A 57,671-nucleotide genomic window follows, 5' to 3' on the forward strand; every position below is an offset into this window, starting at 1 on the left:
CCGATCCAGAGCGCGCCGCAGGGATGAACGCGTCCATCGTTGGAGCGCGTTGCCGCATTGTCCGCTTCGAGCGGTATATGAAGCGTGAGGCGGCCATCCGCGATGTCGCGGACATAGAGGCCATTTTCGGTCGCAAGCAATTGGCGCTGGTCATCGATGAACGCCAGCACGCTGGCCATCAGCGGAAGCGCGTGCGAATTGACCGCGCCGGATGCTAGGTCGGCCTGAAACAATTTGCGCTCGATGATATCGAACCACCATGCGGTGTCGGTCGCCGCATCATAGGTGCAGCCCTCGCCGAGATGGCAATGCCAATCGCTCAGGATGCTGGTGCCGACTTCTTCCACGCGAGTTCCCTTTAGTCCTCTGCGACCTGATTGACGGAAAATCGATACAGCGACGTATGACGATAGGTCTGCCCGGGATCGAGCCGCGCCGATGGAAAATCCGGACGGTTTGGCGTGTCGGGATAGACCTGCGGTTCGAGGCAGAGCGCGTCATACTGCCGGTGAACGCGGCCATACTTGCCGGTCACGGACCCATCGAGAAAATTGCCGGAATAGAACTGGACGCCCGGCTGGTTGGTCCAGAGTTCGAGAACCCGGCCCGACCTCGGGTCTTCCACGCGGGCGGCAAAGCGCGGCTCCGTGGTCGCGCCGCCGGGCAGACAGAAATTGTGGTCGTAGCCTTGCCGGATCTGAACCTGCTCGGCCGCATCGCGCAGGCGGGCGCCGACAGGACAGGATTTGCGAAAATCAAACGGCGTTGCATCGACCTTGCCGGGCGCACCCAACGGAATGCCGGCGGCACTGATCGGCAGATATGCGTCCGCCGCGATCGTCAGATGATGATCGAGCACGCCGCCATTGGACTCGACGCCCGCCAGATTGAAGAAGCTGTGGTTGGTCAGATTGACGATGGTTGGCTTGTCGGTCGCACCTGAGAATTCAAGCGAAAGCTCGCTGCCGCCGGAAATGCGATAGGTGATCTCGGTTTTCAGCGTGCCGGGATAGCCCTCCTCGCCATCCGGACTGACATAGGACAGCGTGACGAACGGCGCCGGGTCTTCACCCATTGCCGTGATGGTCCATGGTTTGCGATCGAAGCCTGATAACCCGCCATGCAGCGCGTTGGCTCCGTCATTGGTGGGCAGCTGAAAGCGTTCGCCATCGAGTTCGAACGTGCCGCCCGCGATCCGGTTGGCATAGCGCCCGACGGTGGCGCCGAGGAAGCGCCGAACCGCCAGATAGCCTGCAAGATCATCGCGGCCGAGGACCACATCGGCAAGACGTCCTGCACGGTCAGGCGCGAAGATGGATTGCAGCGCCGCACCATAGGTGATGAGACGCACCTCAAAACCATTGTCACCGCGCAGCCGCACCATTTCGATCGCGGTGCCGTCCGGAAGATGCCCGAATATCTCGCGAGCAACCTTCGCCGTCTGTGATTGGCCTGACTGCGTCACGTCACACCTCAATGAATGGTTCGGCGTCGCGGCGCCGGCCGAGCATGAAGGCATCAGCGACATGGATCAGCGGCGACAGATCGACATCGGACACACCGCTTGCGATCAGTTCGACGAAGCGCCGATAGATGCCGCGATACTCCGCCTGCTTTTCGTCAACCAGGATATGGCCATCATGCGAGAGATGGCTGCCGCCGGAAGAGAGCGTCAACCGCCCAGCGTCGGTCTCGACCCGGATGTCCCAGGTCTGGGGGCCGGTCTGGCGCCAGTCGAATTCCGCCCGGATCGGAATGCCCGTCTCGTCCGAAAAGACGAGATCAGCAGCAATCGGCGCCGCGCGATTGCGCGGGAAGGACAATTCGGCCTCCGTCAGAAAGAACGGCCGCGGCAGGATGCGGGTCAGGATCGAGAGCGCGTTGATGCCTGGATCGAACACGCCAAGTCCGCCCGGCTCCCAGATCCAGGCCTGGCCGGGATGCCAGACCCTGACATCCTCCTTCCATTCGACGACCACCGATTTGATCTGGCGGCTGGCGAGGAAAATCCTCGCGGGTTCGACAGCCGGCGCAAAACGCGAATGCCAGGTTGCAAACAACGTTCGCCCGGTTTGCTTGGCCGCCGCGACCAGCGGATCGAGTTCGCCGACGGTGGCGCCCGGCGGCTTCTCGAGCAGCACGTGCTTGCCCGCCTTCAGCGCAGCCGCCGCCTGCGCATGGCGCACCTGGGGCGGCGTGCAGAGCGCAACGGCATCAATATCGAGTTTGGCGTCGAGCAGTTCGCCAAGCGTCGCAAAATGCACGATCCCGTCGATCGAAGCGTTGCGGCTGGCGATCGCCGCAAGTTCGATGCCGTCCGTGCCTGATATCGCCGGGATATGCTGATCCCTGGCGATCTTGCCGAGGCCGACGATGGCAATACGAATGGTGGTCACGTCAACTCTTCCCGACGTTCGAGGAACGATGTCAGCGGCTCACTTGCCCCAGCGCAGCACGAGCGGATTCAGCGGGCGCGCGATTTCGATCAGCCCAGCCCGAACGGCCGGATGCAGCGGCTGCAGCGGAAGACGAACGGTCTCGTGCCTGATGACGCCGCCTTCCTTCATCAGCGACTTGCAGGCGATCAGGCCGCACTGGCGGTTTTCATAGTTGATCAGTGGCAGCCAGCGTTCATAGGCCGCAACCGCTTCGGCGCGTCGGCCGGCGAAATACGGATCGGTGATCTGGCGAATGCCGTCGGGATAACCACCGCCGGTCATGGCGCCAGTCGCGCCGGCATCGAGGTCGGCCATCAGCGTGATTGCCTCCTCGCCGTCCCACGGACCTTCGATCGCCGTACCGCCGAGCCCAATCAACTCGCGCAGCTTGGCGGCGGCCTGGGGCGTCTCGATCTTGAAATAGGCGATGTTCTCAAGCTCCCGCGCCATGCGGGCGAGAAAGGCCGCCGACAGCGCCGTGCCGGCGACCGGCGCATCCTGGATCATGATCGGAATCGAGATCGCATCCGAAACAGTGCGGAAAAACTCGTAGATGGCGTTTTCCCCGACCCGGACGGTCGCGCCATGATAGGGCGGCATCACCATCACCATGGCGGCGCCCGCCTGCTGGGCTCGCCGTGAACGTTCAGCACAGATGTGCGAAGCAAAATGCGTGGTCGTGACGATGACGGGAACGCGTCCCGCAACATGGTTCAATACGGCGTCGAGGACCGTGTCGCGCTCGGCATCGGTCAGCACGAACTGCTCGGAGAAGTTGGCAAGGATGCACAGTCCCTGCGAGCCGGCGTCGATCATGCAATCGACGGCACGTTTCTGGCCATCGAGCTCGAGCCGGCCTTCGCCGTCGAACACAGTGGGGACGACCGGAAACACGCCTTTATAAGGCCGCGCGACGGTGGAACCTGCCATGACCATTCTCCGCTTTCGCCTTAACCAGCCGCGCCGTGGCGGCGCAGGCCGTTGAAGATGACTTCCCTCATCGCCGCGGAAGCCGCCTCGGCATTCCGCTCGGCGATTGCGTCGACAATTCGTTCGTGGGCCGCGATGGTGAGTTCGCGCTCCCGCTCCTCGGTCGGCGCGCTCAGCCGAAACGACGCGCGCAATGCCGCCTCGATCACGGCGCCGATCGATCGCATGAACGGGTTTGCCGAACTGGTCGCGATGTCGAGGTGCAGCCGGAGATCGGCATCGGCGAATTCAATGCTGTCCGAAGCAAAGCTGCGCATCCTGGCGATGCTGTCGCGCAGGTGAGCGATCGCATCATCCGCCCGTCGCTCGGCGGCAAGGGCAGCGGCATGCGGCTCCACGGCGAGGCGAATGTCGGCGAGATCACGAAGAAACCGCTTGTCGATCCCGGCTTCGAGGTGCCAGCCGAGCACGTCGGGATCGAACATGTTCCAGGCCGAACGTTCCCTGACCCGCGTGCCGACGCCCGCCTTGGCGTTGAGCAATCCCTTGGCGGACAACGTCTTGACGCTTTCACGCAATACGGTGCGCGAGACGTCGAACATGGCGGTCAGTTCCGCATCGCGCGGCAGACTGGCGCCTTCCGGATAGCGGCCGACAATGATGTCGATCCCGATCGTCCGGGTCACTTCCACCTGGCTGAAATGACCGCGGCCCGGCGCAATCACAACCCGGTCGGACCTCATGACAGGTCTTTGAGAGTCATGGCTGGTTTCGCTCCCTAGTCGTTGCGGACCGCCCCGCCTCTTCGGGCGAGATCAAGCTGGCGCGATCTCCCCATGCCACAGCGCTCAAGCCTTGTATAGCATATTATCATATTAGTATTACTTTCTTCCGATGGCCGCTCGGCCCCGGCCTCCGTCTCGCTTTTCCGCAAGGGTGCCAATTGGCGCGCCACGCCATGTCAACAGTTTCCACATCGTGGTATTAAACTGACAACTGTAGACACTAGGGCAGTGAACCGGTATGAACGGCGACCTGCGGGTAACCGCATCGTCGGTCGAAAAGAGCGCTTCGAGCGCCGCGCCGGACATCTGGCGCAACCGACGTCTTCAGCCAAAACACTGCGCGCCGTTGCATTTTTTCACGGCCAAACCGGCTTTCATCACCCGAGGGAATCGACAGTGGACATTTGGAGCAGATCCATGCGCCGTACCGTACTGGCGTTCGCAACGCTTCTTGCCGTGTGTGGCGTCGCAACGGCGGAAACATACCCCTCACGTCGGATCACTGTGATCGTGCCGTTCGGCGCGGGCAGCGGCACGGATGGCGTGGCCCGGATTGTCACCCAACGGCTCGCCGAAATGCTCAAAACGACCATCGTGGTGGAGAACCGCCCCGGCGCGAGCGGCGCGATCGGTGCGGTGGCGACCGCGCGTTCCGCGCCGGACGGCTACACCCTGATGTTCGGCGGATCATCCACCCATGCCGCCAACCCCAGCCTGTTCAAGTCCATCCAGTATTCCCCCAAGGACGATTTTGCGCCGATCTCCCGTGTTGGCCTGTTTCCCTATATCTTTGTCGTCCATCCGGGGATCGAGGCCAAAAACGTCGGCGAACTGATCGCGCTTGCAAAGCAGAAGCCCGGCTCGATGTCGTTTGCCTATTCAAATGCGCTGGGCCAGCTTGCCGGTGAAATGTTCAAACGGCGCGCCGGTATCGATATCCAGGCCGTGCCGTACAAGAGCAGCCCGGAAGCCATAACGGACGTCATTGCCGGTCGCGTTTCCCTGATGTTCAACGATGTGACTTCTACCCTGCCCCTGGCGCGGTCGGGTCAGCTTCGCGCACTTGTGACCATCACGAAGGACCGGACCAAGCTGCTCTCCGACCTGCCGACCATACAGGAGCAGGGAGTTGATCTAGGCAATCTCTCCGCGTGGACCGGCGTGTTCGCCCCCAAGGGGACCCCGCCGGAGGTGGTTGAACAGCTGTCGGGTGCGCTCCGAGAAATTCTGGACGAGCCCGCGGTCCGCCAGCGCCTCGCCGAAATCGGCTTCGAAGCGCAGTGGCTCTCGCCGAAACAATTCGCCGAACACGTCGCCACCGATATCGAGCGATGGGCAACACTCACCAAGGAAGCGGGCATCGTGCCTCAGTGAGGCTGACGGTTTCGGCTACGACGGTAAACCGGGCAGATCGAGACCGTTGGTCCGGGCACATTCAATCGCGCTTTCGTAGCCCGCATCGGCATGCCGCATGACACCTGTCGCCGGGTCATTCCACAGCACCCGCTCGATGCGGCGCGCAGCCTCCGGCGTTCCGTCGGCGACGATCACCATGCCGGCGTGCTGGGAATAGCCGATACCGACGCCGCCGCCGTGATGCAGCGAGACCCAGGTGGCCCCGCTCGCACAATTGAGCAGCGCATTGAGCAGCGGCCAGTCCGACACCGCGTCCGAGCCGTCGCGCATCGCTTCGGTTTCGCGGTTTGGGCTCGCCACCGAGCCGCTGTCGAGATGATCGCGACCGATCACGATCGGTGCCTTCAACTCGCCGCGCGCCACCATTTCATTGAACGCCAGGCCCAGCCGGTGGCGATCGCCAAGGCCGACCCAGCAGATCCGCGCCGGCAGTCCCTGGAACTTGATCCGCGCTCGGGCCATGTCGAGCCAGTTGTGCAGATGCTTGTCATCCGGCATCAACTCCTTGACCTTGGCATCGGTGCGGAAGATGTCTTCGGGATCCCCCGATAGCGCCGCCCACCGGAATGGCCCGACGCCTCGGCAGAACAGCGGGCGGATATAGGCCGGAACGAAGCCTGGGAAATCGAACGCGTTCTTCAGCCCCATGTCCTTCGCCATCTGGCGGATGTTGTTGCCATAGTCGAGCGTGGGAATGCCCTGCGCATGGAAATCCAGCATGGCCTGGACGTGGCCGACCATGGAAGTCTTCGCCGCCGCCTCAACCGCTTTCGGATCGGCCTCGCGCCTGGACGTCCACTCGGCAAGCGTCCATCCCTTCGGCAGATAGCCGTTGATCGGATCGTGCGCACTGGTCTGGTCGGTGACGATGTCGGGCCTGACGCCTCGGCGCACCAGTTCGGGAAAAATATCGGCGGCGTTGCCGAGCAGGCCGACCGAGACGGGCTTGTTGCTCTGCGCCGCCTCCGCCATGATCGCGAGCGCCTCATCGAGCGTGCTGGCCTGCCTGTCGAGGTAACCCGTGCGCAACCGCATCTCGATGCGGCTCGGCTGGCATTCGACCGCGAGCATCGACGCTCCGGCCATCGTGGCGGCAAGCGGTTGGGCGCCGCCCATGCCACCGAGACCGGCCGTGAGAATCCATTTGCCCGCGAGGCTGCCGCCATAATGACGTCGGCCCACCTCGACGAACGTTTCGTACGTCCCCTGCACGATGCCCTGGCTGCCGATGTAGATCCACGATCCGGCCGTCATCTGGCCGAACATCATCAAGCCCTGCTTGTCGAGTTCGTTGAAGTGATCGAGCGTCGCCCAGTGCGGTACCAGGTTCGAATTCGCGATCAGCACGCGCGGCGCATCGGGATGGGTGCGGAAAATTCCGACCGGCTTGCCCGACTGAACCACCAGCGTCTGGTCGGCTTCGAGCTTGCGCAGGGAGGCAACGATCCGGTCGAAACTGTCCCAGTCGCGCGCCGCGCGGCCAATGCCGCCATAGACGACGAGTTCACTCGGCCGTTCGGCAACGTCAGGATCGAGATTGTTCATCAGCATCCGCAGCGGCGCTTCGGTGAGCCAGCTTTTGGCGCTGATCTCGGACCCGTGCGGCGATCGGATGATGCGGTCGTTGTCCAGTCGGCGGTTCATGACAAATGACCTTTCTCGGCAAGGTTTGGAAACGGATTGTTCTCGAGCACCGAAATCGCAACTGATGGCAATGTGCCGGCTGCGACCAGCGCCGTTGCTTTCGCAATGTCGCCGGCCATATAGCGATCGCCACCGAGCGCCGGTACGTGCTCGCGCAGCGTAGCAATCACCGCAGCAAGTGCGGGGCTGGTCGTATGCGGCGCGCGCAGCCCGATGCCCTGCGCCGCCACCAGCAGCTCGATGCCGAGAATGGTCGCAAGATTATCCGCCATGTCAGACAACCGGCGGGCGGCGTGCGCGGCCATCGACACATGGTCTTCCTGGTTGGCGCTGGTCGGTGTCGAATCGATCGAGCAGGCCGCGGCACGTTGCTTGTTCTCGGCATAAAGTGCGGCCGCCGTCACTTCGGCAATCATGAAGCCGGAATTGATGCCGGGCTCCGGGGTGAGGAACGGCGGCAGACCAAAGTTCAGCGCAGGATCAACCAGCGTAGCGATGCGCCGTTCACTGATCGCGCCGATCTCCGACAAGGCCAGCGCAATCTGGTCAGCGGCGAACGCGACCGGCTCGGCGTGAAAATTTCCACCCGAGACGATCTCTCCGGTCTCGACCAGCACCAGCGGATTGTCGGTGACCGCGTTGGCCTCGATCGTCAGTGTGCGGGCGGCTTGCATCAAGAGGTCAAGCGCCGCACCGGCCACTTGCGGCTGGCAGCGCAGGCAATAAGGATCCTGCACGCGCTCGTCGCCCTCGAGATGCGAGTTCCTGATATCGCTGCCCTCCAGCAACGCTGTCAGCGCCGCCCCGGCTGCGATTTGCCCGGCATGTCCGCGCAATTGCTGGATCTCGGCGCGAAACGGCGCCGTCGAAGCCATCGCCGCATCGACCGACAAGGCGCCTGTCACCAGCGTCGCGCAGAGCAGCCCATGGGCGCGCAACAATCCGGAAATCGCATAGGCCGTCGAAAACTGCGTGCCGTTGATCAGAGCCAAGCCTTCCTTCGGCCCGAGCGTCACCGGCGCGAGACCGGCAGCGGCCAGTGCATCACGGCCCGGCACGATCTTGCCATCCATGAGCGCCTGCCCCTCACCGATCATGACGGCCGTCATATGCGCCAGCGGCGCCAGATCGCCGGACGCGCCCACTGAGCCCTGCTGTGGCACCAGCGGAAAAACGTCGCGCGCCAGCATCGCCTGTAATTGCTCGATGATTTCGCGTCGAACGCCCGAGGCGCCCCGCCCCAGCGAGACGATCTTCAGCGCCATCATCAGACGCACGATCGGTTCGGGCGTTGGCAGCCCTACCCCGCAGCAATGCGACACGATCAAATTTCGCTGCAGCAGAGTGGTCTGGCCGGGCGGGATTCGCTTCGACGCCAGTTTTCCAAAGCCGGTATTGATGCCGTAAGCCGGAATGTCCGCGTCCGCGGCCTTGGCAACAATGGCCGAAGCCGCCTCGACGCGCGGCAAGAAGGATGGATCGAGCGCGACGGCCGCGCCGGCAAGCACTTGCGCAAGCTCGTCGAGGCTGACCCTGCCCGGTGAAACAACAATGGATGCGGCGTGGTCGCTCATTGTCCCCTCCACACCCTTGCGTGCAACGGGTTGAAGCCCATCCGGTAGACGAGTTCGGCGGGCCGCTCGATATCCCAGATCGCGAGATCGCACCATTTGCCGGCTTCGAGCGTGCCGGTCTCCCCGAGAACGCCGAGCGCGCGAGCTCCTTCGCGCGTCACACCGGCCAGGCATTCAGCAACATTCATCCGGAACAGCGTCGCGCCCATATTCATGGCCAGCAGCACCGACGTCAGCGGCGAACTGCCGGGATTACAGTCGGTCGCGAGCGCCATGTTGACGCCGTGGGCGCGGAACAGTTCGACCGGCGGCTTGGTCGTCTCGCGAATGAAATAGAACGCGCCCGGCAGCAACACGGCTACCGTGCCCGCCCGCGCCATTGCCGCGGCGCCGGCTTCATCCGTGTGCTCCAGATGATCGGCGGACAGAGCGGAAAATTCCGCAGCAAGGGCCGCTCCGCCGAGGTTCGACAACTGATCCGCATGCAGTTTGACCGGCAGTCCCAGCGCCCTTGCCGCACGGAACACCCGCGCCGTTTGATCGCCCGAAAAAGCGATACCTTCCATGAAGGCGTCGACGGCGTCGGCAAGCCCGGCTTGCGCCACCGCCGGCAGCATCTCGCGGCAAACAAGCTCAATGTATCGATCCTGGTCGCCATCGGCTTCCGGCGGCAGTGCGTGCGCGCCAAGAAACGTGGTTCGGATTCTGACCGGCCGGCTGCGGCCCAGCGCACGCGCGGCTGACAGCTGTCGCATCTCGGTTTCGGTGTTGAGCCCGTAGCCGGATTTGATCTCGACCGTCGTCACGCCCTCGCCGATCAGCGCATCTAACCTCGGCAGCGCACCGGCAACCAGGTCGGCCTCGCTGGAGGCCCGCGTCGCCGCGACTGTCGAGACAATACCGCCACCCGCCCGCGCGATCTCTTCGTAGCTTGCGCCCTGCAGGCGCAGCTCGAACTCGTGGGCGCGGTTTCCGCCGAACACCAGATGGGTATGACAATCGATCAGTCCCGGCGTGATCCACCGCCCCGCGCAATCGATCCCTTCGACCGCATCGGCGTCAGATGGAAAGTCGGAACGGCTGCCGGCAAAGACGATGCGGCCATCCCGCGCGGCAATCACGCCCTGCTCGATCACGCCGAGGTCGGGCAGATTCTCCCGAACGGTGGCGAGCCGGGCATTATGCCAAATTCGATCAAAGCGCTCGGCCATGCAGCATTCCCTCAACGGCAGAAGCTTGACGGGACGATATGTCTATACATATTATCGTGCCGGTGTTCTGTCCAGCCGGTTTGGAAAACATGTCCACTTTGCATTTCGCGTCAGCGCTGCTCCCGTCCGGGTGGGCCGATGACGTGCAAGTGGTTGTGACCAATGGGATCATCACCAAGGTTATCGTTGGCACGGCGCCGGAAGCCGAAGATGAACGACACCAGCTGGCCATCCCGGGAATAGCGAGCCTGCATAGTCACGCGTTCCAGCGTGGCATGGCGGGCCTTGCCGAAACACGCGGTAATACCGCTGATACCTTCTGGACATGGCGCGAGACGATGTATCGCTTCGCGCTGAGCATGACCCCCGACGATGCCAAAGCCGTCGCGACACTGCTCTATGTCGAGATGCTGGAGCAAGGTTTTACGCGCGTCGGGGAATTCCACTATCTCCATCACGACCACAATGGCACGCCCTACGCCAATCCGGCCGAGATGGCGACGCGAATTGCACAAGCCGCCGAGGCCACCGGCATCGGGCTAACGCTGCTGCCGAGCTTCTACGCGCACGGCTCCTTTGGTGGCGCCGCGCCCCATGCCGGCCAGCGCCGCTTCATCTGTTCGGTCGACCAGTTTGCCAAACTGATCGACGCTACAAAGCGGGCCCTCCGCGAATTGCCCGGCGCCAATATCGGCATCGCCCCGCACAGCCTGCGTGCCGTGACGCCAGCTGAACTGGCGGCAATCGTGCCGTTGGCCGAAGGCGGGCCGGTCCATATCCACGCCGCCGAACAGACCAAAGAAGTCGAGGAATGCATCGCGTGGTCGGGCCGGCGGCCGGTCGAGTGGCTGCTCGAGCATGCCCCAATCAATCAGCGCTGGTGCCTGATCCATGCGACGCACACCACCGCGACCGAAATCGCTGTGCTTGCCAAAAGCGGCGCCGTCGCGGGCCTCTGCCCGGTTACCGAAGCAAGCCTCGGCGACGGTACTTTCCCGGCGCGCGAATTCCTTGATGCAGGCGGCCGGTTCGGCGTCGGCACCGATTCCAATGTCCTCGTCGGCGTCGCTGACGAACTGCGCCAGCTCGAATATGGCCAGCGGCTCAAACACCGGGAACGCAATGTGTTGTCCGGCGGTCCCGGCATCTCGACCGGACGCGCATTGTTCGACACCGCGCTGGCCGGCGGCGCCCAGGCGCTCGCGCAGCCGACCGCAGGAATCCAGGCAGGCGCGCGCGCCGATATCGTCACGCTCGACACCGCACATCCCTCGCTCGCCGGGCGCCATCGGGATGCGGTCCTCGACGGTTGGATTTTTGCGGCCAATGCGGCGGCTATCGACTGTGTCTGGGCAGGCGGCAGCAAGGTCGTTGAAGGCGGGCATCACCGGCTTCGCCAGAAGGCGCGCGAGACCTTCAACGCCGCCGTTCGAAGGCTCGTCGCATGAGCCTCTCGATCGATCGCGACAAGGCCTATGCAACCGACAAGCCGACGCTGTACAAGCAGATACGCCTCGACATCGAACGCCGCATCCTGACCGGCGAATGGCCGCCGGGTCACCGCATCCCGTTCGAACACGAACTCATGGCGCACTATGGCTGCGCGCGGATGACCGTGAGCAAGGCGCTGTCGGAACTGGCCCAAGCCGATCTCATCGAGCGGCGGCGGCGGGCCGGCACCTTTGTACGCCGACCCAAATTTCTGTCAGCAGTCCTGACGATTCCTGATATCCGCGCGGAAATCACCGCGCTCGGCCGCAGCTACTTCTATCAGCTGATCCAGTGTTCGCGCCGTGCCGCCAACGCCGCCGACCGCGCGCGTCTTGGGGTACGAAAGACCGGCAAAGTGATCGCGATAGCCTGTCGCCACAGCGCCGATGGCGTGCCGTTCGCGATCGAGGACAGGCTGATCGATCTCGACGCGGTGCCCGAAGCCGCCACGGCCGATTTTGCGGTCGAACCTCCCGGCACGTGGTTGCTTCACCATGTCCCATGGACGGAAGCAGAGCATTCAATCAGCGCTATCGTGGCCGACGACAAGACCGCAGCCGCACTGGACATTGCGATCGGCGCGCCCTGCCTCGTGATAGAGCGGCACACCTGGCGCAGTGCACGGACACTGACGGCGGTGCGCCTGCTCTATCCAGGCGAATCCCACAAACTGGTCGCCCGCTTCAAGGGCGGCTGAGAGAGATATCAATGCGCATAAGGTCCGGCACAATTTATGCAGCAATAAACAAAGCAGCAACTCACAAAGCGGCCTGCACAGACGCAGCAAGACGCAATCCATGAACCAGAAAAGGGATACAGCCATGCTTAGTTTTAGAGTATTTGCCGCAACCGCAGCTCTCCTGGTGTCCGCACCAGCCGTCGCCCAGGACGTGAAGGTCGGCATCGGCATCTCGGGGTGGACCGGCTTTGCACCGCTCACGCTCGCAAACCAGGCCGGCATCTTCAAGAAGAACGGCCTCGACGTGACGATCAAGAAGATCCCGCAGAAGGACCGGCACCTGGCCATAGCGTCAGGTGACATTCAGTGCGCGGCAACCACGGTGGAAACCTGGATTTCCTGGAATGCCAATGGCGTCGCGACCAAGCAGATCTTCCAGCTCGACAAGAGTTACGGCGCCGATGGCATGGCCACGCGAAACGACGTCGCCGCGATCAAGGACCTGAAGGGCAAGACGGTCGCCGCGTCCGCGCCCGGCACCGCTCCCTATTTCACCCTGGCCTGGATGCTCAAGAAGAACGGTCTCACGGTCAAGGACGTGACCGTGGTGAACCTGGAGCCCGCCGCCGCCGCCCAGGCGTTCGTGGCCGGCCAGAACGATGCGGCCATGACGTATGAGCCTTACCTCTCGACGGTGCGTGCTGCGCCGGACAAGGGCAAGATCATCGCCACCACGCTCGACTATCCGATGATCATGGACACGTTCGGCTGCACCCCGAAATTCCTGACCGAGAATCCGAAGGCCGCGCAAGCACTGGCTGACAGCTATTTCGAGGCCGTGGCACTGATCGAAAAGGACCAGGCCAAGTCGTACGAGATCATGGGATCGGACGTGAAGCAGTCCGGCGAGCAGTTCGGCAATTCGGCAAAATATCTGCGCTGGCAGGACAAGGCTGCGAACCAGAAATTCTTCGCGGGCGAGTTCCAGGCTTTCACCAAGGAAGCCGGCGAGCTGCTGCTCGAGATCGGTATCATCAAATCGATCCCGAAAACCGACGACCTCTTTGACGCGAGCTTCATCAAGTAGACTCCCGGTCGGCGACGCGCCGGTCCCGCTTCTGTGGAAGCGGGACTTGCCGCTATCGGCGCACCGCTTTGAGGAATTTGTCCTGTGATACGACCCCTGGATCCCGTGACGTCGAAGCAGCGCGTAGCCTATGGATTCGCGTTCTTCGTCCTGTTCGTTGCCCTGTGGGCATGGGCCACGTTTGGCGGCTATGTTTCGAAAACATTTCTCGCCACCCCGCTGACCATGCTGCAGGAAGGCTGGGAACTGCTGACGAAGCACGGCTTCCTGTACGATATCGGCATGACGATATGGCGGGTGATCGGCGGCTTCGTGCTGGCGGCCATCATCGCGGTGCCGCTCGGCGTTCTGATGGGCGCTTACAAACCGATCGAGGCTTTTCTCGAGCCGTTCGTTTCGTTCGCCCGTTATCTGCCCGCCTCGGCCTTCATCCCGCTGTTGATCCTGTGGGCCGGCATCGGCGAACTGCAAAAGCTGCTGGTGATTTTTATCGGCTCGGTATTCCAGATCATCCTGATGATCGCCGTGAATGTCGGCAACACGAGGCGCGATCTCGTTGAAGCCGCCTACACGCTTGGTGCTGGCGACAGCGGCATCATCCGCCGCGTCCTGCTGCCTTCGTCCGCTCCCGAGATCGCGGAAATTCTCCGGCTCGTTTTGGGTTGGGCATGGACCTATGTCATCGTCGCCGAACTGATCGGCTCATCGTCAGGCATCGGCCACATGATCACCGACAGCCAGGCGCTGCTCAACACCGGCCAGATCATCTTCGGCATCATCGTCATCGGGCTGATCGGCCTCGTCTCGGACTTCCTGTTCAAGGCCTTCAACGCCTGGCTGTTTCCGTGGAGACTAGCGTGACCGCGCTGAAGATCGATCAGGTCTCACGGACCTTCCCTGCGCGCCAGGGCAATGCGCCGACACGGGCGCTGGAACCGACCAATCTTGACGTCGGCAACAATGATTTCGTCACCATCCTTGGCCCGTCGGGCTGCGGAAAATCCACGCTGCTGCGTATCATCGCCGGGCTCGACCGGCCGACAAGTGGCCGCGTCATTCTCGACGGGCAGGAGGTAACGGGCCCCGGCGCGGATCGCGGCATGGTGTTTCAATCCTACACGCTATTCCCGTGGCTGACGGTGCGCGAAAACATCGCGTTCGGGCTGCGCGAGCGCGGAATTTCCGAGGCCGAACGCGGCAAGATCGCCGATGGATTTATTCAACGGGTTGGCTTGTCCGGCTTTGAAAATCACTGGCCGAAGCAACTCTCCGGCGGCATGCAGCAACGCACGGCGATCGCGCGTGCGCTTGCCAACGATCCCAAGATCCTGCTGCTCGACGAGCCGTTCGGCGCACTCGATAATCAGACCCGCGTGCTGATGCAGGAAATGCTGCTCGGCATCTGGGAGCGCGACCAGAAAACCGTGCTGTTCGTCACCCACGACATCGAGGAGGCCATCTTCCTCGGCAGCCGCGTCATCGTCATGAGCGCCCGCCCCGGCCGCATCAAGGCCGAGATCGCGGTCGATCTGCCCCACCCACGATCCTACAAGATCAAAACCGCGCCCGAATTCGTCCAGCTGAAGGAAAGGCTGGTGGAAGAGATCCGTGCCGAGGCATTGAAGGTGGCGGTTGATGCCTGACGGACGCTCGCTGCCTTGCTGATTTCATGCCTCGGACTTAAGTATCCGAGTACCGCGAACCGTGACCCATTCTACTTTGCATGGGGTTGTTTTCGTAGTTTTGTGTTTGGACCCGCAGCAGCAGGCCCTTTCGTCCACCCCAATGCCGGCGCGACCGCTTCGGCGATCAGTTCAATCGATCGCAGAATGAACGGATGCGGCGGGTCGATCGAGTGCGCCTGAAAGACAAGATCGGTCACGCGCTCCAAAATGCTGTCGGCGCGCAGCGAGGCGATGACGTCGTCAGGCGTCCCGACATGGGTATCGAATGCGGTGATCATGTCGCTCAATGCCTCTCCCGGCGGGGCATGACCACCTGCGATGAAGCTCGCGCGCGCACGCCGCAATCCGACGTCGGCTAGTCGCACCGCCTCCTCACGTTCGTCCGCGGCAAAGACACTGCGTGACGCCATGATCCGGGGCTCGCGCCCCGGCGGCAGTGCGTCGAGGTAGGCATCGATGATGGGGTGTTGAATCTCAGCAAGCGACGCATGTGGAGCTTCCCTTGGCCGCGGCTGCGTTCGCGACAACAGCAGGCCGTCGCCCGCTTTGCCGGCCCTCGTCCCGCCGCTGACGGAAAAAGTCGCCTGCCAGATCCGGTCGCACAGTTGCGGCCTCGGTGGATAGAGCGTATCGCCGCCGGCCAGCGGCGCGCCGGCCAGGGCGTTACGAACAATGTCGAGATTGTCAGCGAAAATCTCCGCGCGTTGCGCACTGTCCAGCCCAAAGGCTGCAAAGGCTGACGGGTTTCCGCCGGTGCCGACACCAAGCTCAAAACGGCCGTTTGATAACAGGTCGAGGACCGCGGCGTCCTCCGCCACCCGTACGGGATTTTCCAGCGGCACGGTAACGATGCCGGTGCCGAGACGAATGCGGGATGTCTGTGCCGCGACGAAGCCGAGAAAAGCAAAGGGCGCTGGCAGCCCGCCCTCACTCTCATGAAAATGGTGCTGCGCGATCCACGCGGAATCAAGACCTGCTGTTTCCGCGTGGACGATCTGCGCTGCCGCGAGGCGATATCGTTCCGCCGGACCAACCTCGTCGAGAAGGCGCGTGAAGAATCCCAACCGCTTCAAATTTGCCAGACGATTCATGAAGACTTTCGGAGAACATAACCCATGCGACCGAGGCCCAGCCGCCTCCGCCACACGAGTCTGCGCGGGGATCGCGGGACAGTCAAATCAGCGCAGGCAAACGGACTTCGATGGTTCGAGCCCTCGCGGACTCCGCCGCGGAATTAGACCGGCAGTGCGTCGAGATGACACGCGGCCCACTGGTCGTCGCCACCCGAGCGAAGTTTCGGCTCCTCCGTCCGGCAGCGATCGAACACGTATGGGCACCTCGTGTGGAATCGGCAACCGCTCGGCGGATTGATCGGGCTCGGCACGTCGCCCTTCAGGATGATCGGGTTGCGGATCGCCCCAGGCTCCGGCACCGGCACGGCCGACAGCAACGCCCTGGTATAGGGATGCCTGGGCGCAGTGAAGATCTGCTGTCTGGGCGCCATTTCGACGATCTTGCCGAGATACATCACCGCGACACGGTGCGTCATGTGCTCGACGATCGCCAGATCGTGGCTGATGAAGAGCAGCGCGAGGCCGAACTCGCGCTGCAGATCCTGCAGCAGGTTGACGATCTGGGCCTTGACCGAGACGTCGAGCGCCGAGACCGCCTCGTCGCAGACGATCAGTTCGGGCTCCGCCGCCAATGCCCGGGCGATACCGATGCGCTGGCGCTGGCCGCCCGAGAATTCGTGGGGCCGGCGGCCCAGCGCGTCGCGCGGCAGGCGCACGGTGTCCATCAGCGCCGCAACCTTGGCCTCGAGTTCGGCGGAAGATTTGGCGAGACCAAAATTGCGGATTGGCTCGGCCAGGATGTCGCGCACGCGCATGCGCGGATTGAGGCTGGAGAACGGATCCTGGAACACCACCTGCACGCGGCGGCGCATGCTGCGCAGGGCTGCGGGTGAGGCGTCGTCGATGCGCTGGCCATCGAGCACCACCTGGCCTGCCGTGATGTCGAACAGGCGCAGGATCGCGCGGCCGACCGTCGACTTGCCGCAACCGGACTCGCCAACCAGCGACAGCGTCTCGCCGCGCGCGACCTCAAAGGACACGCCGTCCACCGCATAGACCCATTTGGACTTGCGGCTGAACAAGCCGCCGCGGACCGGAAAATGTTTCTTGAGATCGTTGACCTGCAGCAACGGGACCTGCAGCGGGACCTGGAGCAGTGGCGCGTTCATGCCGCAGCCGCCTCCTTGGCGGCATAGTGACAGGCAGCGATATGGCGGGGGCCCTTCTCTTCAAGACCCGGCGCGACCTGCCGGCAGAGATCGGTCGCCAGTGTGCACCGCCCCGCGAACACACAGCCCTCGATCCGTCCTTTGAGGCTGGGCACCTGGCCCGAGATTTCGGCGAGACGCCGCGCGGCCCCTGTCAACGAAGAGCCGAGCTTCGGCACCGCGCCGAGCAGGCCCTGCGTATAGGGATGACGCGGCGAGCGGAACAGTTCGGCCACCGGCGCCTCCTCAACCTTGCGGCCGGCATACATCACCATGACGCGCTCGGCGATTTCGGCGACCACGCCGAGATCATGGGTGACCAGAATGATCGCCGCACCGACCCGGCGCTTGAGGTCCAGCATCAACTGCAGGATCTGCGCCTGGATCGTGACGTCGAGCGCCGTGGTCGGCTCGTCGGCGATCAGGAGTTTTGGGTTGCAGGCCAGCGCCATCGCGATCATCACGCGCTGGCGCATGCCGCCGGAAAGCTGATGCGGAAATTCGCGCACGCGCCGTACAGACTCCGGGATGCCAACCAGATTCAGCATCTCGACGGCGCGGGCCTCTGCGGCCTGCTTGTCGAGCCCCTGATGCATGCGCAGCGTTTCTCCGATCTGACGACCGACCGTCAGCACCGGATTGAGGCTCGTCATCGGCTCCTGGAAGATCATCGAAATGTCGTTGCCGCGGATGGCGCGCATGTCGCGCTCGGAGAGTTGCAGCAGATCCTTGCCCTGGAAACGAATCGAGCCCGCGATCTTGCCGGGAGGCTCGGGGATCAGCCGCATCAGCGACATCGAGGTGACCGACTTGCCGCAACCGGATTCGCCGACGATGGCCAGCGTCTCGCCCTCATTGACATGGAAGGAAACACCGTCCACGGCGCGGTTGATGCCCTCGGGGGTCCGGAAATGGGTCTGCAGATTTTCGACTTCGAGCAATGCCATCAGATCAGAGACTCTTGGCCATGCGCGGATCGAGCGCATCGCGCAGGCCGTCACCGAGCAGGTTGACGGCAAGCACGGTGACGGACAGGAACGCGGCGGGAAAGAATACGATGTAGGGTTTGACCTGCCACAGCGCCCTGCCCTCGGCCATGATGTTGCCCCAGGAGGGAATGGTGGGCGGCGTGCCGGCACCGATGAAGGACAATATGGACTCCACGATCATGGCGCTGGCGCAGATATAGGTCGCCTGAACCAGCATCGGCGCCAGCGTGTTGGGCAGGATGTGGCGCAGGATGATCATCGGCGTTCGCGTGCCGGAGGCCGTCGCGGCGTCCACATAGGGCTGTTCACGCAGCGACAGCACGACGCTGCGTACCAGGCGCGAGACGCGCGGGATCTCGGCTACCGTGATCGCCAGGATCACATTGCCGACGCTGGCGCGCGTGAGCGCCATCAGCGCAACCGCAAGCAGGATCGGCGGGATCGACATCAGCCCGTCCATGAACCGCATGATGATGCCGTCGGCCCATCGCACGAACCCGGAAACAAGACCGATGGCGAGACCGGCCAGCGATGCCAGTATCGCCACCGAAAGACCGACCGTGAGCGAGACCCGCGCCCCGTAGATCACGCGTGAATAGATGTCGCGGCCGAGCAAGTCAGTTCCGAACCAGTAGTCCGCGGAAGGCAAGCGCGTGCGTTTGGCGGGCGCGATCGCGGTCGGATCGACGGTCCAGAGATAAGGCGCAAAGATTCCTACCAGGACGAGGCAGACGAGCAAAGCACCGCCGATCGCCACCGTCGGATGGTTGCGCAGGAAACCGAGGACGCCGCGACGAATCTTGACCGGCGACAGCAGATCCGGCAATTGCGGCGCGACCACAAGACCCGGTGGTATCCGTAGCGTGTTGGTTTCCAGGACGGTCAATAGCGGATCCTCGGGTCAACCAGGGTGTAGGTAACGTCGACCATCAGGTTGACCAGCACATAGAGGAAGCTGAACAGCAAAACGATGCCCTGGATGACGGGATAGTCGCGGCGCAGGATCGCGTCGATCGTGAGCCGTCCAAGGCCCGGAATGGCGAACACGCTTTCGGTCACCACCGCGCCGCCGATCAAAAGCGCGATACCGATACCGATCACCGTCACGATCGGAACGGCCGCGTTCTTCAGCGCGTGAACGAACAGGATGCTGCGCTGGTCAAGGCCTTTGGCGCGGGCGGTGCGGACATAATCCTGCTGCAACACCTCGAGCATCGAGGCCCGGGTAATGCGCGCGATCAGCGCGATGTAGACGGAGCCGAGGGCAAGCGCCGGCAGGATCAGGTTCTGGAACCATGGCCAGACGCCATTGGATAGCGGCGTATAGCCCTGCACCGGAAGCCATTCGAACTGCAGCGCGAACACATAGGCAAGCACGTATCCGACCACAAAGACCGGGAGCGAGAACGCGAACACGGCGAAGGCCATGATGGTGCGGTCGATCCAGCTTCCCGCCTTCCATGCCGCCACCACGCCGAGCGGAACCGCGACAAGGATAGTCAGCACCAGCGTAATCGCCATCAGCGAGAATGTCGGCTCGATCCGCTGCGCGATCATCTTGGCGACCGGCAAATTGGTGAAGATCGAGGTGCCGAGATTCCCGTGCAAGATGTCCCATAGCCAGCTGCTGAACTGGACCAGAAACGGCCGGTCGAGCCCAAGGCTTTGGCGTATCCGCTCGACGTCGGCGGGGCTTGCCTGGTCACCAGCAATCACCGCCGCCGGATCGCCCGGCGCGATGTAAAGCAGGCTGAAGACGAACAGCGCGACGATCCCCATTACGGGCAAGGTCGAGAGAATACGCCGCAGAATATACGAGAGCATGTCGATTCACTGTCCCATCACGCGGTCTTCGACACGCCCCAGAAGAACGGTAGCGGCCCCTTCGCGATGCCGGAGACATTCTTGCGCCACGCCGTATAGCTCAGGAAGAAGCCGGTCGGCGCATAGACGACGTCCTCGAGCGCCGCCTTATTGAGGCGCCCCACCGCGGCCTTCTCCTCGTCGAGATTCTTGGCGCCGAACCAGGCCGTGACTTCCTTTTCCACGGCCTCGCTCGTAGGCCAGCCAAACCACGCCTTGTCGCCAGTACCTCGAACAGCATTGTAGACGGCCGGATTGACGCAATCCGCGCCGGCGTGCCAGGTGTGAAATACTTGCCAGCCTCCCTGGCCCGGAGGCGTCTTCTGGGCGCGGCGGGAACCGACCGTGCCCCAGTCGGTCGCGATGAAATCAACGTTCATCCCCATCTGCTTCAAAAGATCGGCGGTGACATCGCCGAACGCTTTGGTGATCGGTTGATCCTGCGCCACCAGGCAAGTGACCGGCTGTCCCGAATAATTGCTCTCGGCCAGGAGCTTCTTGGCCGCTGTGAGGTCGCGCTTGCCCTTTAGTATCTCGCCGCCCGCCTCGCTGTAGAGAGGCGTATCCGGCGTGAAGAAGCCCGGCAGCGGCTTCCAGAGCGCGGGGTCATCTCCAACCAACGCTCGCATGTAATCTTCCTGGCTCAGCGCGGTGAGCACGGCGCGCCGCGCCTTCACATCGTTGAAGGGCGGATGCAGATGGTTCATCCGGAACGAGCCGATGTTGCCGAGTGGGTCGGCGATGTCGACGTTGATGTTGCGGTTCTTCTTCAGTGACGGCACGAGATCGGTGATCGGATTTTCCCACCAATCGACCTCGCCGTTCTGAAGTGCTGCGGCCGCCGTAGCGGGATCCGGGATCACCACCCATTCGATGCGGTCGATCAGCATCTGCTTGCCGCCGGCCAGCCAGGACGCCTTCTCTTGCCGCGGCGTGTAATCGGCAAATTTCTCGAACACCGCCTTGGCGCCGGGCACCCACTCGCTTTTCGCGAATTTCATCGGGCCCGAGCCGATATAGTCGGGGATTTGCTTGAACGGATCGGTCTGCGCGAGGCGCTCCGGCATGATGAAGGCGATCGGCGTGCTGTTCTTGCCCAGCGCCAGCAGCATTTTCGGATAAGGCGCCTTCAGCGACCACTTGAAGGTCCTGTCGTCGACGGCGACCAGTTCGTTCTGGATCGCCTTGAGCATCAGTCCCATCGGATCGCGAGCCGACCAACGCGTCAGGCTTGCCACCACATCCTTGCTCAGCACCGGCTCGCCGTCATGGAACTTCAACCCCGGCCGGAGCCGGAAGGTCCAGACCAGACCGTCATCGGAGGTCTCCTCGGACTCGATCATCTGGCGCTGCGGCTGCAGCGCCGCGTCGACGCCGTAGAGGGTGTCCCACACCATCGCGGCGGCGTTGCGCACGACATACTGGGTCCCCCAAATGGGGTCGAAATTCGCAAGGTTGGCCTGGGGCACGAAGCGCAAGGTGCGCGCCGCGGCGCCTTGGGAAAGGGCCGGCATCGACAAGCCACCCGTTGCGGCCAGGCTGCCCACCCCGGCAAATCCCTTCAACAGCGTCCTGCGATCCATAGTGCTCTCCCCGATTTTGGGTTGTGATGAACGATTCCGCCCGTTTCATGGGCCGAGGGTTCGGCGCCGGTGAGGTGAAACAGGCCAATCAGATGATAGCGATCAGTTTCCTTTGCGTGCAAATGGTATGCCAGCGGGGCCAGGTTGTTCCGCTGCCGAAAGTCAGGTCGATCATGAACGAAGAAACATTTTTCGATCGATCACATCTTCGAGCGATGCATCATCCAGGGCCGATTAACCTGCTGCGAGTTGCCTGAACTTCTCCGATGGTTTCGGGTGCCACCAGCGACCGCCAATGACGACGCCTTCGGACACGATCTTGCGGTCGCCGATCAGATGCTCGCCGATGACGTCGACATAGTCAAACTGCCCTTGCGCGATCGAGATCAGGGTGGCGTCTCCGGCCCTGCCCGGCTTCAGGCTGCCGAGTTCGGGACGCCGCAGCGCCATCGCGGCATTGACCGTTGAAGCGGCGACCACGTCCGGGAGCGGCATGCCCATGCAGAGGAACTTGGACATGGTCGTCACCTGATCGAACGCTGGGCCGTCGATGCACAACAGATGGACATCCGAAGAGATGGTGTCGGGATAGAAGCCGTTGGCGAGCATCGCCCGTGCAGTCTTGAAGGCGAAGGAGCCCTTGCCGTGGCCGATGTCGAACAACACGCCGCGTTCGCGCGCCTCGAGCACCGCCCGCTTCACCGTGCCCTGGGTCGTGGCGGGCGTATTGGGAAATGGCCGGAATGCGTGGGTGAGGACGTCACCCGGACGCAGACGGGCGAGCACCTCCTCGTAGCTCGGCGGCGGATGGTCGATATGCGCCATCAGCGGCATGCCGACCTGTTCGGCGACCTCAAGCGCGATGTCGAGCGGCACGATACCTGAAGTGCCCGAGGCGTGAAGACCGACCCGCACCTTGATGCCGACAATGAGATCACGATTTTGATCCGCCACCATGGCAGCGTCGATCGGATTCATCAGCCGGAGCTCTTCGCTCTCGCCGACCATAACCCGATGCGAGAAGCCGAAGATGCCCGCATGCGAGACGTGCAGATAAGCGAGAATGCGGACCTGGCTCGGCTCGATGACGTGCTTTCGAAAGCCCGCAAAATTTCCTGGGCCGGCACTACCCGTATCAACCGCCGTGGTGACGCCCGACGTGCGGCAGAATTCTTCCGCGTCGATGCCAAGCGAAGTGCCGCCCCAATAAACATGGGTGTGCAGATCGATCAGGCCCGGCGTGACGATGTAACCTGAGACGTCGCGCACGTCGGTGCCGGGATCGGCCTTGAGCTCGCTTCCGACCATGGCCACCTTGCCGCCGGCAAAGGCGACATCCGTCACGGCGTCGAGTTTTTGGGATGGGTCAATTACTCGACCGCCGCGCAAGATCAAATCGAAAGGCATTGCGAACTCCTGATATGACGGTCAAGGAAGCGGCGGGAGCGTGTCACGCCCTTCCAACATTGCGCGTGTGCGGACCGTCAGCCATTAAAGGCCGCCCGGGCTTCTGGCAAATCCCAGATTTTGCCGATGGCCGCGGTTCCAGCCGAGATCGTCGCGGCCTCGTCGCCATGAATGTATTGGCCGCCATCGATCAGCACACGCCCGTCAACAATGACCTGGTCGATATTGGCGCGATTGCCAAGCGCCACCAGCCCACGCCGCGGATCGAACAGCGGTTGCAGATGGGGATGGGTCAAATCAACGACGGTGAGGTCGGCTGTTGCGCCCGGGGTGATGATCCCGAGATCCGCTCGCTTGATGACCGCGGCCGCTGTTGCCGTGACCGACTCGATCAATTCGGGTGCATTGGCGACGTCGGGCCGAGCAGACACGATCTTCGAGATCATCGACGCCGCGTTGAGTTCGCCGAGCAGATCCATGTTGTAGCCGTCGGTTCCGACCACCGTCCGCACGCCGTGCCCGGCAAACCGGCTGAACGCCGCGGTAACGCCAGCGCGCGCAAACACGCGCGGGCAGTTCAGCACCGTGGCGCCCCTCGCCGCCATCAGCTTCAAATCGCCATCGCTGCTCGCGATGCAGTGCGCGGCCAGAAGGTCCGGTGCCAGCAGGCCCAGCCAGTCGAGGTATTCGGCCGGCGTGCGGCCACCGTGACGGCTCCCGATCGTTGCGACTTCGGCCTGGCTCTGCGCGAGGTGGGTGGTGATGGGAACATCGAGCTCGCGTGCGCGGGCGGCGCATGCCCGCAGCAGATCCGGACCACAGGTGTCGGTCGCGTGCGGGCTCATCGCAAGGCCGATCCGCCCATCGCCGCGACCGTTCCAGCGATGGTACAGCGCGTTCCAGGTATCCATATCGGCCTGGCCGTCATCGCCCGCGTAGCGCACCACGCCGTCCGGCCCGGCCTTGGCGTCCGATGTGGAGAACAAATACGGCGCGCCATAGAAGCGGATGCCCATCTCCTCGGCGGCGTCGAACATTTCAGGGATGGTGTTGCGAAACGGCTCCATGACCGTGGTGGCGCCGCCCTTCAGCAATTGCAGAATGCCGAGCCGTGCGATGGCGAGCCGTTCCGAAGGCGACAGCATGTCGGCACCCCGCTTGGTCAGCGGCAGCAGCACCGTATAGACGATGCTCTGGTTGTTCTTGCGACCGTTGCCGTCCTCCGTATGGGTCCGGGCGACGGCTTCGCTGAAGCAATGGTTGTGCAGGTTCAAAAGCCCGGGCAGCACGAAGCGGCCCGGTCGGTCGAACACCTCGGTGGCGGACGGGCGCTCGCGCGTGACGGCGGCGATCCGCTTGCCCTCGAGCAGCACCCAATGATCGCGCAGCACCTCCTGCGCACCGTCCTTGCGTGACAATACATAGCTGCCGAAGATCGCGATCGTGCTCATGCGGGTTTCACATTCCAGAACACGGCCGTGCCGTCGAGGATCCCGGTGATACCAGAACGGTAGGCGGTTGGTTGTTTATACTGGCCGATCGGAAAATAGGGAATTTCCTCGAACGACAAGGCCTGGATATCGCGGCAGATCCGCTGTTGCTCGGCCAGATTGGCGGCGGCGAGCCATTGGCTTCGGAGCGCCCCCATCTTCTCGCTCTTGTACCAGCCGGCCACTTTGCTGTCGCCACGCAGGTTCGAATTGCCAGCCGGGTTCAGCCAATCGATGCCCTGCCAGTTACCGACGCCCGCGCTCCAGCCGCCCTGGGCGACAGGATCCTTTTTCAACTGCCGCTGCAACACCAGGCCGAAATCCAGCCCGGCATATTCGACGTTCATGCCGGCCTGCTGCAGCATGTCGGCGGCGATGTCACCGAGCGGCTTTTGTGCCAGCGAATTGGTGGGGACGAGCAGCACCACCTTCTCACCATTATAACCGGCAGCTTTCAGATCAGCCTTGACCTTTGCCATGTCGCGAGGCCCGCGGAACACGTTCAGGCCGACATCGCTTGCCATCGGCGTACCCGGCGCAAAGAAGCCGATCGGCGCGGATTGATAGGCGGGATCTTCGCCCGCAACCGCCGTCATGAAGGCGGACTGGTCGATCGCGCCGAGCAGCGCGCGGCGGATAGCCGGATTGTCGAATGGCGGCTGCAGATGGTTCACCCGCAACATGCAGGTGTACCCTCGCGGGTCGAGGATCCGCGTGGTGACGCCGGTACGCTTCAGCACCGGCAGCAAATCGTGCGGCGTCGTTTCCTGCCAGTCCTGTTCGCGCGTTTGCAGTGCAGCGACCCCTGTCGCCGCATCCGGCATCGTCGTCCAGACCACGCGGTCGTAGTGAACGACCTTGGGACCGGCGGTCCAATCCGGCTTGCCATCCTGACGGGGCTGATAGCGATCGAAGCGGGCATACACATTGCGCGCGCCCTGCACCCGCTCGTCTGCCACGAAACGGAAAGGACCGCTGCCCACCACCTCGGTCAGCGGCTTGAACGGATCCTGGCTCGCCAGCCGCTCGGGCATCATGAACGGCGCCTGGATCGCCGCCTTGCCAAGCGCCGCGGGCAGCAGAGGGAAAGGCCTGCTCAACCGAAAGCGGATGGTGCGGTCGTCCGGTGCCGACAATTCATCCGTCGCCGCCATCAGTTCGGCGCCGAATCCGTCGCGAGCCGCCCATCGGCGAATGCTGGCGACGCAATCCCGCGCCAGCACGCGCTCACCGTCATGCCATAGCAGGCCGTCGCGCAACGTGAGATCCCATTGCCGGTCGTCATTGGAGACGACATGCCCGGACACCATCTGCGGCGAGACCTCGAGCGCCGAGTTCATGCCGTAGAGGGTGTCGTAGACCATGAATCCATGGTTACGGGAGACCTGCGCCGTGGAGTAGATCGGGTCGATGAAGGTCAGATCGATCACGGGAATGAAGCGCAGTGTGGTCTGCGACTGCGCCCGCAGGATTCCCGGCAGCGACAGCGCCGGCGCCGCGGCGGCAGCCTTCAACAGTGAGCGGCGGGAAACAAGCATCGAGAACTCCTGGAACAATCAATCGGCGGATATTCAATCGGTGCGGTTCTCAGCGGCTGGCGGCTTCGTGACGGCTGAAATTCGCCGCGATCGCTTCGCCGGTCGTGATCCACAGATCGGGGCAGGATTTGGCGTAAGTGAGAAATTCCCGCAGCAGGCGCAGCCGCATCGGGCGGCCGCTGCATTGCGGATGCAGCACGGTCGTCACCATCGCCCCCCAATCTCTGATCTCGTCGAGCTCATCCTTCCAGATCGAAAGCACATGCTCTTTCGGAAAGATCGGCCGCGGGCTGAACCGGGCAGACAGGCCGTGCATCCAGTCGTCATAGCTTGCGGTCACCGGAAGCTCGATCGTGCCCGGCCGGCCATCCGCCAGCTGATGGCGGTAAGGCCGCACGTCGTCCCGAAACGAGGAGGTATAGACGATGCGGTGGCGCACCAGCGCCACGCGCAGTTCTTCGGTGAATTCGCCGTAAGGCGCCCGATAGCCGGTCGGCTTGACACCAAGGCGACGCTTCAGCGCCTCAAAACCTCGCTCCAGTTCTTCCTCGATCCAGGGATCGCCCGGATCCGGCAGCAAATGGTGATAGCCGTGATGGCCGATCTCGTGGCCGGCCTTGAGAATGGCCTCGGCCATCGCGGGATGCGCATCCACCGACCAGCCGGTGATGAAGAACGTCGCCTTCAGATCAAGCTGATCGAGCAGTTCCAGCAGCTTCGGCGTGCCGACGCGCGCCTCGTAGCCGCCATAGCTCATCGTGATCAGGCGCTGGGCGTGGGTTGCGTCCTTGCTGGTCCAGGCGCTCTCCGCGTCCACGTCGAAGGAAAGGAACATCGCCGAGGTATAGGGCTTTGGCCAGGGATACTCCGGCGCCATCGGCGCGGTGTTCGCCGGTACCAGCGGAATGCTCGCGAGCGCTTTACTGTCCTGCATTGATCATCGCCTTTTCTACGCCGTAGTCGGTCAGTTTCCATTTCGCCAGCAACGCGCGGTAGGAGCCATCCGCGATCAAGCCGTCGAGGGCCTCCACGAACGCCTTCTGAAGCACCGTCTCCTTCACACCCAATGCAAGTCCGGTGAACTGGACCGCGAAAACCTCGCCGACCGGAACATAAGTCCCGGGCTCGAGGTCCATGATGTAGGGAAGCGTCTCGCCGCCCTGAACGGCTGCGTCGAGCCGTCCCTGCCTGAGCTGGGTCCGGGCATCGGCCGAGCCTTCGGTGCCGACGTATACAATCGGATTGCCGCCGCAATTCGCGTCGCTCCAGGCGGCGATCAGTTTCGGAAACGACGTGCGGCGGCTGGCGCCGACCTTTTTTCCGCAGAACGCTTTCGTGTCCTTGAACTCGGCGGCCCGCGATTGCTGCACAAAGAAGCGCGGACCGTTGCGGAGGTAGTCGACAAAGGTCGCCGTATCCTGCCGGCTCGCCATGTCGGTCATCCCGGACAGGATCGCATCCACCCTCCCCGTCGCAATCGCGGGCATCATCTGGTCAAAACTGGTTTCCTGCCAGACGATCTTGAGCCCGAGCTTGCGGCCGAGCGCCTCGCCGAGCTCGACGTCGAAACCGGCCAGCGTGTTGGTCGCCGGATCCTTGAATTCCAACGGCGGATAGTTAGGCACGATCGCGACCTTGATACTGCCCTGCTTTACGATTTCCGGAGGCAGCTCGACCGCCATGGCTGAGCTATCGGCGGCACAGAGGAACGCCGCTGCAAGAATACGTTTGATCATGAAAATGTCCCCATCAGATCACCGCGGAAAGAAACGATTTTGTGCGCACCTCACGGGGCGCGCCGAGAACTTCGGCAGCGGGCCCGGACTCCACGATCGCGCCATGGTCCATATAGATGACGGTGTCGGCGACCTCGCGCGCGAAGCCGAGTTCGTGCGTCACCACCATCATCGTCATGCCGCTGCGGGCAAGCTCCTTCATGACGCTGAGCACCTCTCCGACCAGTTCGGGATCGAGCGCACTGGTCGGCTCGTCGAACAGCATCAGCATCGGCTTCATGGCAAGCGCACGGGCGATCGCCACCCGCTGCTGCTGCCCGCCGGAAAGCTGAGAGGGATAGGCATCGGCCTTCGCCACCAGTCCGACCCGCCGCAGCAGCTTCATCGCCTCCACCTGCACCTCAGCCCGGTTGCGGCCCTGCACCTGCACCGGACCTTCGGTGATGTTTTCCAGCGCTGTCCTGTGCGGGAACAGGTTGAAGCGCTGAAACACCATGCCGGTCTTCAGGCGCTGGCGCGCAATCTGTCGCTCGGTGAGGCGATGCAATCGCCCGCCCTCTTCCCGCACGCCCAGCAACTCACCATCGAGCCAGATGCCGCCGCTGTCGACGGGCGTAAGCTGGTTGATGCAACGCAGCAGCGTCGTCTTGCCCGACCCTGACGCACCGATCAGGCAAAGCACCTCGCCTGCCCGGACGTCCAGCGAGACCTTGTTCAGGGCCTGAAACTCCCCGAAATTCTTGCTGACCGATCGGATGGCGACGAGGGGCTGGGTCATCGGGTGATCTGCAACGATCCACGCGCGAAGCGTCGCTCGAGCAGCATCTGCAGAGGCGTCAGAATTGACACGACGAGCAGATACCACGATCCGGCGACGATCAGCAGTTCGATCACGCGCGAATTCGCGTAATAGATGTTCTCCGCGGCGTGCAGCACCTCCGGATACTGGATGACACTCGCCAACGACGTCGCCTTCACCATGCCGATGAATTCATTGCCGAGCGGCGGGATCACCACCCGCATCGCCTGCGGCAGAATGATCCGGCGCAGCGCGCGCAGCCGCCCCATGCCGATCGCCTGCGCGGCCTCATATTGTCCGACGTCGACCGACAGCATGCCCGCCCGCATCACTTCGGACGTATAGGCGCCCTGATTGATGCCAAGGCCGAGAAGGGCTGAAAGGAATGGCGTCATGACGTCGACCGCCCGGGCCTCCCACAGGCCGGGAATGCCGATCGTCGGAAACACCAGCGCGATGTTGAACCAGAGCAGCAGCTGCAGGATCAGCGGCGTGCCGCGGAACAGCCACGTATAGCCGGCTGCGACCGATTTGAGCACTGGATTGGGCGACAGCCGCATGATCGCGGCGACGACGCCGAGCACGATGCCAAGGGCCATCGCAAGCACCGCCATCACCATGGTGTTGACGATGCCTTCGAGGATCGCCTTCGCAGTCAGGAAGCGGCCGACATAGCTCCATTCGATCTGACCGTTGACGAAGGCGCGACCGATCGCGGCCAGCACCACGAGAATAGCCGCCGCGGCAAGCCAACGCTGCCAATGCGCCTGACGCGCGACCGTCATGCCAGAAATGTCGGGGAAGCCTCCGGCCAGCGCTGGCGCCGTTCTCATTGCGTGGCCGCGTTCATCATCGGCTGGCCGACCGCGTTCGCTCCGAGCCCCCATTTGTCGAGGATGGCCTTGTACGAACCATCCTTCATCATCACGGCGAGGTGCTCCGTCACCACCTCGCGCAGCGCCGCATCGTCTTTCCGGAACATGATGCCCTGATAGCCGGTGGAGAACGGCTCACCGATAATACGGTATTTCCCGGCCTCCTGTGCCTGGGCGTAGGGCAAGGTCTCGCTGCCTTGCACCGCGGCATCGATGCGGCCCTGCTTGAGCTGGTTGCGGACATCGATGCTGTTTTCGCCCGGAACATATTGCACGGCGGGCTTGCCGGTCACTTCGCAGTTGTGCTTGCTCCATTTCTCGATCTCGATCGGGAAGCTGGTGCTACGCGTCGTCCCGACCTTCTTGCCGCAAAGGTCGATGGCGGTCTTCGCTGCATTTTCAGCCAGAACGAAGAACTGCGGACCTGTCGCCAGATAGTCGATGAAATCAGCGGTCTCGCGCCGCGAGGCGCGATCCGAAATGCCGCTGATGATGAAATCCGCGCGCTTGGTCTGTAATGAGGGGATGAGCTCGGCGAACGGCGTTTCGCTCCAGATGATCTTCACGCCGAGGCGTTTCGCAAGCTCGTTCGCGAGATCGATGTCGAGCCCGACGAGTTGGTTCGTCGTCGGATCGCGATACTCCATGGGCGCGTAGGTCGAATTGACCGTCAGCCGCAACGTGCCCGCCTGCTTGATCGTTTCAGGCAGTTCGGCGGCCTGCGCAGCTGTAATGGCAAGGAGAGCGGCGAAACCAGCGGAGTACCAGAGGCGTGTCATATCAGCTCCTTCGGCCCGCGGCCGCGACTGGACGCATCATGTTAAATCGCATCGAGATCGGCCGGTTCGACGACGCCCGCGCGCTCCGTAATGGCCATGTATTGCTCCGGCCGCCGATGCGCGGCGAAATTGAACATCTTGTCCTTGCCCTGGCGACAGAGATCGAGGTCGAGGTCGGCGACGACGACCTCGTCGGCGAGTGTCTGCGCCTCTGCAACAATCCGGCCATTCGGATCGACGATGCAGGAGCCGCCGATCAGTCCGGAGCCGTCCTCGTTCCCTGCCTTGGCGACCGAGATCGCCCAGGTCGCGTTCATGTAAGCGTTGGCCTGCGTTACGAGCTTTGAATGGAAGGTACGCAGCGCCGCATCTTCGGAAACACCGCCGTTGGGATCGTAGGCCGCGGAATTGTAACCGATACACACCAGCTCGACGCCCTGCAGGCCCAGCACGCGCCAGGCTTCCGGCCAGCGGCGATCGTTGCAGATCATCATGCCCATGATGGCATGGCGCCAATCCGCCCCCGCTCGAAAGGCAGGAAATCCGAGATCACCATATTCGAAATAGCGTTTTTCGAGCTGCTGGTAGCGTGCGCCGGCCCGCGGCTCGACCGAACCGGGCAAATGCACCTTGCGATAGCGGCCGAGAATTTCGCCGTCGCCATCGACCAGGATCGAGCAATTGAAGCGCTGACCATCGGATGTCAGCTCGGCGTAACCGACATAGAAGCCGATCCGCAGCGCCCGGGCGCGATCGAACAGGGGCTGCACGGCCGGATTCGGCATGCCGCGCTCGAAATAATGCTCGAGCGCTTCACCCTCGATCAGCCATCGCGGGAAGAAGGTCGTAAACGCCAGTTCGGGAAAAACCACCAGCGTTGCGCCACTCGCCGCTGCCGCCTCCAGCAGTTCCAGCATCCGGCCAAGCGTATGCTCTCGCGGATCCGCTTTTTGCGTCGGCCCCATCTGAGCGGCGGCGGCGCGGAGAACTCGAACCAACATTGCCTCCAATCTGAGCGGATTGCTTACGCAGGAGGCGGACAAGCCCGCTCCGGCAACGCCCCGATGCAGAGGTGATTACGCGAAAGCGCGGACCAAAACGCAATCACTCGTGCTATGATATTTTCACCGAGACAATAACCGGTGGTTATATGAACCTGCGCCAATTGGAGATCCTGCGGGCGGTCATCCGCCATCGGACCACGGTGGCGGCGGCCGACGAACTGGCGCTGTCGCAGCCGGCCATCAGCAATGCGCTCAAGGCGATGGAAGCACAGGCAGGTTTCGCCTTGTTCGAGCGCGTCAACAACCGGCTGTTCCCGACATCAGAGGCGATGACACTCTACAAGGAAAGTGAAGCGATCTTTGCGCTGCACGCCAAGCTCGAAAATCGCGTGCGCGATTTGCGGGAGTGCCGCACCGGCCTTCTATCGATCGTGGCGACGCCGCCGCTGGCCTACAGCATCATTCCACACGCTCTATCGGACTTCCTGCGCCGCCGTCAGCAGACGCGCGTCTTCTTCGACGTACGGCGCTACGAGGGTATCATCGACGGCGTCACGAGCAGGGTCGCAGAACTCGGCTTCGCGCTTGGGCTGTCACATCATCCCGGCATCGCGCACGAGGTGGTTCACACCGGCGAAATGGTCTGCGTCTTGCCGCCGAACCATCCGCTGGCCGAACGGCCGGTCATTTCAGCCACCGACCTCGTCGGCTTGCCCTTCATCGGGCTGGAGCGCGGTACGCGATTGGGTGAAGCCGTGCGCGAGAGTTTTGCGCAAGCCGGCGCTCCGTTCCAGCCGACCGTCGAAGTGCGATACTGCAATACCGCCTGCGTGCTGGCGGCCGCCGGCGTAGGCGCTGCGGTCGTCGATCCATTTTCGCCGCGCCAGGGCGGCGGCCAGGGCCTTATCGTCCGGCCGTTCACGCCAAAAACCGTGGCCGTGGCGTATATGCTGTGGTCTGAGGCGGAGCCTCTGTCGCGCCTGGCCAAGGCGTTCCTGAACGAAGTCCGGCAGGCGAGCCGCGCCCTGGACCAGGACGGCGCTTAGGCATTGAACCCCGTTGATGGCCGGAGCCTCATCCGGAGGCCTCAGCGCCGACAACACCGTCGATCAGATTGAGGCCAAGCAGGAATTCGGAGCTGAGTTCGGTGCGCGTCAGCGGCTCGACGACAATGCCGCGCGCCAGCAACGCGGCCTCGCTGCGGCGCGCTTCGACCGCCTGTCCGATCGTGACCGCCGCGAATCTGAACACCGCTCCCGGTCGCGCCTGCGCCAGCCGGCCAAGATCGGGACCGATGATGGTGGCGATCTTCGGATAGCCGCCGGTGGATTGACGATCGGCCATCAGAACGATCGGCCGGCCGTCTCCCGGCACCTGGATCGCCCCCATGGCGATCCCGTCAGACACGATGTTGTAGCCACGCGCGTGCGTCAGCCGGGGTCCGTCAAGATAATACGCCATGCGATCGACCTTGGCGGAGACCGTCCAGGGCCCGGCAAGAAACGCGGCGATCTGGTCGTTGGCGAAGTAGTCGTGCTGAGGGCCCAGGACCACGCGAATGGTTTCGAGGGGACGTTCGAGCCATGGTGCTGCGATGGCGCTCAGCGACGATGTCGAAGAAGCGGATCGCTCGATGGCGAGACGATCGCCCGCGGCAAGCGCGCGCCCATTCACGCCGCCGAAGCCGGTGCGCGTGTGAGTGGCGTGAGAGCCCAGCACCTTTGGCACGATAAAGCGGCCCGCCACCGCCAGATAGCACCAGGAGCCGCGACCGCCGGCGCGAATTTTCAGCACGGCGCCTGCCTCCAGATTGAGTACCACCGCCGGTGGGAGCGACCTGCCGTCGAGGCTGAGCGAGAATTCGCCGCCGGCAACGGCGACACAGAGCGGTCCGGATTCAGCGGTCACCTCTAACCCACCGACGGATACTTCGATCGCGGTTGCGCCCGCGGGATTGCCAACCGCAAGGTTTGCCGTCGCATGCGCCAGTTGATCCATCGGGCCCGCGGCAGTGACACCAAAGCGCAGATAGCCGTACCGGCCGGCGTCCTGCAGCGTCGCACCCGGCCCGGCCGACAGGATGCGAAAAATCGCTTCCGAAGCGTCAGCCTTCATGCGGCACGCTTGCGGGCAACGACTTCGCCGCTCGCCGCCCGTTGCGCCAGATCGCGGAAAGTCGAAAGATCGATCGGCTCGAACCGCACGAGATCGCCCGCCTGGATCAGAAAGGCATCCTTGCGTTCCGCGGCAAAGAGGCGCTCCGGCGTTTGGCCGATGACATACCAACCGGTCGGCATCACGAACGGCACAACGGTGCCAAGACCACCTCCGATCGACACCGCACCAGCCGGATGCGGCGGCCTCGGTGTAGCGCGGCGCGATATCTTCAGCTGCTCGGGTACGCCGCCCAGATAGATTTGGCCAGGCGTGAAACCACACATATAGACGCGATACGTCGCCTTCGTATGCAAAGCGACGGCGTCATCCCGCGTGAGGCCGAGAATCCTGGCGGCCTCGTCGAGATCCTCGGCCAGCGCGGGATCGTAACAACAAGGCAACGTCCAAATGGTGCCCTCGCCCCGCCATTCGGTAAGACCCGTCATCATACGGCGCACGATGGCAACCAGCGTTTCCCTGTCAATCTGCAGAGGATCGTAATGGATCATGAGCGAGCGATAGGTCGGCACGAACTCGCGCGTGCCAACGGGAGGATCGGCACGCAAAGCCGCGTCGAGGGCGAGCACCCTGTCGTTAATCACGGGATCAACGGTATCACCGAATTCGACGACGAGGGCGGCTTCCCCCGCGTCGAGAAAGCGCGGGTCGATCTGCAGCGTCATGCGGCCATCGGTTTAAAGGGTTTCAGCGCGATACCGGCCTGCTCCAATCGCGCGCGCACGAGGCTGGCGGTCGCAACCGCATGATCGGAATCGCCATGAACGCAGATCGAACGGATCGGCGTCGGCAAATGCTTGCCGCTTGCGGTGATCACCGCCCCCGCCTCGACCATCGCGAGCACGCGCGCGGCAGCTTCTTCAGCGCCTTCGATCATCGCACCGGGCTGGCCGCGCGGGATCAATTGCCCGGTTTCGGTGTAACCACGGTCGGCATAGATCTCCTGATGAATTTCAAGTCCCGCGGCTTCACCGGCCGCAACCAGCTCCGTCACCGCGATGGCCAGCAACGCCAGATTGGGATCGACCGCCCGCACCCCCCGCGCTACCGCGTCCGCAACGTCGCGTTCCTCGCAGGCGATGTTGCCGAGCGCGCCATGGGTCTTCACATAGGTGATACGATGACCGGCGTAAGCCGCAAGCGCCATGGCCGCCCCGATCTGGTAGGCGATGAGCCTTTCGATCTCGCCATTCGAGAACGGGAGACGGCGGCGGCCAAAACCCCATAGATCCGGAAACCCGGGATGGGCTCCCACCGCGACGCCGCGCTTGCGCGCGACGGCAAACGTCCGCGCCATCACCTCGGGGTCGCCGGCATGAAGCCCGCAGGCCACGTTGGCCGAGGTGACGATGGCGAGCATAGCGTCATCGTCCCCGCAGCGATAAGTCCCAAATCCTTCGCCAAGATCGGAATTGAGGTCGACGGTTGGCATGGCGGTCTCCTGAGCGTTGCTGATGTCCGCAATCGAACGTCACCTTCGCCGCGAAACACGGGATCGTAAAGTCGGGAGGCATCGACCGATGCCGATATCTGCCCTGCAATGCTGCGGGGGCATAAAAACAGGCATCGCGGCACCGCACCCAAAAGGTTAACAGGCCGGGAGGGCCTCCGTGGCGCGTTCTGACCGCCGTTGTAATCGGCAAAAATTTGATTATATTGCTCTCTCAGCTGCAACCGCTGCTGAATGTAACGTTGGTGTGACCAGGCCCGTCTGTCCAGGCGGGCCGTCGCCGTTTCAGGGCTCGTAGCGATGACTCGTTCCAATCGGGTTGACCATATTCGCATTACGTCGCACCCGGCTCCGGGTGCCAAGCTCAACTTTCCAATCAGCTGGGGCGCCGCCAGCGCGCGTGAGCGCGGACCGGTGATCGGAACGGTGTCGCGCCCGCAGGACCGCAACGTCATCGGCACCCATGGCGGCTCCTATTCAGTCTATCGGGCACTGGCCGTCTCCTCCGGGGCGCTCGATCCGATCCGGCGCCCGGATCTCACCAACACCCACCCCGCCGAAACCGTCGGGCCGTTTCCGCAATGGTCGGATCCGCAGAAAATCGTTTCGCTGGATTCATGGGGGCATCTCGCCGCCGAAAACTTTGCAACCGAAATCGCCGAGGGCATCGATATCCGCCCCAGCATCGCGATCACCCGCGCGCGACTCGACCTGCCCGAGCTGCAGGACGCGATCAAAGCCGGACGACTCAAGCAGGACGGCGATGTCGTTCACAAGAACGGCAGCGTCTCCGTGGTCAAGATCGCGATCGATCCGGTCTGGTATCTGCCGGGCCTGGCGGAGCGCTTCGCGACCACCGAAAACAATCTGCGGCGGCAATTGTTCGAGCAGACCGCCGGCATGTTTCCGGAACTGGTGACACGGCCCGATCTGCAGGTTTTTCTGCCGCCGATCGGCGGCACGACGGCTTATCTGTTCGGCGACGTTACCAAGCTGCCGGACCACCGTACCAAGATCACCTGCCGCGTGCATGACGAGTGCAACGGCTCCGACGTGTTTGGTTCTGATATCTGCACCTGCCGTCCGTACCTCATTCACGGCATCGAGGAATGCGCGCGCGCCGGCCAGACCGGCGGTCTCGGCATCATCATCTACAATCGCAAGGAAGGCCGCGCGCTCGGCGAAGTCACGAAGTTTCTGGTCTACAACGCGCGCAAGCGTCAGGAAGGCGGCGATGCCGCGGCCCAGTATTTCGAGCGCACCGAATGCGTCGCCGGCGTGCAGGACGCCCGGTTCCAGCAATTGATGCCGGATGTGGTGCATTGGCTCGGCCTGAAGCGGATCGACCGCTTCGTATCCATGAGCGACATGAAGCACGACGCGCTGACCGGCCAGGGCATCGAAATCGTCGAACGCGTGCCTATCCCCGACGACATGATCCCAGCCGACGCGCATGTGGAAATCGCGGCAAAGAAAGCCGCCGGCTACTACACGCCCGAGCCGCAAGAAAGTCCGGACAATCCGGTCGGCCGTCCGCTCGAAAAATTTTGAGAGGGCGCTGTGTCCCCCGCAGATCCGGAGATTTCGGCCGCGTTGTCATTGCTGAACGCCAGCGCGGTCCGTAAGCGGGCGCATCGCATGCTCGCAATCGGCCTTGACGACAGGCTGCCGAATTTCCGTGTTCACCTCGATCGCATGGACAGCGCCGTCGATTTGGTGCTGGAGACCACGCGCAAGGCCTATCCCTCCTTCGACGTTCCCTTTCATTCGCGCTGGCGGCACTTCGTTACCAATGGGGATAATCGCTGGGCCGATATCGCCGGCCGGACCAAATGGCTCGGTCGGGCGGCCCGCGCCCGGGCCGAATTCGATCTGGCGATCGTCAGCGTCTTCCTCGATGCCGGTGCCGGACCGTCGTGGCGCTACCACGATCCGAAAACCGGATCTGACATCGGCCGTTCGGAAGGATTGGGGCTCGCCAGCCTCGCGATGTTCGCGGGCGGCGCATTCTCCGCCGATCCGCAGGAGCCGCTGCGCGCCGATGGCGAGATCCTTGCAAATCTGGCCGTCGCCGACCTCGAGAGCGGCATGCAGGTCTCGGATACCAATCCGCTGGTCGGAATGGACGGTCGCGCTGAGCTATTGCGCCGGCTGGGCCGGCTGGTGGTCTCAAAGCCGGATGTGTTCGGCAGCCAGGACACGCCGCGGCCCGGCGGCCTGTTCGATCGATTGGCGAAACTCGCCTACGGCGGACAGCTTCCCGCGCCAACCATTCTTGTGGAGTTGCTGCAACAGCTCGGCCCAATCTGGCCATCGCGGCTGACGTTGGGCGGAATCCCGCTCGGCGACTGCTGGAAGCATCCAGCATTGACGACAGCGGATGCGACAAATGGACTTGTGCCGCTGCATAAGCTCTCGCAATGGCTGGCTTACTCCCTGATCGAGCCGCTGCAAACGGCCGGCATCACCGTGACCGATATCGATGGTCTCACCGGCCTCGCCGAATATCGCAATGGCGGACTGTTCATCGATACCGGCGTGCTGGCGTTTCGCGATCCGGAGTCCGCGCAAAGGGAACACGAGGTCGCGTCACCTCTGGTCGTGGAATGGCGTGCGCTGACAGTGGCGCTGCTTGACCGCATCGCCGATGGTTTACGACACCGGCTCAAAGTCGATGCCACCTCGATGCCATTGGCAAAAATTCTCGAGGGTGGCACCTGGGCGGCGGGTCGATTGCTGGCGCGCGAACGCCGCGCCGACGCTTCGCCGCCGGTGAAAATTATCAGCGACGGCACTGTTTTCTAGATCTGGGATTGGCAACATGGACGGCGTCACGATCGTTAGTCACCCGCTGGTGCAGCACAAGCTAACGCTGTTACGGAGAAAAGACATTTCGACCAAGTCGTTTCGCGAACTCCTCAAGGAGATCGGGATGCTGCTGTGTTACGAAGTCACCCGTGACCTGCCGCTGGCCGACGTCGAAATCGAAACGCCGCTTGCGCGGATGATGTCGCCGCAGATCGCGGGCAAGAAGCTGGTGTTCGCGCCGATACTGCGCGCCGGCATTACGTTTGCCGACGGCATGCTCGATCTGGTGCCGACCGCGCGTATCGCGCATATCGGTCTTTACCGCGAGCCGGAAACCTTCGTTGCCGTCGAATATTTCTTCAAGGCCCCGAGCGATCTGCACGAGCGACTGGTGATCGTGATTTCACCGATACTGGCAACGGCGAACTCCGCCGTCGCCGCGATCGACCGGCTGAAAGAACGCGGCGCCAACGACATCAGGCTGGTGTGCCTGATCGGCGCGCCGGAGGGCGTCGAGCGCGTGCGCGGCATTCACCCGGACGTTCCAATCTGGCTCGCCGCGATCGACCAGGGGCTGGACGACAATGCCTTCATCGTACCTGGTCTCGGCGACGCTGGCGACCGCGCTTACGGCACCAGATAACTCACCAAGCGCAGGCTACACGGCATCGGCCAAGAGAGTTCGGACGATCGGATGATTCCGGTCGGCCAGGCCGTCGATGACGTTGAAATGGTGGCGACCGGGTTCCTCGATCGTGCAGGTCTGCGCGCCGAGCCCGGTCCAGATGTTCGCAAGCAGGGCGTTCTGTCGGACGAATTCCGGGCGCTCCGTGCTGCCCACCCAGCAAGTCACCCGGGCTCCAGGCAAAGGCCGCAACAGCACGGGGCTTTCAGTTTGCGCTTCGGCGTCGTCGATCCGAAGATCGGCATTCATCGCGGTGTTCAGCATTGGGCGAAGGTCATGGACGCCCGAGATCGAGACGGTATTGCGAATGCGCGCGCGGGCGACCTCCGACAGCGGCGAAGTCGCCGAAATCATGCGCGTGACCAGATGTCCGCCTGCGGAGTGGCCTGTCAGGAAAATCGAGCCTTCCACCATCGAGGCTGCCTGCGCGATCGCAGCGGCAATCTCGCGTGTAATATCGGCGATGCGAACCGCCGGACAAAGCGTGTAGGAAGGCATCGCCACCGCATAGCCGCTTTCGACGGCGCCGCGCGCGAGGTGCGACCAAAAACTCTTGTCAAGGGCGCGCCAGAACCCGCCATGGACGAAAACGACCAGTCCCTTGGGTTGGCCCTCGGGACGGAACAGATCGAAGCGGTTTCGCGGCCGCTCGCCATAGCCGATATCAAGCGTCGCGCGGCCACTACCCCCTAGTTCATCGCGGTAGGCCTGGGCGGGTTGCACCCAGGCCGCCGGCCAGCGCTCACCACCGGGGATGTTCGGGCCATTGGCGTAGGCGTCGTTCCAGTCGGAAATCTGATGAAAGATCATGCGGGTCGGTTTCCGTTTGGTCTTGAGTAGCCGGCGCAGACGCCTACGATCAGGATTCAGTTCGACGATATCTACTCACATCGGCCGCCTGCAGGACAAGCCCAAAAGTATTTTAGGCATATAACTTATAGGTTTGAAACAATTCGCCGCCATGCGAGTATCCGCCGCCTGCGAACGAGGCCAATGATGACCGATTTCACGCGAACGCGATCCCTGTTCCATATGCCGGATGGCGTCATCTATCTCGACGGCAACTCGCTCGGTCCCCTGCCCGTTGCGGCGACCGATCGCGTCCGCAGCATGATGTCCGAGCAATGGGGGAAACAGCTTATCAGGGGCTGGAACAGCGCCGGCTGGATGGCTCAGCCGCGCCGCATCGGAGATCGCGTCGGCCGGCTGATCGGTGCGCCTGAAGGCACCGTGGTGATCGGCGACACCCTGTCGATCAAGGTCTATCAGGCGCTTGCCGCAGCGCTCGAACTCAATTCCAGCAAGCGTGTGATCCTGTCGGACAACGGCAACTTTCCAACCGATCTCTACATGGCCGAGGGTCTGCTCAGATCGCTCGACCGGGGATATCAGCTCAAAATTGTCGCTCCCGAGGAAGTCGAAGACGCCATCGACTCGACGATTGCGGTGCTGATGCTGACCGAGGTCGACTATCGCACCGGCCGCCTTCACGACATGAAGGCCTTGACGCAGAAAGCGCACGCCGCCGGCGCATTGACGGTTTGGGACCTCGCCCACTCCGCGGGCGCCATTCCGGTCGATTTGTCAGGTGCCAAAGCCGACTTCGCGGTCGGCTGCACCTACAAATATCTCAATGGCGGCCCCGGCGCGCCGGCCTTCATCTATGTCGCACCTGACCATGCCGACGCGGCGCGGCCGGCGCTTTCCGGATGGATGGGGCATCAGGCGCCGTTTGCCTTTGATCTTGATTACCGGGCCGGCGCCGGCATCGAACGGATGCGGGTTGGAACGCCTCCCGTCATTGCGATGGCCGCGCTCGACGCAGCGCTCGATGTCTGGGAGGGCGTCAGCATGAACGAGGTCCGCAAGGCGTCGATCGCGCTGGCCGATCTGTTCATCCGCGAAGTCGAAGCCCGCTGTCCGGAACTGGCGCTGGCCTCGCCGCGGGACGGCAACAAGCGCGGCAGCCAGGTGTCGTTTCGCCACGCCAACGGCTACGCGATCATGCAGGCGCTGATCGCGCGCGGCGTGATCGGCGATTTTCGCGCCCCCGACGCGATCCGCTTCGGGTTTACACCGCTCTACATCGGCGAGGCCGAGGTTCGCGCGGCGATCGATGCGATCGAGGACGTCGTGAACAATCGCCGCTGGGATGCCGCGGAGTATCGCAAAATGGCTGTCGTGACATGACCGAAAAACCATACGACCCCTCCCGCGAGGGAGCCCAGATGTCGTTCGACGGGCGGATGTCCTACAGCGATTATCTGCATCTGGAACGCGTATTGGACGCGCAGGAACCGCTTTCGGATGCGCACGACGAACTTCTGTTCATTATCCAGCATCAGACCTCCGAACTCTGGATGAAGCTGGCGATCCATGAAATCCGCGCCACCATCAAGGCCATCCGCAACGACAAGCTCCAACCCGCCTTCAAGATGCTGTCGCGCATCGCCCGGATCTTCGAGCAGCTCACGGGCGCCTGGGATGTTTTGCGGACGATGACGCCGAGCGAGTATACCGAATTTCGCGACCAGCTCGGCCAGTCGTCAGGCTTCCAGTCGTACCAGTACCGGGCTATCGAATTCCTCGCCGGCAACCGCAATGTTGCAATGCTTGGCCCTCATGCCCACCGCGGCGACATCGTCGCGAAGCTGGAGGAGATTCTGAGCCAACCCAGTCTCTATGACGAAGCGTTGCTTCTGCTGGCGCGCAACGGCTTCGACATCGGCGAAGATGCGCTTCGAACGGATTGGCGAACGACGCGGACCGCAAATGACAAGGTGCTGGGTGCCTGGAAGACCGTCTACGCATCTCCCGAAAAACACTGGATGCTGTACGACCTGGCCGAAAAACTGGTCGATTTCGAAGACTATTTTCGCCGCTGGCGCTTCAACCATGTCACCACGGTCGAGCGCATTATCGGCCTGAAGCGCGGCACCGGCGGCACGTCGGGCGTATCCTATTTGCGCAAGATGCTCGAGGTCGAACTCTTTCCGGAGCTTTGGAAAGTGAGGACAGAGCTTTAGGGGCACCGATCTCGCGGGGCGGCGATCGCTCTATCTCCCGTCATCCTGAGGTGCGCGCTCTTGCGCGCCTCGAAGGATGAACGCGGCCCGTGGCCCATCCTTCGAGGCTCGCCCAGCGGTGCAGTGCACCGCAAGGCTCGCACCTCAGGATGACGTCCGCGCCAATCCAACTAGCCGAGCTTCGGATGCGTCATGAATTCCTCGATGATCTCCGCTGGCGGCTTCACGAATTCCCCCGCACGGCTGACGCCGAGGCCGGTGAGACGGCGAAGTTTGACCGCCATTTCGGCCATCTTCACCACGATCGGTATGCCGTTGATGACAGGCGCGCCGTCGATCGCGTGATTGCGGAGCGCAGCAAACAGCAGCATCGGGATTCCGCCGCCCGGGATCAACACTTCGACACCCTTGGCCACCAGCGGCCGCGCCTGTTCGGCGAACAGCTCTTCGACCTCACGCGCCAGCGCTTCCGATTCATAGGCCTTCAAGATCTGCCCCGGCTCGAACGTCATGGCGTGGGTGCCGGCAACCCGGCGCTCCAGCCCGTATTTGGTGATCTGGTGGTGGAACCAGGGAATGTAGCGGGGATTGATCGTGATGATGCCGCTGCGCTGGCCGAGCTGGCAGCCGTGCAGCATCGACGATTCGCCGAGCGCCAGAACCGGAATATCGACCACCGAGCGGGCTTCGTAGAGACCTGCATCCTGGAAGTGGCCGATCACGAAGGCATCGTATCCCTCGCGCTCGGCCCGCACCGCGTTGCAGATCACTTCCCGCGCACAACGGAACTCGACGATGGCGTGGGCATAGGAATCGTGCGGCGTAATGCCCTTGATGTCGATCGTGGTGCCGGGCTCGACAATGTCATCGAGATGTTTACGCAACCGATCCCAATAGGTCTTGCCGTTCTCGTAATCGACGTAGCTCTGGTACCAGATGCGGATCGGCTTCATGGCAGGCGTCTCCTTCCGCGCGCGTCCCTAGGGACGGCGCGGCGTTTGATGAATGCGGCGCGATCGTCGGGCCCGTGGCTCAGGCCAGCAGCTTCCACGCCCCCTTCTCGAGCGTGACGATGACGCGTGCGCGTTCGTCGACACCGGAATTGTCGTTCTGGGTATAGTTGTAGACGCCATGCGAGCCCACCACGTCCTTGGTGCGGTAGAGCTCATCGCGCAACGCTGCGCGGAAGGCAGGCGTGCCGGGCGGCGTCGACGCGAGCGCGCGCTTCGCCGCGGCGGCGAAAACCAGCCAGCCGTCGAAGGAATAGGCCGAGAAGGCGTCGGTCGAGGCCACGTTGTTGGCCTTGAGGTGAGCGGCGCGGAATTCCAGACCGACCTTCTTCACCGGATTGCTATCGGGCAATTGTTCGGCGACGATCACCGGCCCGGTCGGCGCCAGGACGCCTTCGACGGCAGCACCGCCGACCCGGATGAAGTCAGGGTTGATCAGGGCATGCGTGCCATAGATCGGGCCGCGAAAACCGCGCTCGCGCAGCGCCAAAAACGGCAGCGCCCCCGGCGTTCCCGAACCGCCGGTCATGACGGCATCGGGCTGGGCGGCCATGATCTTGAGCGTTTGTGCGGTCACCGTGGTATCGGGACGCGCATAGCGCTCGTCGGTCAGGATCTTGATGCCAATGGGCGCGGCCGTCTTGGACAGCGCGTTGAAGACGAGATCGCCCCAGGCGTCGCTGAAGCCGATATAGCCGAGGCTCTTGATGCCGGCTTTTTGCATTTGCGCGACCACCGCCGCGACCATCAGCGGTGGCGGTTGCGGAATCGAAATCGCCCAGAATCCGCCGTCACCCTTGCCCGCTGTCGGCGGAAGCGGCGAGATGGAAACGAACGGCACCTTCTGCTCGCCGGCGACCGCCGCCATCGCGACCGAGCCCGGCAGGCCCGACGTCCCGATCAACAGGTCGACCTTTTCTTCTTCGACTAGCTTGCGGGCATTGCGCGTGGAAGCCGATGGATCGCCACCATCGTCCATCTGGACCAGCCTGATCTTATGGCCTTCGATCGTGTCGAGGTAAGCCATCGCAGCGGCAATGCCTCTTGAATAGGGAATGCCGATGGAGGCGCCCGGTCCGGTCTGACCGGTCACGAAACCGACGGAGATGGGAGCGGACTGCGCCCGAAGGATCGCGGGAGCCGCGACGAAACCGGAGAGTGCTGCACCGCCGATGAGAATTTTTCGGCGCGAAATCATCTGTCTGCTCATCGTCGCTACCTCCTGTTGGGCCGCCGGTCAGTCGACGGAGGCCGGGCTACTGAAGCAGTGGGAGACCGGAGCGATGGCAGGCCGACGGCGGCATGGCCGCCGCTTCATCCCCGCGTCGTGGCTTGATTTATTGTTCACAGCCGCGCCATCCGCCATTCCGGACAAAAATTGTTTTAGACATAAAATATAAAAGCGTGCAGTATGGCCCCAGTCAAGAGGCAATTCACATGATCAACTTACCGATTAAAGTTGCAATTCATGCCTTATGGCCGAAGGCCGAGGGTGTCGCCGATCTGGCTCGACAGGATCGTGCTGGCCTGATCGTAGAGACCGGTCATCACGTGGAGGATCGAGGTCGCCTGCTGCAGTGCGTCCTGGGTGCCCGACATGCTGCCGACCAGACGCACCAGGGTGTCGCGCCGGTGCTGCAGATAAGCGTCGACGATGGCACGGCCGGACTCGGTGGGCACGTAAGTGGTGTTGCGGCGCGAGGCTCCGTTGCTCGCTTTCTCGATAAAGCCCAGGGAAAGCAGCTTTTTCAGCCCGTATTGCAGGTTGGCAAGGTCATCGCGATGCAGAAGCCGCGCCACATCGCTCAGGCCCTTCGGCGTGCCGTTCAGATGAAGCACGTGCAGGATCGAGGCCTCCGTGCCGCCCAGCGCGTTCGTTGGCATGGCGCCCAGACAATCGCGCCGCCAGCGCGCGAACGCCGAACCGAAATGCCAGGCGGCATATTCGAACGCGTTCACGGTCTGCTCGATCGGCGAAATTTCGGCGGCCGGCTCCGTGACTACTGCCGATATTTGCGCCGAAACTGCTTGTTTTTTGGCCACAGAATGCCTCCTCAAATATCAATTTCAAACAGCAATTTAATGTATTAACCTGACTAATCAAGGTGCTGGATCGCATGACGACTGAAATCGCCATCATTCTGCTGCTCGATGGGATCGCCAATGGAGCGATCTACCTGCTGGCGGGCCTCGGCCTCGTGCTGATTTTTTCGGTCACCCGCGTCGTGTTCGTGCCGTTCGGCGATATCACCGCCTTCTGCGTGCTCTCGATCGCCGCGTTCGAACTTGGCCGGGTGCCGGGCACGATCTGGGTGGTCGCGATCCTGGCCGTCATCGCGACCGTAGTCGATGCCGCCGGTCACTACCGATCAGGTGAACACGCGCGGATCCCGCGTTCGTTTTTCATGTATGGCCTGCTGCCGCTTATTCCCTGCGTGCTGGCCTGGGTCGCCGCATCGTACGCCCTGCCCCAGGCGGTGCAGATCATTCTTGCGCTGGCGCTCGTGCTACCGATCGCCCCGCTGCTCGACCGTATCGCGTTCCGGCCCGCCGCCGATGCTTCCGTGCTGGTGCTGCTCATCATCGCGCTGGCCGTTCATTTCGCGATCAGCGGCCTCGGCCTGATGGCCTTCGGCGCCGAGGGTTTCCGCATTCGTCCATTGGTCAATGGCATCTACAGCTTCGGCGGCGTCATCGTATCGGCGCAGGTCCTCTTGATGCTGGTCACCGCCGCCCTGCTCAGCCTGCTGTTCTTCCTCTTCTTCGAGCGCTCGATGTCGGGCCGGGCGCTGCGCGCCACCGCGGTCAACCGCATCGGCGCGCGGCTCGTCGGTATCCGGCCGGCACGCACCGGCACGATCGCGTATTTCATTGCCTCGCTGCTTGCCGGCGTCTCCGCCATCCTGATCGGCCCGACCACGACGATCTATTACGATTCCGGTTTCATGATCGGGCTGAAAGCCTTTATCGGCGCCATCATCGGCGGCTTCACCAGCTATCCGATCGCAGCGCTCGGCGCCGTGTTCGTCGGTATCATGGAGAGCTTCGCCTCGTTCTGGAGCAGTTCCTACAAGGAAGTGATCGTGTTCGGCCTCTTGATCCCGGTGCTGCTCTGGCAGTCCTGGAAATCGGCCGGCCATGCCGATGAGGAAGGCGAGGAAATGGAGATGCCCGACGCGATCGCGCTGAGCGCGCCGCTTCGCATCGGCCTGATCAGCGCCGCCGTCATCGCCCTGCTGGTCGCCCCTGCACTGCTCGGCAGCTTCGCCATTACGCTGCTCAACTATATCGGCATCTCCGCGCTGGTCGCGCTTGGGCTGGTGTTGCTGACCGGCATCGGCGGCATGACGTCGTTCGGGCAAGCCGCCTTTGTCGGTATCGCCGCCTATGCGACGGCCTGGGCGACCGTGACGCTCGGATTGTCGCCGTGGGTCGGGTTGCTGCTGGCGCTGGCAATGACAGGACTTGCGGCACTGGCGATCGGCGCGCTGACGCTGCGGCTCGGCGGGCATTTTCTCTCGCTCAGCACGATCGCCTGGGGCATCTCGATCTATTTCCTGTTCGGCAATGTCCCGGGCCTCGGGCAGAACACCGGCATGGCCGGCATCCCGCCGATCACCATCGGATCGGTCTCACTGATTTCTTCGCAAATGATCTTCTACCTGATCTGGCTGATGGTTGGGCTCGCGATGCTGGCCAGCGCCAACCTGCTCAATTCCCGCGAGGGCCGTGCGATCAGAAGCCTGCGTGGCGGCGGCATTCTGTTGGCGAGCCTCGGCGTCAACATCTTTCGAATTCGCCTTGTTACCTTCGTGATCGCGGCCCTGCTCGCCGGACTGGCCGGCTGGCTCTATGCGCACATGAACCGGTTCATCAGCCCGGCCCCGTTCGACGTCAAGCCCGGTATCGAGTATCTGCTGATGGCGATGGCGGGCGGCGCCGGCCATATCGCGGGCGCTGTCGCCGGTTCCGCTTTGATCACGCTGCTCAAGAACTGGTTGCAGGATGTGCTGCCGCTGGTGACGAAGAACCCGGCGCAATTCGAGATCATCGCTTTCAGCGTTCTCCTTGTCCTGCTGCTGCAGAATGCCCGCGGCGGCCTCATCGCGTTCATCGCCAAGCGCCTGCCCAAGGGCACGCGCCCGGCGCCCGCGGCCGCCGAGGCGATGCCGCGCCGCGCGCTGCCGGAAAATGGCACGCTGATTCTGAACGTCGAAAATGCCGTGAGGACGTTCGGCGGCCTGACCGCCGTCAACAAGGTGAGTTTTGATCTCAAGGCCGGGGAGATCCTGGGCCTGATCGGTCCGAACGGCGCCGGCAAGAGCACGATGTTCAACTTGCTGACCGGCGCGCTGCAGGCCAATGCCGGCCGGATCAGTTTCCTGGGCGAGGACATCACCTACCGTCCACAGATGGAAATCGCGCGCATGGGCATCGCGCGCACGTTCCAGCATGTGAAGCTGCGGCCGAACATGAGCCTGATCGACAACGTCGCGCTCGGCGCCTATGCACGCACCGCGACCGGTTTCCTGAAGAGCGCGCTTCGCCTCGATCGCGCCGAAGAGCGGCGCACGCTGCACGAGACCCAGCGGCAATTGCAGCGCGTCGGCCTCGGCGACAAATCTTACGAACTCGCCGGCAACCTTCCGCTCGGCGGACAGCGCATTCTCGAAGTGGCCCGCGCGCTGGCGGCCGATCCCGTGCTTGTCGTGCTGGATGAGCCGGCCGCAGGCTTGCGGCCACCGGAGAAGGAAGCGCTTGCCAAGGTGTTGCGCCAGATTCGCGATGAAGGCGTTACGATCCTGATCGTCGAGCATGACATGGATTTCGTCATGGGCCTGGTCGACCGGCTGGTGGTCATGGAGTTCGGCTGCAAACTGGTCGAGGGAAATCCGGCAGCGGTCCGCGCCGATCCGAAGGTGCAGGAAGCCTATCTCGGAGGCGTATTATGAGCGCGATGCTCGAAATCACAGATCTTCATGTCGCTTACGGCAAGGTCGAGGCCGTGCGCGGCGTGTCGCTGTCGCTGCAGAGGGGTCAGATCGTCACGGTGATCGGGCCGAACGGCGCGGGCAAGACCACCCTTCTTGCGGCCACCATCGGCCTCCTGCCATCGCGCGGCCGGCTGATCTTCGAGGGCCAGGACCTGTTGAAGCTGGACGTTGAGGCCCGCGTCGAGCACGGATTCTGCCTGGTGCCCGAGACGCGGGAGTTGTTTGGAGAGTTGACGGTCTACGATAATCTCGTGCTGGGTGCCTATCCGCGCCGTTCGGATCGTGCCTTCGTTGACCGCGCGCTTGAGGAGACCTATGGACGTTTTCCTCGCCTTGCCGAACGTCGTTCCCAGCGCGCCGACACGCTTTCGGGTGGCGAACGCCAGATGCTCGCGCTTGGCCGCGCGCTGATGTCGGCGCCGCGGCTCCTGATGCTCGACGAGCCCAGCCTCGGCCTCGCGCCGCTGATCGTGCGCGACATCCTGCGCATCGTCGCGGGCCTGCGCGATGCCGGCGTCTCGATCCTGCTGGTCGAACAGAATGCGAAGGCGGCGCTCGAAATCGCCGACTACGGCTATGTCCTGGAAACCGGCGAGATCGTGCTTGACGGTGAAGCTAGCAGCCTGCTCGGCGACGCCCGCGTGCAGGCAACTTATCTTGGCGGAGGGCATTGACCGCCATGGCAAACCGAATTGCAAGCTATGACGGGGTCGCCGTCGCGGTTCCCGTCACCGTGCCCTATGAGCGCTTCTCCATCCGCGGCGCGCACTGGTTCATCGCCCGCGCGCTGAAGGCCCTGGTTGATGGCGCCGGGATCTCCAAGGATGAAATCGACGGCCTGTGCGTCGGGAGCTTCACGTTGGCACCCGACAGCGCCGTCGGCCTGACCCAGCATCTCGGCCTTTCGCCGCGCTGGCTCGATCACGTGCCGATGGGCGGAGCTTCCGGCATTGTCAGCCTAAGGCGTGCAGCGCGCGCGGTTCAGGCGGGTGACGCCGAGATCGTCGCCTGTATCGCCGGCGACACCAACCATGTCGACAGCTTCCGGCTCAGCACGGCGACCTTCAGCATGTTCGCGCAGGACGCGGTCTATCCCTATGGCGCCGGCGGGCCGAATACCAGTTTCGCCTTCCTCACGGCCTATTACATGCGGACCTATGGGGCGAAGCCTGAGGATTTCGGCAAGCTCTGCGTCGCGCAGCGCTCGAACGCGTTGCAGTTTCCCCATGCGCTGTTCAAGAAGCCTTTGACCCTGGACGAGTATCTTAACGCCCGGCCGGTGGCCGACCCGCTGCGGCTGTTCGATTGCGTGATGCCTTGCGCCGGCGCCGAAGCCTTTCTTGTCATGAGCGAGGACCGGGCCCGGCGCCTCGGATTGCCGCACGCGCGGCTGCGAGGTGCCATCGAGCGGCATAACGCCTTCCCTGATGATCCCGTGCAGCACCGCGGCGGCTGGGCGATGGACCGAGATCGCCTGTACGAAAGCGCAGGCATCGGGCCCGAAGACATCGACCTGCTCGAGGCCTATGACGACTATCCGGTCATCTGCGTGTTGCAGATCGAGGATCTCGGCTTCTGCGGCAAGGGCGAAGGGCCGGACTTCATTCGTCGCAACACTTTCGAAGCGAACGGCAGCTTTCCCTTCAACACATCGGGTGGACAATTATCTGTCGGCCAGGCCGGCGCCGCCGGCGGCACGCTCGGGATCGTCGAAGCGCTCCGGCAGGTCACGGGACAGCCGCTTGGCGCCCGGGTCGCGAACGCCCGTCACGCGCTGGTCTCCGGATTCGGCATGATCAACTTCGACCGGGGACTATGCACCGGCGCCGCCATTCTCGCCGCGACATGATTGGGACTTGATGATGAGTGAAACAATCAAACGGCCGAAGCGCAAGAACCCGATCCTGAAGACGCGTGCGCCGACACTGCCGCCGGACCGCCGCAGCCGCATCGCGCTCGGCCTCGTTCGCGGCGCGGCACTTGGTAACCTCGAACTGCAATGCTGCGCGGCCTGCGGTGCCGTGCAATATCCGCCGCGCGAGGCCTGCGTTCGCTGTCTGTCGGCCGAACTCGAATGGACCGTGATGAGCGGACGCGGCGAACTCGTCAGCGAGACCACGTTGCATCACTCCCAAGAGTTGTTCTTTCGCGAACGCATGCCCTGGCGGCTTGGACTGGTCCGCCTGGCCGAAGGCGTCAGCCTCGTCGTCCACCTCGACGCGCGCTGTGGCCCGGCGCCGTCTCCGGTCATAGTGGAGGCTGTGCTCGACCGCGCCGGCCAGGCCGCACTCGTCGCCAAGCCGGATGGTGGCAATACCGCACTCGCCGACGAGCCAAAGCTGCGCAACTTCACGTCGGATCCGAGATTCCGCAAAGTGCTGGTCACCGATGCCAAGTCGCCCGTCGGCCAGGCTGTCGTGAAGGCGGTGCTGGAAGCCGGCGCCGATCTCGTCTGGGCCGGCCATTGCGAACCCTGGAAGAACCCGCCGGGCTGGCCGGCGATCGCCGAGCTACCCAAGGTGACGCTGGTCCCGCTCGATGTCACCGACACCAAGTCGGTCAATGAGCTTGCCGCCGAACTCGGCTTCAAGGTCGACATCGTGATCAACACATCAGAACATCATCGCACATTTGGCATTTTCGGCCGCGCCGGCGTCGAAACCGCGCGGGCGGAGATGGAGACCAATTGCTTCGGCCTGTTGCGGCTGGCCCAGGCGTTCGGTCCGGTCATGCAGTCGCGTGGCGCCGATGGCGAAACCAGCGCGGTGGCCTGGGTCAATCTGCTGTCGATCTATGCGCTGTCCAATTTTCCGCAGCACGCGACCTATTCGGCGTCGATGGCCGCGGCCCTTTCGGTCGCGCAGGCGCTGCGCGCCGAAATGCGCGTCGCCGGCATCAGGGTCGTCAACATCTTTCCGGGACCTATCGACGACGAATGGAATCAGCTGCTGCTGCCGCCGAAATTGGCGCCGTCCGCAGTCGCGCGCGCCATCGTCGGCGCGCTGAAGGGATCGGTCGAGGACGTCTATCCCGGCGATATCGCGCAGGACTGGCTCGCCCGTTTCCGCGACAATCCCAAGGCACTGGAACGGGAGCTTGGCCGATGAAACCGCACGATCCGGCGCCCGGCATGGAAATTCTCGCAGGCTTCACCACGGCACTCGCGACCGGCGCGATCCGCATCGTCGATCTGACGCAGACGCTTGGACCCGATTTTCCGAGCATCGTGATGCCGCCGGAAATAGGCCAGAGCCGCGCCTTCCGTATGGAAGAGATTTCGCGTTACGACGAACGCGGCGGCGCCTGGTACTGGAACAATTTGTCCTTTGGCGAACATACCGGAACGCATTTCGACGCCCCGATCCACTGGGTCTCGGGCCGCGACCTCCCCAACAGCTCCACCGATACGATCCCGGTTGCCGATTTCATCGCGCCCGCCGTGGTCATCGACTGCTCGAAAGAATCCGCACAGGATGCCGACTTCCTGCTGACGCCGGATTTCATCAAGGCCTGGGAAGCCGTGCACGGCAAAATCCCGACGCGGTGCTGGGTGCTGATGCGCACCGACTGGTCGAAGAAGACCGATCCGGCGGCCTATCAGAATTTCGACGACGTCGGGCAGCACACACCCGGTCCCGATCCTGACGCCGTGCGTTTCCTGCTGAACGAGCGCGACGTGCTCGGCTTCGGTACTGAAACCATCGGCACTGATGCGGGCCAGGCGGCGCACTTCCTGCCTCCCTATCCGTGCCACTACTACATGCACGGTGCCGGACGCTATGGCCTGCAATGCCTGACCAATCTCGACCTGCTGCCGCCGACCGGCAGTTCGCTGATCGCGCCGCCGCTCAAGATCCAACAGGGCAGCGGCAGCCCATTGCGCGTTCTGGCGCTGGTGCCTTCAAATCCTGCGGGAGCTTCGCGCCCATGAGCCTCCATGCGCCCGGCATGATTGAGCTTCCACCTGATGACCGGACGCTGCCGCGCATGCTCGAGATTCAGGCCGGAAGCCACGGCGACCGGACCTTGGTCTCGTGCGCAACTGATTCATGGACGTTCCGCGAGGCGCGCGACATCGCGGCCGGCCGTGCCGCGACGTTGCGCGCGGCCGGCGTTTCGGCCGGCGACCGGGTCGCGATCCTCTGCTCCAATCGCCTCGAAATGCTGGAGATCGTTTTGGGGTGTGGCTGGATCGGCGCCATCGCTGTCCCGATCAACACCGCCGCGATGGGACCGCAGATCGGTTACTACCTGTCGAATAGCGGTGCACGGCTGTTCGCGATCGAGGCGCAATTCGTCGAACGCCTGGCCCATGTCTCCGAAGGCATGGCCTCACTTGGTTCGATCTGGGTGATCGGCGCCGATGCCCCGCCCAAGGGTGCAGCGCCGTTGATGGAAGCCATGCCGCCACGCACAGCCCCGATTTCGGCAGCGCCCGTCAGCCCCGGCGACACGTTCGCGATCATCTATACCAGCGGCACCACCGGTCCATCCAAGGGCGTGATGTGCCCGCATGCACAATATTATTGGTGGGGCATCCACTCCGGCCGCATTTTTGGCCTGACGGCAGACGACGTGCTTTGCACGACCCTGCCGCTGTTCCATATCAATGCCCTCAATACTTTCGCGCAGGCGCTTCTCAGCGGCGCGCGCATGGTGCTCGAACCGCGTTTCTCGGCCTCCGGCTTCTGGCCGGCCATGATCCAGAGCGAAGCAACCGTGATCTATCTGCTCGGCGCCATGGTGCCGATCCTGTTGGCGGGTGAACCGCGAGCGGACGAACGCCGGCACAAAGTCCGCACCGGACTCGGACCAGGCGTTCCCGCGGGTCTCGGCGCAGCATTTGCTGCACGCACCGGGGTTACGCTGCTCGAGGGTTACGGCTCGACCGAAACCAATTTCGTCATCGGCGCATCGCCGGAAACGCAGAAGCCGGGAACCATGGGTCGCATCGTCGATGGTTTTCAGGCCCGCGTCGTCGATATCAGCGACGTTGAATTGCCGGATGGCGAGGCCGGTGAACTGGTGCTGCGCGCCGACGAGCCGTTTGCGTTCGCGAGCGGCTATTTCGGCATGGCCGAGAAGACCGTGGAAGCCTGGCGGAATCTCTGGTTCCATACCGGCGATCGGGTCATCCGTGACGGATGCGGCTATTTCCGCTTCGTGGACCGGCTCAAGGACGCGATCCGCCGCCGCGGCGAGAATATCTCGTCCTATGAGGTCGAGCAGGTGCTGCTGGCTCACCCTGACATCGAGATGACGGCGGTCTTTCCCGTGCGCTCGGAACTTGCCGAGGATGAAGTGATGGCCGCGATCGTGGTGCGGCCGGGAGCGGCGATCCCGCCCGTCGAACTGATGCAGTTCTGCGCGCCGCGGCTGCCCTATTTCGCGGTGCCCCGCTTCATCGATTTTGTCGCGGACCTGCCACGGACGGAGAACGGCAAGATCCGGAAATACGAGCTGCGCGAGCGCGGCGTGACCGCGTCGACCTGGGATCGCGAAGCGGCCGGCTACCGGCTGAAGCGGGGTGCCAAGTAATGGATAATTATTTGACACTTAAAATATGTCGGCTTAGCATTTTGACCGATCTGCCGCCGTCGCTTGAGCCGAAGGAAATGCGTCATGGCTGAACGCTCTTTCGCCCGAGAGGTCCAGGACCTCAAACTAGGCAACGGGGATGTCTTCCATGGCGAGGGGATTCTGGCCATCACCAAGGCGCTGCTGCAGTCCGGCGTCGGCTATGTCGGCGGCTATCAGGGCGCGCCGATCTCGCATCTGATGGACGTGTTGGCCGATGCGCAGGACATTCTCGGCGATCTTGGCGTGCACTTCGAAACCTCGGCGAACGAGGCGGCCGCGGCCGCGATGCTTTCGGCATCCGTGATGTACCCGATCCGCGGCGCAGTGACCTGGAAATCGACCGCCGGCACCAACGTCGCCTCCGATGCGCTGTCCAATCTCGCCTCCGGCGGTGTCACCGGCGGTGCGTTGATCGTGATCGGCGAAGACTACGGCGAAGGCTCCTCAATCATGCAGGAGCGCAGCCACGCCTTTGCGATGAAATCCCAGATCTGGCTGCTCGATCCCCGCCCCAACCTCGAATCCATCGTGAAAGCGGTCGAGGACGGCTTCGAGCTGTCGGAAGCGAGCAATACACCCGTGATGCTCGAAGTCCGCATCCGCTCCTGCCACGTCCATGGCCGCTTCGCCGCCAAGGACAACAAACCGCCGGCGTTCACGATGGCGCAGGCGCTGGAAAATCCGCGCCGCGACACCAACCGTATCGTGCTGCCGCCGGCCTCCTACATGCACGAGAAGGAAAAGATCGAGCAGCGCTGGCCGGCCGCGGTTTCCTTCATAAAAGAGCGCAAGCTCAACGAGGTATTCGAAGGCGATATCGACGACGTCGGCATCATCCTGCAGGGCGGCATGTACAATGGTGTGATACGCGCGCTGCAGGGTTTTGGCCTGGCAGATGTCTGGGGTAATACCCGCATTCCGCTCTACGTCATGAACGTGACCTACCCCTTGATCGACGACGAGCTGATCGACTTCTGCCAATCGAAGCGCGCCGTGCTGATGGTCGAAGAAGGCCAGCCTGACTACATCGAACAGGCCCTGCATAAGGTCCTGCGCAAGGCCGATGTCCCCACAAAAATCTACGGCAAGGGCGAACTGCCGATCGGCGGCGAATATACTGCGGCCGTGATGGCGGCCGGTGTTCGCAAATTCCTCACCTCCGCCGCGCCCGAAGTACTGCCCGACCACATCCGCGCGCCGAACGACCCGTCGATTCTGGCGCACGACAAGATCAAGGCGCTGGCTGAAGTGGTGCCGGCGCGACCGCCTGGATTCTGCACCGGCTGCCCGGAGCGGCCGATCTTCGCGGCGATGAAGCTGGTCGAAAAGGATCTCGGCCCGCATCATGTCGCGGCCGATATCGGCTGCCATTTGTTCTCGATCCTGCCGCCGTTCAACATCGGCGCGACCACCATGGGCTACGGCCTCGGCCCGGCCTCAGCGTCCGCGTTCAATGTGAAGGCCGACAAGCGCTCGATTTCAATCATGGGTGACGGCGGATTCTGGCACAACGGCCTGAGCAGCGGCATCGGCAATGCCGTCTACAACCAGCATGACGGCGTCATCCTGGTGGTCGACAACCATTATACCTCGGCCACCGGCGGCCAGGACATCCTGTCGTCCCGCGCCGACAACAAATCGCGCTCGACCAATCACCCGATCACGGAGGCGGTCAAAGGCGTCGGCGCCAAATGGGTGCGCCAGATCGACCGCACCTACGACGTCACCAAAATGCGCGACACGTTGAAGGAAGCCCTCACCAGCACCGAGAAGGGACCGAAGATCATCGTCGCCTCGTCCGAATGCATGCTGAACAAGCAGCGCCGGATCAAGCCGCTGTTCAACAAGGCCGTGAAGGGCGGCGAGCGCGTCGTGCGTGAGCGCTTTGGCGTCGATGAGGACGTCTGCACCGGCGACCATGCCTGCATCCGCCTGTCCGGTTGCCCCTCGCTTTCGGTGAAGCACACCAGCGATCCGCTGAAGGACGATCCGGTCGCCGCGATCGACAATAGCTGCGTCGGTTGCGGCAATTGCGGTGAGGTGGCGGAGGCCGCCGTGCTGTGCCCGTCATTCTACCGCGCCGATATCATCCACAACCCGACCGGCTTCGATCAGTTCATGGCGAAGCTGCGCGGCGGCGTCATCGGCTTCCTGCAGCGACGCCGCGACCGTCGCCGTCTCGCGCTGGTTTGAGGGCATGACCGGATGAACATCATGCTGCAGCCCCCCGCCATCGATCTGACCCGACCGCTTTCGATCGCCGTGCTCGCGATGGGCGGCCAGGGCGGCGGCGTGCTGGTCGACTGGATCGTGGCGCTCGCGGAAAGCCAGAACTGGATCGCCCAATCTACCTCGGTGCCCGGCGTCGCCCAGCGCACCGGCGCGACCATCTATTACGTCGAGATGATCCCTGCCCGCCCGGATGCCGCCTACCCGGTGCTATCGCTGATGCCGGTTCCCGGCGAAGTCGACGTCGTGGTCGGCGCCGAACTGATGGAGGCCGGCCGCGCCATCCAGCGCGGCCTCGTCACACCCGACAAGACCACGCTGATCGCCTCGTCGCATCGTTCCTTCGCAATCCAGGAGAAGCTGGTGCCCGGCGACGGCATCAGCGATTCCAGCAAGGTTTATGTGGCTGCAGGGGCAGCCGCAAAACGTTTCGTCGCCTTCGACATGGCCACGCTCGCCGACAGCACCGGCAGCGCCATCTCGGCCGTGTTGTTCGGCGCACTCGCCGGCAGCGGCTCGCTCCCGTTCGGCCGCGAGGCCTATGAAGCGACGATCCGCGCCGCCGGCATCGGCATCGAGCCGAGTCTGCGCGCGTTCGCGGCGGGTTTTGAGCGCACGCAGGCGGATGCCGCATCCGCGACACCGCCCGCGCCGCCCAAGCCGGCTTCAGCCGGCAAGCTGTATCCGGCGCTCACACCGGTCGGCGATGCGGCTTTCGATGCACTCGTCGCCGACGCCCGGACGACCTTCCCCGCCTCCCTGCACGGCATCTTCGCCGCAGGCTTGCGCAAGGTCGTCGATTTTCAGGACGTCGGCTATGGCCGGGAATACCTCGATCTCGTCGCAGGCTTTATGCGCCTGGAACGTGGCAGCGATCCTGCGTTGACGCGGGCGGCGGCAAAACATGTCGCCGTGGCCATGGCCTATGACGACGTCATCCGCGTCGCCGACCTCAAGACCCGCGCAAGCCGGTTCGAGCGCGTCCGCGGCGAGGTTCTCGCAAAGCCCGACCAGCTCGTCTACACCACCGAATTCATGCATCCGCGCATGGAGGAAGTTTTGGGTACGCTTCCCGCGGGCCTTGGCCTCTGGCTCGAAGGTAAGCCTGGCCTGTGCAAGGCGCTCGACCGCCTGGTCAATCGCGGACGACGCGTGCAGACCGGTACCGTGCGCTGGTTCCTACCGCTGTATGTGCTGGGTGGCATGAAACGCTTTCGTCGCGGCACGCTTCGTCACAAGCGCGAAGTCGCGCATCGCGATGCCTGGCTCGATCTCGCCCGCGCGACCGCCGCAAAGGATTACGAGCTTGCCGTCGCCATTCTCGAGGCACGCCGGCTGGTGAAGGGTTATTCCGACACCCACGCGCGCGGCGCCTCGAAATTCGACAGGGTGATCGCGGTTGCACCGCGTCTCGCCGATCGCGCGGATGGTGCGGAGTGGCTGCGTCGCCTTTGCAAGGCCGCGCTATCAGATGAAGAGGGTAAGGCGCTCGACGGCGCGCTTGCCACGGTTGAAACCTTTCTGTGATTGATACGATGGACCAGTTCGACCTCACCGTGACCGACATCCACGCGGAAACCTCGTTGATCCGCGCGATCAAGCTCGCCCGTCCGCACGGCGAGCCGCTGCCCTCCTGGGAGGCCGGCGCGCATGTCAAAATACGCCTGCCCGATGGCGGCGAACGCTCCTACTCGCTGATCAACACCTCGCTCGATCCGGCCGCGACCACGCGCCCGCACGCCTACCGTCTCGGCGTGCGGCTGGAACAGCCGAGCCAGGGCGGTTCCCAATTCATGCACGATCTCAAGGTCGGCGACGTCCTCTCGGTCGCCGCGCCACGGAATAATTTTCGGCTGGAGCCGGCGTCGAAACCGGTCGTGCTGCTTGCCGGCGGCATCGGGGTGACGCCCGTGCTCTCGATGGCAACGACGTTCACCGCCAGCAAGCATCCCTACCGCTTCATCTATGCCGGCCGCTCGCGCGACCAACTCGCCTTTCTCAGCGAAAGCGAGGCGCTGTGCGGCGAACATTTGAGCGTTCACACCGACGACGCCAGCGGCATCTTCGACGTGAAGGGCCTGATGACCTCGCTGACCTCTGACGAACCGCTATACGTCTGCGGGCCCAAGCCGATGATCGATGCGGCGATCCAGAGAGCCAAGGATCTCGGCTGGGCCGACGGTCGCCTGCGGTTCGAGATTTTTGCCACCGCCGTCCCCCTCGCCGGCGACCTGCCGTTCGAGGTTGTGCTGAACAATTCCGGCAAGACCTTCCTTATTCCGCCCGACAAGACCATTCTCGCGGTGCTGATCGAAGCCGGTGAAGATCCCATGCATGATTGCCAGCGCGGCGATTGCGGCATCTGCCAGGTCAGCGTGATCGAAGGCACGCCGGACCATCGCGACTATATCCTGACCGATACCGAAAAGG

Annotated in this window: 51 protein-coding genes (2 of these 51 cut by a window edge); 21 read left to right on the forward strand and 30 right to left on the reverse strand. The window is 63.4% G+C overall.

Annotation, left to right across the window (positions count from 1 at the left end; genetic code table 11):
- The 5 genes in view from JQ629_RS11175 to JQ629_RS11195 are tightly spaced (at most 39 nt apart) and all read right to left on the reverse strand, a layout consistent with a single transcriptional unit that may run on beyond the window.
- Positions 1-347, reverse strand: the start of a protein-coding gene (locus tag JQ629_RS11175) for an SMP-30/gluconolactonase/LRE family protein (protein ID WP_212412705.1). 541 nt of this gene lie to the left of the window's left edge; the window shows 347 of its 888 coding nt (coding positions 1-347); its start codon is at positions 345-347; its stop codon lies off the left edge, out of view.
- A gap of 11 nt (positions 348-358) precedes the next feature.
- Positions 359-1,465 (reverse strand): aldose epimerase family protein, encoded by a 1,107-nt coding sequence (locus JQ629_RS11180; protein ID WP_349631249.1) that lies wholly within the window; start codon positions 1,463-1,465, stop codon positions 359-361.
- A gap of 1 nt (position 1,466) precedes the next feature.
- On the reverse strand, positions 1,467-2,396 hold the full coding sequence (locus tag JQ629_RS11185; protein ID WP_212412706.1) for a Gfo/Idh/MocA family protein: 930 nt from the start codon (positions 2,394-2,396) through the stop codon (positions 1,467-1,469).
- A gap of 39 nt (positions 2,397-2,435) precedes the next feature.
- A complete protein-coding gene (locus tag JQ629_RS11190) occupies positions 2,436-3,368 on the reverse strand; it encodes a dihydrodipicolinate synthase family protein (RefSeq protein ID WP_212412707.1) in 933 nt (310 codons plus the stop codon).
- 20 nt (positions 3,369-3,388) lie between these two features.
- Entirely contained in the window at positions 3,389-4,111 is a 723-nt protein-coding gene (locus JQ629_RS11195; protein WP_212412708.1) for a FadR/GntR family transcriptional regulator, read from the reverse strand.
- 270 nt (positions 4,112-4,381) lie between these two features.
- Between JQ629_RS11195 and JQ629_RS11200 the strand changes: the two genes are divergently transcribed.
- Positions 4,382-5,527, forward strand: a complete 1,146-nt coding sequence (locus JQ629_RS11200) for a Bug family tripartite tricarboxylate transporter substrate binding protein (RefSeq protein WP_212412709.1) — start codon at positions 4,382-4,384, stop codon at positions 5,525-5,527.
- A gap of 15 nt (positions 5,528-5,542) precedes the next feature.
- Here JQ629_RS11200 and hutU read toward each other — a convergent pair whose 3' ends face one another.
- The 3 genes from hutU to hutI are packed head-to-tail and all read right to left on the reverse strand — an operon-like array spanning position 5,543 to position 9,998.
- Positions 5,543-7,213 (reverse strand): urocanate hydratase, encoded by a 1,671-nt coding sequence (gene hutU, locus JQ629_RS11205; RefSeq protein ID WP_212412710.1) that lies wholly within the window; start codon positions 7,211-7,213, stop codon positions 5,543-5,545.
- Positions 7,210-8,787, reverse strand: coding sequence for a histidine ammonia-lyase (hutH, locus tag JQ629_RS11210; protein ID WP_212412711.1), 1,578 nt, complete (start codon positions 8,785-8,787; stop codon positions 7,210-7,212). Before hutH ends, hutU begins: the two co-directional genes overlap by 4 nt.
- Positions 8,784-9,998 (reverse strand): imidazolonepropionase, encoded by a 1,215-nt coding sequence (gene hutI, locus JQ629_RS11215; RefSeq protein ID WP_212412712.1) that lies wholly within the window; start codon positions 9,996-9,998, stop codon positions 8,784-8,786. The genes hutH and hutI overlap by 4 nt, the downstream gene beginning before the upstream one ends.
- Positions 9,999-10,087: 89 nt before the next feature.
- Here hutI and JQ629_RS11220 point away from each other — a divergent pair, with 89 nt between their 5' ends.
- The 5 genes from JQ629_RS11220 to JQ629_RS11240 all read left to right on the forward strand — a co-directional run bounded on the left by JQ629_RS11220 (position 10,088) and on the right by JQ629_RS11240 (position 14,898).
- The gene (locus JQ629_RS11220; protein ID WP_212412713.1) at positions 10,088-11,446 is read left to right on the forward strand and encodes a formimidoylglutamate deiminase; all 1,359 of its coding nucleotides are present in this window, start codon (positions 10,088-10,090) and stop codon (positions 11,444-11,446) included.
- Complete coding sequence (gene hutC / locus JQ629_RS11225; RefSeq protein ID WP_212412714.1) at positions 11,443-12,186, forward strand: histidine utilization transcriptional repressor HutC; 744 nt, start codon at positions 11,443-11,445, stop codon at positions 12,184-12,186. Before JQ629_RS11220 ends, hutC begins: the two co-directional genes overlap by 4 nt.
- 124 nt (positions 12,187-12,310) lie before the next feature.
- Entirely contained in the window at positions 12,311-13,255 is a 945-nt protein-coding gene (locus tag JQ629_RS11230) for an ABC transporter substrate-binding protein (RefSeq protein ID WP_212412715.1), read from the forward strand.
- An 87-nt stretch (positions 13,256-13,342) separates the two neighbouring features.
- Positions 13,343-14,116, forward strand: coding sequence for an ABC transporter permease (locus tag JQ629_RS11235; RefSeq protein ID WP_212412809.1), 774 nt, complete (start codon positions 13,343-13,345; stop codon positions 14,114-14,116).
- Positions 14,113-14,898: an ABC transporter ATP-binding protein gene (locus JQ629_RS11240; protein WP_212412716.1), complete on the forward strand. Its 786-nt coding sequence runs from the start codon at positions 14,113-14,115 to the stop codon at positions 14,896-14,898. Before JQ629_RS11235 ends, JQ629_RS11240 begins: the two co-directional genes overlap by 4 nt.
- A 71-nt stretch (positions 14,899-14,969) precedes the next feature.
- Here the strand turns inward: JQ629_RS11240 and JQ629_RS11245 are convergent, their stop codons facing one another.
- The 15 genes from JQ629_RS11245 to JQ629_RS11315 form a co-directional block, all read right to left on the reverse strand.
- The gene (locus JQ629_RS11245) at positions 14,970-16,031 is read right to left on the reverse strand and encodes a putative FMN-dependent luciferase-like monooxygenase (RefSeq protein WP_212412810.1); all 1,062 of its coding nucleotides are present in this window, start codon (positions 16,029-16,031) and stop codon (positions 14,970-14,972) included.
- Positions 16,032-16,174: 143 nt separating this feature from the next.
- Positions 16,175-17,155, reverse strand: a complete 981-nt coding sequence (locus JQ629_RS11250; RefSeq protein WP_212412811.1) for an ABC transporter ATP-binding protein — start codon at positions 17,153-17,155, stop codon at positions 16,175-16,177.
- Between the two features lie 23 nt (positions 17,156-17,178).
- The gene (locus JQ629_RS11255; RefSeq protein ID WP_212412717.1) at positions 17,179-18,168 is read right to left on the reverse strand and encodes an ABC transporter ATP-binding protein; all 990 of its coding nucleotides are present in this window, start codon (positions 18,166-18,168) and stop codon (positions 17,179-17,181) included.
- A 4-nt stretch (positions 18,169-18,172) separates the two neighbouring features.
- Positions 18,173-19,096 (reverse strand): ABC transporter permease, encoded by a 924-nt coding sequence (locus JQ629_RS11260; RefSeq protein WP_212263713.1) that lies wholly within the window; start codon positions 19,094-19,096, stop codon positions 18,173-18,175.
- Positions 19,093-20,034, reverse strand: a complete 942-nt coding sequence (locus JQ629_RS11265; RefSeq protein WP_212412718.1) for an ABC transporter permease — start codon at positions 20,032-20,034, stop codon at positions 19,093-19,095. The genes JQ629_RS11260 and JQ629_RS11265 overlap by 4 nt, the downstream gene beginning before the upstream one ends.
- A gap of 17 nt (positions 20,035-20,051) precedes the next feature.
- Positions 20,052-21,656, reverse strand: coding sequence for an ABC transporter substrate-binding protein (locus JQ629_RS11270; RefSeq protein ID WP_212412719.1), 1,605 nt, complete (start codon positions 21,654-21,656; stop codon positions 20,052-20,054).
- A 234-nt stretch (positions 21,657-21,890) separates the two neighbouring features.
- Positions 21,891-23,063 carry an amidohydrolase/deacetylase family metallohydrolase gene (locus JQ629_RS11275; protein WP_212412720.1) on the reverse strand — a complete coding sequence of 391 codons (1,173 nt, stop codon included), beginning with the start codon at positions 23,061-23,063 and terminating at the stop codon, positions 21,891-21,893.
- 77 nt (positions 23,064-23,140) lie between these two features.
- Entirely contained in the window at positions 23,141-24,514 is a 1,374-nt protein-coding gene (locus tag JQ629_RS11280) for an amidohydrolase family protein (RefSeq protein WP_212412721.1), read from the reverse strand.
- Positions 24,511-26,091 (reverse strand): ABC transporter substrate-binding protein, encoded by a 1,581-nt coding sequence (locus tag JQ629_RS11285; protein WP_212412722.1) that lies wholly within the window; start codon positions 26,089-26,091, stop codon positions 24,511-24,513. The genes JQ629_RS11280 and JQ629_RS11285 overlap by 4 nt, the downstream gene beginning before the upstream one ends.
- A 49-nt stretch (positions 26,092-26,140) precedes the next feature.
- On the reverse strand, positions 26,141-27,025 hold the full coding sequence (locus JQ629_RS11290) for a polysaccharide deacetylase family protein (protein WP_212412723.1): 885 nt from the start codon (positions 27,023-27,025) through the stop codon (positions 26,141-26,143).
- Entirely contained in the window at positions 27,012-27,824 is an 813-nt protein-coding gene (locus JQ629_RS11295) for an ABC transporter substrate-binding protein (protein ID WP_212412812.1), read from the reverse strand. The genes JQ629_RS11290 and JQ629_RS11295 overlap by 14 nt, the downstream gene beginning before the upstream one ends.
- Before the next feature lie 16 nt (positions 27,825-27,840).
- Positions 27,841-28,605 (reverse strand): amino acid ABC transporter ATP-binding protein, encoded by a 765-nt coding sequence (locus JQ629_RS11300; RefSeq protein ID WP_212412724.1) that lies wholly within the window; start codon positions 28,603-28,605, stop codon positions 27,841-27,843.
- Positions 28,602-29,459 carry an amino acid ABC transporter permease gene (locus tag JQ629_RS11305; protein WP_212412725.1) on the reverse strand — a complete coding sequence of 286 codons (858 nt, stop codon included), beginning with the start codon at positions 29,457-29,459 and terminating at the stop codon, positions 28,602-28,604. The genes JQ629_RS11300 and JQ629_RS11305 overlap by 4 nt, the downstream gene beginning before the upstream one ends.
- Positions 29,456-30,280, reverse strand: coding sequence for an ABC transporter substrate-binding protein (locus JQ629_RS11310; protein WP_212412726.1), 825 nt, complete (start codon positions 30,278-30,280; stop codon positions 29,456-29,458). The genes JQ629_RS11305 and JQ629_RS11310 overlap by 4 nt, the downstream gene beginning before the upstream one ends.
- Positions 30,281-30,321: 41 nt before the next feature.
- Positions 30,322-31,281: an N-carbamoyl-D-amino-acid hydrolase gene (locus tag JQ629_RS11315; protein WP_212412727.1), complete on the reverse strand. Its 960-nt coding sequence runs from the start codon at positions 31,279-31,281 to the stop codon at positions 30,322-30,324.
- A gap of 149 nt (positions 31,282-31,430) precedes the next feature.
- Between JQ629_RS11315 and JQ629_RS11320 the strand changes: the two genes are divergently transcribed.
- Complete coding sequence (locus tag JQ629_RS11320; RefSeq protein WP_212412728.1) at positions 31,431-32,330, forward strand: LysR family transcriptional regulator; 900 nt, start codon at positions 31,431-31,433, stop codon at positions 32,328-32,330.
- Positions 32,331-32,358: 28 nt separating this feature from the next.
- Here JQ629_RS11320 and JQ629_RS11325 read toward each other — a convergent pair whose 3' ends face one another.
- The 3 genes from JQ629_RS11325 to JQ629_RS11335 are packed head-to-tail and all read right to left on the reverse strand — an operon-like array spanning position 32,359 to position 34,891.
- Positions 32,359-33,399 (reverse strand): 5-oxoprolinase subunit C family protein, encoded by a 1,041-nt coding sequence (locus tag JQ629_RS11325; protein ID WP_212412729.1) that lies wholly within the window; start codon positions 33,397-33,399, stop codon positions 32,359-32,361.
- Positions 33,396-34,124, reverse strand: coding sequence for a 5-oxoprolinase subunit B family protein (locus JQ629_RS11330; RefSeq protein WP_212412730.1), 729 nt, complete (start codon positions 34,122-34,124; stop codon positions 33,396-33,398). Before JQ629_RS11330 ends, JQ629_RS11325 begins: the two co-directional genes overlap by 4 nt.
- Positions 34,121-34,891: a 5-oxoprolinase subunit PxpA gene (locus JQ629_RS11335; protein ID WP_212412731.1), complete on the reverse strand. Its 771-nt coding sequence runs from the start codon at positions 34,889-34,891 to the stop codon at positions 34,121-34,123. Before JQ629_RS11335 ends, JQ629_RS11330 begins: the two co-directional genes overlap by 4 nt.
- 318 nt (positions 34,892-35,209) lie before the next feature.
- Here JQ629_RS11335 and JQ629_RS11340 point away from each other — a divergent pair, with 318 nt between their 5' ends.
- From JQ629_RS11340 to upp, 3 genes are read left to right on the forward strand one after another with little or no spacing between them, the layout of a single operon-like run.
- Positions 35,210-36,460, forward strand: coding sequence for a GTP cyclohydrolase II (locus tag JQ629_RS11340; RefSeq protein ID WP_212412732.1), 1,251 nt, complete (start codon positions 35,210-35,212; stop codon positions 36,458-36,460).
- A 30-nt stretch (positions 36,461-36,490) separates the two neighbouring features.
- Positions 36,491-37,714 carry a URC4/urg3 family protein gene (locus tag JQ629_RS11345; RefSeq protein ID WP_212412813.1) on the forward strand — a complete coding sequence of 408 codons (1,224 nt, stop codon included), beginning with the start codon at positions 36,491-36,493 and terminating at the stop codon, positions 37,712-37,714.
- Between the two features lie 16 nt (positions 37,715-37,730).
- Complete coding sequence (gene upp, locus JQ629_RS11350; protein WP_212412733.1) at positions 37,731-38,360, forward strand: uracil phosphoribosyltransferase; 630 nt, start codon at positions 37,731-37,733, stop codon at positions 38,358-38,360.
- Between the two features lie 15 nt (positions 38,361-38,375).
- On the opposite strand, the gene JQ629_RS11355 is transcribed toward upp, so the two are convergent.
- Entirely contained in the window at positions 38,376-39,212 is an 837-nt protein-coding gene (locus JQ629_RS11355; RefSeq protein ID WP_212412734.1) for a hormone-sensitive lipase, read from the reverse strand.
- A gap of 186 nt (positions 39,213-39,398) precedes the next feature.
- Between JQ629_RS11355 and kynU the strand changes: the two genes are divergently transcribed.
- Together kynU and kynA are read left to right on the forward strand one after the other, a co-directional pair.
- Positions 39,399-40,592, forward strand: coding sequence for a kynureninase (kynU, locus tag JQ629_RS11360; protein WP_212412735.1), 1,194 nt, complete (start codon positions 39,399-39,401; stop codon positions 40,590-40,592).
- Positions 40,589-41,428, forward strand: a complete 840-nt coding sequence (kynA, locus tag JQ629_RS11365) for a tryptophan 2,3-dioxygenase (protein ID WP_212412736.1) — start codon at positions 40,589-40,591, stop codon at positions 41,426-41,428. The genes kynU and kynA overlap by 4 nt, the downstream gene beginning before the upstream one ends.
- 170 nt (positions 41,429-41,598) lie before the next feature.
- On the opposite strand, the gene JQ629_RS11370 is transcribed toward kynA, so the two are convergent.
- From JQ629_RS11370 to JQ629_RS11380, 3 genes are all read right to left on the reverse strand, one after another.
- Positions 41,599-42,381, reverse strand: a complete 783-nt coding sequence (locus JQ629_RS11370; RefSeq protein WP_249119012.1) for an aspartate/glutamate racemase family protein — start codon at positions 42,379-42,381, stop codon at positions 41,599-41,601.
- A gap of 79 nt (positions 42,382-42,460) precedes the next feature.
- A complete protein-coding gene (locus JQ629_RS11375) occupies positions 42,461-43,648 on the reverse strand; it encodes an ABC transporter substrate-binding protein (RefSeq protein WP_249134974.1) in 1,188 nt (395 codons plus the stop codon).
- A 263-nt stretch (positions 43,649-43,911) separates the two neighbouring features.
- A complete protein-coding gene (locus JQ629_RS11380; protein WP_212412737.1) occupies positions 43,912-44,481 on the reverse strand; it encodes a winged helix DNA-binding protein in 570 nt (189 codons plus the stop codon).
- 74 nt (positions 44,482-44,555) lie between these two features.
- Between JQ629_RS11380 and JQ629_RS37715 the strand changes: the two genes are divergently transcribed.
- The 9 genes from JQ629_RS37715 to JQ629_RS37050 all read left to right on the forward strand — a co-directional run.
- Positions 44,556-47,390, forward strand: a complete 2,835-nt coding sequence (locus tag JQ629_RS37715; protein ID WP_349631250.1) for an ABC transporter permease subunit — start codon at positions 44,556-44,558, stop codon at positions 47,388-47,390.
- Positions 47,387-48,106, forward strand: a complete 720-nt coding sequence (locus tag JQ629_RS11395; protein ID WP_212412738.1) for an ABC transporter ATP-binding protein — start codon at positions 47,387-47,389, stop codon at positions 48,104-48,106. The genes JQ629_RS37715 and JQ629_RS11395 overlap by 4 nt, the downstream gene beginning before the upstream one ends.
- A gap of 5 nt (positions 48,107-48,111) precedes the next feature.
- The gene (locus JQ629_RS11400; protein WP_212412739.1) at positions 48,112-49,281 is read left to right on the forward strand and encodes a thiolase family protein; all 1,170 of its coding nucleotides are present in this window, start codon (positions 48,112-48,114) and stop codon (positions 49,279-49,281) included.
- Between the two features lie 13 nt (positions 49,282-49,294).
- Positions 49,295-50,539, forward strand: a complete 1,245-nt coding sequence (locus tag JQ629_RS11405; RefSeq protein WP_212412740.1) for an SDR family NAD(P)-dependent oxidoreductase — start codon at positions 49,295-49,297, stop codon at positions 50,537-50,539.
- Entirely contained in the window at positions 50,536-51,363 is an 828-nt protein-coding gene (locus JQ629_RS11410) for a cyclase family protein (protein WP_249134975.1), read from the forward strand. The genes JQ629_RS11405 and JQ629_RS11410 overlap by 4 nt, the downstream gene beginning before the upstream one ends.
- Complete coding sequence (locus tag JQ629_RS11415) at positions 51,360-52,970, forward strand: ATP-dependent acyl-CoA ligase (protein WP_212412741.1); 1,611 nt, start codon at positions 51,360-51,362, stop codon at positions 52,968-52,970. The genes JQ629_RS11410 and JQ629_RS11415 overlap by 4 nt, the downstream gene beginning before the upstream one ends.
- 84 nt (positions 52,971-53,054) lie before the next feature.
- Positions 53,055-55,205 (forward strand): thiamine pyrophosphate-dependent enzyme, encoded by a 2,151-nt coding sequence (locus JQ629_RS11420; protein WP_212412742.1) that lies wholly within the window; start codon positions 53,055-53,057, stop codon positions 55,203-55,205.
- Positions 55,206-55,217: 12 nt separating this feature from the next.
- Entirely contained in the window at positions 55,218-56,768 is a 1,551-nt protein-coding gene (locus tag JQ629_RS11425; protein ID WP_212412743.1) for an indolepyruvate oxidoreductase subunit beta family protein, read from the forward strand.
- Positions 56,765-57,671 carry the 5' portion of a PDR/VanB family oxidoreductase gene (locus JQ629_RS37050; protein WP_212412744.1) on the forward strand. Its footprint extends 68 nt past the window's final position, so only the first 907 of its 975 coding nucleotides appear in the window; its start codon is at positions 56,765-56,767; its stop codon lies off the right edge, out of view. The genes JQ629_RS11425 and JQ629_RS37050 overlap by 4 nt, the downstream gene beginning before the upstream one ends.

Origin of the sequence: Bradyrhizobium sp. AUGA SZCCT0222 (assembly GCF_018130205.1) — a bacterium.
Taxonomy (GTDB): Bacteria; Pseudomonadota; Alphaproteobacteria; order Rhizobiales; family Xanthobacteraceae; genus Bradyrhizobium.

What these genes read in the sequence shown, in the direction of transcription:
- JQ629_RS11305 (WP_212412725.1), bottom strand. Translation starts at nt 29,459, where the DNA reads ATGAGAACGGCGCCAGCGCTGGCCGGAGGCTTCCCCGACATTTCTGGC.
- JQ629_RS11245 (WP_212412810.1), bottom strand. Translation starts at nt 16,031, where the DNA reads ATGAATCGTCTGGCAAATTTGAAGCGGTTGGGATTCTTCACGCGCCTT.
- JQ629_RS11420 (WP_212412742.1), top strand. Translation starts at nt 53,055, where the DNA reads ATGGCTGAACGCTCTTTCGCCCGAGAGGTCCAGGACCTCAAACTAGGC.
- JQ629_RS11400 (WP_212412739.1), top strand. Translation starts at nt 48,112, where the DNA reads ATGGCAAACCGAATTGCAAGCTATGACGGGGTCGCCGTCGCGGTTCCC.
- JQ629_RS11190 (WP_212412707.1), bottom strand. Translation starts at nt 3,368, where the DNA reads ATGGCAGGTTCCACCGTCGCGCGGCCTTATAAAGGCGTGTTTCCGGTC.
- JQ629_RS11270 (WP_212412719.1), bottom strand. Translation starts at nt 21,656, where the DNA reads ATGGATCGCAGGACGCTGTTGAAGGGATTTGCCGGGGTGGGCAGCCTG.
- hutI (WP_212412712.1), bottom strand. Translation starts at nt 9,998, where the DNA reads ATGGCCGAGCGCTTTGATCGAATTTGGCATAATGCCCGGCTCGCCACC.
- JQ629_RS11415 (WP_212412741.1), top strand. Translation starts at nt 51,360, where the DNA reads ATGAGCCTCCATGCGCCCGGCATGATTGAGCTTCCACCTGATGACCGG.
- JQ629_RS11315 (WP_212412727.1), bottom strand. Translation starts at nt 31,281, where the DNA reads ATGTTGGTTCGAGTTCTCCGCGCCGCCGCCGCTCAGATGGGGCCGACG.
- JQ629_RS11320 (WP_212412728.1), top strand. Translation starts at nt 31,431, where the DNA reads ATGAACCTGCGCCAATTGGAGATCCTGCGGGCGGTCATCCGCCATCGG.
- JQ629_RS11340 (WP_212412732.1), top strand. Translation starts at nt 35,210, where the DNA reads ATGACTCGTTCCAATCGGGTTGACCATATTCGCATTACGTCGCACCCG.
- JQ629_RS11425 (WP_212412743.1), top strand. Translation starts at nt 55,218, where the DNA reads ATGAACATCATGCTGCAGCCCCCCGCCATCGATCTGACCCGACCGCTT.
- JQ629_RS11195 (WP_212412708.1), bottom strand. Translation starts at nt 4,111, where the DNA reads ATGAGGTCCGACCGGGTTGTGATTGCGCCGGGCCGCGGTCATTTCAGC.
- JQ629_RS37715 (WP_349631250.1), top strand. Translation starts at nt 44,556, where the DNA reads ATGACGACTGAAATCGCCATCATTCTGCTGCTCGATGGGATCGCCAAT.
- kynU (WP_212412735.1), top strand. Translation starts at nt 39,399, where the DNA reads ATGACCGATTTCACGCGAACGCGATCCCTGTTCCATATGCCGGATGGC.
- upp (WP_212412733.1), top strand. Translation starts at nt 37,731, where the DNA reads ATGGACGGCGTCACGATCGTTAGTCACCCGCTGGTGCAGCACAAGCTA.
- JQ629_RS11280 (WP_212412721.1), bottom strand. Translation starts at nt 24,514, where the DNA reads ATGAGCACGATCGCGATCTTCGGCAGCTATGTATTGTCACGCAAGGAC.
- hutH (WP_212412711.1), bottom strand. Translation starts at nt 8,787, where the DNA reads ATGAGCGACCACGCCGCATCCATTGTTGTTTCACCGGGCAGGGTCAGC.
- JQ629_RS11275 (WP_212412720.1), bottom strand. Translation starts at nt 23,063, where the DNA reads ATGCCTTTCGATTTGATCTTGCGCGGCGGTCGAGTAATTGACCCATCC.
- JQ629_RS11230 (WP_212412715.1), top strand. Translation starts at nt 12,311, where the DNA reads ATGCTTAGTTTTAGAGTATTTGCCGCAACCGCAGCTCTCCTGGTGTCC.
- JQ629_RS11290 (WP_212412723.1), bottom strand. Translation starts at nt 27,025, where the DNA reads ATGCAGGACAGTAAAGCGCTCGCGAGCATTCCGCTGGTACCGGCGAAC.
- JQ629_RS11310 (WP_212412726.1), bottom strand. Translation starts at nt 30,280, where the DNA reads ATGACACGCCTCTGGTACTCCGCTGGTTTCGCCGCTCTCCTTGCCATT.
- JQ629_RS11325 (WP_212412729.1), bottom strand. Translation starts at nt 33,399, where the DNA reads ATGAAGGCTGACGCTTCGGAAGCGATTTTTCGCATCCTGTCGGCCGGG.
- JQ629_RS11370 (WP_249119012.1), bottom strand. Translation starts at nt 42,381, where the DNA reads ATGAAGCCGATCCGCATCTGGTACCAGAGCTACGTCGATTACGAGAAC.
- JQ629_RS11265 (WP_212412718.1), bottom strand. Translation starts at nt 20,034, where the DNA reads ATGCTCTCGTATATTCTGCGGCGTATTCTCTCGACCTTGCCCGTAATG.
- JQ629_RS11285 (WP_212412722.1), bottom strand. Translation starts at nt 26,091, where the DNA reads ATGCTTGTTTCCCGCCGCTCACTGTTGAAGGCTGCCGCCGCGGCGCCG.
- JQ629_RS11375 (WP_249134974.1), bottom strand. Translation starts at nt 43,648, where the DNA reads ATGAGCAGACAGATGATTTCGCGCCGAAAAATTCTCATCGGCGGTGCA.
- JQ629_RS11220 (WP_212412713.1), top strand. Translation starts at nt 10,088, where the DNA reads ATGTCCACTTTGCATTTCGCGTCAGCGCTGCTCCCGTCCGGGTGGGCC.
- hutC (WP_212412714.1), top strand. Translation starts at nt 11,443, where the DNA reads ATGAGCCTCTCGATCGATCGCGACAAGGCCTATGCAACCGACAAGCCG.
- JQ629_RS11410 (WP_249134975.1), top strand. Translation starts at nt 50,536, where the DNA reads ATGAAACCGCACGATCCGGCGCCCGGCATGGAAATTCTCGCAGGCTTC.
- JQ629_RS11300 (WP_212412724.1), bottom strand. Translation starts at nt 28,605, where the DNA reads ATGACCCAGCCCCTCGTCGCCATCCGATCGGTCAGCAAGAATTTCGGG.
- JQ629_RS11335 (WP_212412731.1), bottom strand. Translation starts at nt 34,891, where the DNA reads ATGCCAACCGTCGACCTCAATTCCGATCTTGGCGAAGGATTTGGGACT.
- JQ629_RS11255 (WP_212412717.1), bottom strand. Translation starts at nt 18,168, where the DNA reads ATGGCATTGCTCGAAGTCGAAAATCTGCAGACCCATTTCCGGACCCCC.
- JQ629_RS11405 (WP_212412740.1), top strand. Translation starts at nt 49,295, where the DNA reads ATGAGTGAAACAATCAAACGGCCGAAGCGCAAGAACCCGATCCTGAAG.
- JQ629_RS11355 (WP_212412734.1), bottom strand. Translation starts at nt 39,212, where the DNA reads ATGATCTTTCATCAGATTTCCGACTGGAACGACGCCTACGCCAATGGC.
- JQ629_RS11330 (WP_212412730.1), bottom strand. Translation starts at nt 34,124, where the DNA reads ATGACGCTGCAGATCGACCCGCGCTTTCTCGACGCGGGGGAAGCCGCC.
- kynA (WP_212412736.1), top strand. Translation starts at nt 40,589, where the DNA reads ATGACCGAAAAACCATACGACCCCTCCCGCGAGGGAGCCCAGATGTCG.
- hutU (WP_212412710.1), bottom strand. Translation starts at nt 7,213, where the DNA reads ATGAACCGCCGACTGGACAACGACCGCATCATCCGATCGCCGCACGGG.
- JQ629_RS11395 (WP_212412738.1), top strand. Translation starts at nt 47,387, where the DNA reads ATGAGCGCGATGCTCGAAATCACAGATCTTCATGTCGCTTACGGCAAG.